Annotated in this window: 53 protein-coding genes and 1 pseudogene (1 of these 54 cut by a window edge); 28 read left to right on the forward strand and 26 right to left on the reverse strand. The window is 69.2% G+C overall.

The genetic code is table 11. The features are described from left to right. Together HW466_RS09825 and HW466_RS09830 are read left to right on the forward strand one after the other, a co-directional pair. The coding region (locus HW466_RS09825) for an efflux transporter outer membrane subunit (protein ID WP_151006586.1) at positions 1–915 on the forward strand (915 nt) is incomplete at its 5' end. A gap of 86 nt (positions 916–1001) precedes the next feature. Then, positions 1002–1184, forward strand: a complete 183-nt coding sequence (locus HW466_RS09830) for a hypothetical protein (protein WP_151006587.1) — start codon at positions 1002–1004, stop codon at positions 1182–1184. Here the strand turns inward: HW466_RS09830 and HW466_RS09835 are convergent. Beyond that, entirely contained in the window at positions 1178–2554 is a 1377-nt protein-coding gene (locus HW466_RS09835; RefSeq protein ID WP_170296747.1) for a nucleobase:cation symporter-2 family protein, read from the reverse strand. The genes HW466_RS09830 and HW466_RS09835 overlap by 7 nt on opposite strands. Before the next feature lie 447 nt (positions 2555–3001). Between HW466_RS09835 and HW466_RS09840 the strand changes: the two genes are divergently transcribed. Then, entirely contained in the window at positions 3002–4438 is a 1437-nt protein-coding gene (locus tag HW466_RS09840) for a xylulokinase (RefSeq protein ID WP_174905686.1), read from the forward strand. Between the two features lie 245 nt (positions 4439–4683). Then, positions 4684–5532: an S-formylglutathione hydrolase gene (gene fghA, locus HW466_RS09845; RefSeq protein ID WP_059506424.1), complete on the forward strand. Its 849-nt coding sequence runs from the start codon at positions 4684–4686 to the stop codon at positions 5530–5532. A 28-nt stretch (positions 5533–5560) separates the two neighbouring features. Here fghA and HW466_RS09850 read toward each other — a convergent pair whose 3' ends face one another. The 5 genes from HW466_RS09850 to HW466_RS09870 all read right to left on the reverse strand — a co-directional run bounded on the left by HW466_RS09850 (position 5561) and on the right by HW466_RS09870 (position 9038). Then, complete coding sequence (locus tag HW466_RS09850; protein WP_151006029.1) at positions 5561–5839, reverse strand: hypothetical protein; 279 nt, start codon at positions 5837–5839, stop codon at positions 5561–5563. 91 nt (positions 5840–5930) lie between these two features. After that, on the reverse strand, positions 5931–6716 hold the full coding sequence (locus HW466_RS09855) for a metal ABC transporter permease (RefSeq protein ID WP_151006030.1): 786 nt from the start codon (positions 6714–6716) through the stop codon (positions 5931–5933). Further along, complete coding sequence (locus HW466_RS09860) at positions 6709–7599, reverse strand: ABC transporter ATP-binding protein (protein ID WP_059506429.1); 891 nt, start codon at positions 7597–7599, stop codon at positions 6709–6711. The genes HW466_RS09855 and HW466_RS09860 overlap by 8 nt, the downstream gene beginning before the upstream one ends. A 13-nt stretch (positions 7600–7612) precedes the next feature. Then, positions 7613–8527, reverse strand: coding sequence for a metal ABC transporter solute-binding protein (locus tag HW466_RS09865; protein ID WP_151006031.1), 915 nt, complete (start codon positions 8525–8527; stop codon positions 7613–7615). Between the two features lie 49 nt (positions 8528–8576). Next, positions 8577–9038 (reverse strand): Fur family transcriptional regulator, encoded by a 462-nt coding sequence (locus HW466_RS09870; RefSeq protein WP_151006032.1) that lies wholly within the window; start codon positions 9036–9038, stop codon positions 8577–8579. A 328-nt stretch (positions 9039–9366) separates the two neighbouring features. Between HW466_RS09870 and HW466_RS09875 the strand changes: the two genes are divergently transcribed. The 8 genes from HW466_RS09875 to HW466_RS09910 all read left to right on the forward strand — a co-directional run bounded on the left by HW466_RS09875 (position 9367) and on the right by HW466_RS09910 (position 17766). Continuing rightward, complete coding sequence (locus tag HW466_RS09875) at positions 9367–10143, forward strand: L-iditol 2-dehydrogenase (protein ID WP_151006033.1); 777 nt, start codon at positions 9367–9369, stop codon at positions 10141–10143. 69 nt (positions 10144–10212) lie between these two features. Further along, positions 10213–11169 carry a sugar kinase gene (locus HW466_RS09880; RefSeq protein ID WP_059792207.1) on the forward strand — a complete coding sequence of 319 codons (957 nt, stop codon included), beginning with the start codon at positions 10213–10215 and terminating at the stop codon, positions 11167–11169. Continuing rightward, positions 11157–12521, forward strand: a complete 1365-nt coding sequence (locus HW466_RS09885; RefSeq protein ID WP_174905685.1) for a D-tagatose-bisphosphate aldolase, class II, non-catalytic subunit — start codon at positions 11157–11159, stop codon at positions 12519–12521. Before HW466_RS09880 ends, HW466_RS09885 begins: the two co-directional genes overlap by 13 nt. Before the next feature lie 103 nt (positions 12522–12624). Further along, the gene (locus HW466_RS09890; protein WP_151006845.1) at positions 12625–13950 is read left to right on the forward strand and encodes an ABC transporter substrate-binding protein; all 1326 of its coding nucleotides are present in this window, start codon (positions 12625–12627) and stop codon (positions 13948–13950) included. 110 nt (positions 13951–14060) lie between these two features. Continuing rightward, the gene (locus HW466_RS09895; RefSeq protein ID WP_059450082.1) at positions 14061–15008 is read left to right on the forward strand and encodes a carbohydrate ABC transporter permease; all 948 of its coding nucleotides are present in this window, start codon (positions 14061–14063) and stop codon (positions 15006–15008) included. Beyond that, complete coding sequence (locus HW466_RS09900; RefSeq protein ID WP_059450081.1) at positions 15005–15856, forward strand: carbohydrate ABC transporter permease; 852 nt, start codon at positions 15005–15007, stop codon at positions 15854–15856. The genes HW466_RS09895 and HW466_RS09900 overlap by 4 nt, the downstream gene beginning before the upstream one ends. Continuing rightward, entirely contained in the window at positions 15853–16596 is a 744-nt protein-coding gene (locus HW466_RS09905; RefSeq protein ID WP_174905684.1) for an HAD family hydrolase, read from the forward strand. Before HW466_RS09900 ends, HW466_RS09905 begins: the two co-directional genes overlap by 4 nt. Positions 16597–16656: 60 nt before the next feature. Continuing rightward, complete coding sequence (locus HW466_RS09910) at positions 16657–17766, forward strand: ABC transporter ATP-binding protein (protein WP_059506437.1); 1110 nt, start codon at positions 16657–16659, stop codon at positions 17764–17766. A 121-nt stretch (positions 17767–17887) separates the two neighbouring features. Here the strand turns inward: HW466_RS09910 and HW466_RS09915 are convergent, their stop codons facing one another. The 4 genes from HW466_RS09915 to HW466_RS09930 form a co-directional block, all read right to left on the reverse strand. Next, positions 17888–18895, reverse strand: a complete 1008-nt coding sequence (locus HW466_RS09915; RefSeq protein ID WP_174905683.1) for a sugar-binding transcriptional regulator — start codon at positions 18893–18895, stop codon at positions 17888–17890. A gap of 39 nt (positions 18896–18934) precedes the next feature. Further along, positions 18935–20416, reverse strand: a complete 1482-nt coding sequence (xylB, locus tag HW466_RS09920) for a xylulokinase (protein WP_174905682.1) — start codon at positions 20414–20416, stop codon at positions 18935–18937. A 127-nt stretch (positions 20417–20543) separates the two neighbouring features. Continuing rightward, entirely contained in the window at positions 20544–21938 is a 1395-nt protein-coding gene (dalD, locus tag HW466_RS09925) for a D-arabinitol 4-dehydrogenase (RefSeq protein WP_174905681.1), read from the reverse strand. A gap of 179 nt (positions 21939–22117) precedes the next feature. Continuing rightward, positions 22118–23029, reverse strand: coding sequence for a LysR family transcriptional regulator (locus HW466_RS09930; protein ID WP_170296746.1), 912 nt, complete (start codon positions 23027–23029; stop codon positions 22118–22120). Positions 23030–23128: 99 nt separating this feature from the next. Here HW466_RS09930 and mdlC point away from each other — a divergent pair, with 99 nt between their 5' ends. The 5 genes from mdlC to HW466_RS09950 all read left to right on the forward strand — a co-directional run bounded on the left by mdlC (position 23129) and on the right by HW466_RS09950 (position 28890). Beyond that, complete coding sequence (mdlC, locus tag HW466_RS09935) at positions 23129–24745, forward strand: benzoylformate decarboxylase (protein ID WP_059951823.1); 1617 nt, start codon at positions 23129–23131, stop codon at positions 24743–24745. 30 nt (positions 24746–24775) lie between these two features. Continuing rightward, positions 24776–26227 (forward strand): aldehyde dehydrogenase family protein, encoded by a 1452-nt coding sequence (locus HW466_RS09940; RefSeq protein ID WP_174905680.1) that lies wholly within the window; start codon positions 24776–24778, stop codon positions 26225–26227. A gap of 13 nt (positions 26228–26240) precedes the next feature. After that, a complete protein-coding gene (locus HW466_RS09945) occupies positions 26241–27185 on the forward strand; it encodes a ketopantoate reductase family protein (protein ID WP_174905679.1) in 945 nt (314 codons plus the stop codon). A gap of 182 nt (positions 27186–27367) precedes the next feature. Then, entirely contained in the window at positions 27368–27496 is a 129-nt protein-coding gene (locus tag HW466_RS32100; protein ID WP_275405508.1) for a hypothetical protein, read from the forward strand. Beyond that, the gene (locus HW466_RS09950) at positions 27493–28890 is read left to right on the forward strand and encodes an MFS transporter (RefSeq protein ID WP_174905678.1); all 1398 of its coding nucleotides are present in this window, start codon (positions 27493–27495) and stop codon (positions 28888–28890) included. Before HW466_RS32100 ends, HW466_RS09950 begins: the two co-directional genes overlap by 4 nt. Positions 28891–28918: 28 nt before the next feature. Here HW466_RS09950 and kynA read toward each other — a convergent pair whose 3' ends face one another. From kynA to kynB, 3 genes are all read right to left on the reverse strand, one after another. Then, positions 28919–29845 carry a tryptophan 2,3-dioxygenase gene (kynA, locus tag HW466_RS09955; RefSeq protein WP_060127324.1) on the reverse strand — a complete coding sequence of 309 codons (927 nt, stop codon included), beginning with the start codon at positions 29843–29845 and terminating at the stop codon, positions 28919–28921. Positions 29846–29936: 91 nt separating this feature from the next. Beyond that, entirely contained in the window at positions 29937–31190 is a 1254-nt protein-coding gene (kynU, locus tag HW466_RS09960; RefSeq protein WP_239005963.1) for a kynureninase, read from the reverse strand. Between the two features lie 40 nt (positions 31191–31230). Beyond that, positions 31231–31872, reverse strand: a complete 642-nt coding sequence (gene kynB / locus HW466_RS09965) for an arylformamidase (RefSeq protein WP_059450066.1) — start codon at positions 31870–31872, stop codon at positions 31231–31233. A gap of 130 nt (positions 31873–32002) precedes the next feature. Between kynB and HW466_RS09970 the strand changes: the two genes are divergently transcribed. Then, positions 32003–32503 carry an Lrp/AsnC family transcriptional regulator gene (locus tag HW466_RS09970; RefSeq protein ID WP_044844460.1) on the forward strand — a complete coding sequence of 167 codons (501 nt, stop codon included), beginning with the start codon at positions 32003–32005 and terminating at the stop codon, positions 32501–32503. On the opposite strand, the gene HW466_RS09975 is transcribed toward HW466_RS09970, so the two are convergent. From HW466_RS09975 to HW466_RS09985, 3 genes are all read right to left on the reverse strand, one after another. Then, positions 32490–32999 (reverse strand): flavin reductase family protein, encoded by a 510-nt coding sequence (locus tag HW466_RS09975; protein WP_059450139.1) that lies wholly within the window; start codon positions 32997–32999, stop codon positions 32490–32492. The genes HW466_RS09970 and HW466_RS09975 overlap by 14 nt on opposite strands. A gap of 280 nt (positions 33000–33279) precedes the next feature. Further along, positions 33280–33945: a hypothetical protein gene (locus tag HW466_RS09980; protein ID WP_151006067.1), complete on the reverse strand. Its 666-nt coding sequence runs from the start codon at positions 33943–33945 to the stop codon at positions 33280–33282. Beyond that, complete coding sequence (locus HW466_RS09985; protein WP_151006066.1) at positions 33942–35348, reverse strand: selenium-binding protein SBP56-related protein; 1407 nt, start codon at positions 35346–35348, stop codon at positions 33942–33944. Before HW466_RS09985 ends, HW466_RS09980 begins: the two co-directional genes overlap by 4 nt. A 537-nt stretch (positions 35349–35885) precedes the next feature. On the opposite strand from HW466_RS09985, the gene msrA reads away from it, so the two are divergent. Next, positions 35886–36446: a peptide-methionine (S)-S-oxide reductase MsrA gene (msrA, locus tag HW466_RS09990; RefSeq protein ID WP_059769592.1), complete on the forward strand. Its 561-nt coding sequence runs from the start codon at positions 35886–35888 to the stop codon at positions 36444–36446. 40 nt (positions 36447–36486) lie between these two features. Here the strand turns inward: msrA and HW466_RS09995 are convergent. From HW466_RS09995 to pdxH, 3 genes and pseudogenes are all read right to left on the reverse strand, one after another. Beyond that, positions 36487–37774 (reverse strand): annotated as a pseudogene (locus HW466_RS09995) (DUF72 domain-containing protein). A gap of 23 nt (positions 37775–37797) precedes the next feature. Then, positions 37798–39018 (reverse strand): SAM-dependent methyltransferase, encoded by a 1221-nt coding sequence (locus HW466_RS10000; protein ID WP_059506465.1) that lies wholly within the window; start codon positions 39016–39018, stop codon positions 37798–37800. A gap of 130 nt (positions 39019–39148) precedes the next feature. Next, positions 39149–39793, reverse strand: a complete 645-nt coding sequence (pdxH, locus tag HW466_RS10005; protein WP_059450060.1) for a pyridoxamine 5'-phosphate oxidase — start codon at positions 39791–39793, stop codon at positions 39149–39151. 129 nt (positions 39794–39922) lie between these two features. Here pdxH and tcdA point away from each other — a divergent pair, with 129 nt between their 5' ends. Continuing rightward, complete coding sequence (tcdA, locus tag HW466_RS10010; RefSeq protein WP_059450059.1) at positions 39923–40780, forward strand: tRNA cyclic N6-threonylcarbamoyladenosine(37) synthase TcdA; 858 nt, start codon at positions 39923–39925, stop codon at positions 40778–40780. Between the two features lie 101 nt (positions 40781–40881). Here the strand turns inward: tcdA and trxA are convergent, their stop codons facing one another. After that, the gene (trxA, locus tag HW466_RS10015) at positions 40882–41730 is read right to left on the reverse strand and encodes a thioredoxin (protein WP_151006387.1); all 849 of its coding nucleotides are present in this window, start codon (positions 41728–41730) and stop codon (positions 40882–40884) included. A gap of 52 nt (positions 41731–41782) precedes the next feature. After that, on the reverse strand, positions 41783–42664 hold the full coding sequence (locus HW466_RS10020) for a pirin family protein (RefSeq protein WP_059769600.1): 882 nt from the start codon (positions 42662–42664) through the stop codon (positions 41783–41785). Positions 42665–42917: 253 nt separating this feature from the next. Here HW466_RS10020 and HW466_RS10025 point away from each other — a divergent pair, with 253 nt between their 5' ends. Next, positions 42918–43796 (forward strand): EamA family transporter, encoded by an 879-nt coding sequence (locus HW466_RS10025; protein WP_174905692.1) that lies wholly within the window; start codon positions 42918–42920, stop codon positions 43794–43796. Positions 43797–43838: 42 nt separating this feature from the next. On the opposite strand, the gene HW466_RS10030 is transcribed toward HW466_RS10025, so the two are convergent. Together HW466_RS10030 and tsaE are read right to left on the reverse strand one after the other, a co-directional pair. Continuing rightward, positions 43839–45365, reverse strand: coding sequence for an N-acetylmuramoyl-L-alanine amidase (locus HW466_RS10030; RefSeq protein ID WP_174905677.1), 1527 nt, complete (start codon positions 45363–45365; stop codon positions 43839–43841). Further along, entirely contained in the window at positions 45347–45898 is a 552-nt protein-coding gene (gene tsaE / locus HW466_RS10035) for a tRNA (adenosine(37)-N6)-threonylcarbamoyltransferase complex ATPase subunit type 1 TsaE (protein WP_059450054.1), read from the reverse strand. Before tsaE ends, HW466_RS10030 begins: the two co-directional genes overlap by 19 nt. Positions 45899–45915: 17 nt before the next feature. Between tsaE and queG the strand changes: the two genes are divergently transcribed. The 3 genes from queG to xerD all read left to right on the forward strand — a co-directional run bounded on the left by queG (position 45916) and on the right by xerD (position 48644). Next, positions 45916–47151: a tRNA epoxyqueuosine(34) reductase QueG gene (gene queG / locus HW466_RS10040; RefSeq protein ID WP_059450053.1), complete on the forward strand. Its 1236-nt coding sequence runs from the start codon at positions 45916–45918 to the stop codon at positions 47149–47151. A 63-nt stretch (positions 47152–47214) separates the two neighbouring features. Beyond that, positions 47215–47682, forward strand: a complete 468-nt coding sequence (locus HW466_RS10045; RefSeq protein ID WP_060346672.1) for a methylated-DNA--[protein]-cysteine S-methyltransferase — start codon at positions 47215–47217, stop codon at positions 47680–47682. Then, entirely contained in the window at positions 47682–48644 is a 963-nt protein-coding gene (gene xerD / locus HW466_RS10050) for a site-specific tyrosine recombinase XerD (protein ID WP_059506473.1), read from the forward strand. The genes HW466_RS10045 and xerD overlap by 1 nt, the downstream gene beginning before the upstream one ends. Before the next feature lie 25 nt (positions 48645–48669). Here xerD and HW466_RS10055 read toward each other — a convergent pair whose 3' ends face one another. Further along, complete coding sequence (locus HW466_RS10055; protein WP_174905676.1) at positions 48670–50232, reverse strand: class I adenylate-forming enzyme family protein; 1563 nt, start codon at positions 50230–50232, stop codon at positions 48670–48672. A gap of 292 nt (positions 50233–50524) precedes the next feature. On the opposite strand from HW466_RS10055, the gene ybaK reads away from it, so the two are divergent. Both ybaK and plsY read left to right on the forward strand, forming a co-directional pair. Continuing rightward, a complete protein-coding gene (gene ybaK / locus HW466_RS10060; RefSeq protein ID WP_044848566.1) occupies positions 50525–51016 on the forward strand; it encodes a Cys-tRNA(Pro) deacylase in 492 nt (163 codons plus the stop codon). Positions 51017–51181: 165 nt separating this feature from the next. Beyond that, positions 51182–51820 (forward strand): glycerol-3-phosphate 1-O-acyltransferase PlsY, encoded by a 639-nt coding sequence (plsY, locus tag HW466_RS10065; RefSeq protein ID WP_060346641.1) that lies wholly within the window; start codon positions 51182–51184, stop codon positions 51818–51820. A 93-nt stretch (positions 51821–51913) separates the two neighbouring features. Here plsY and HW466_RS10070 read toward each other — a convergent pair whose 3' ends face one another. Beyond that, entirely contained in the window at positions 51914–52399 is a 486-nt protein-coding gene (locus HW466_RS10070) for a YajQ family cyclic di-GMP-binding protein (protein WP_040141621.1), read from the reverse strand. 136 nt (positions 52400–52535) lie between these two features. On the opposite strand from HW466_RS10070, the gene murB reads away from it, so the two are divergent. Beyond that, positions 52536–53585: a UDP-N-acetylmuramate dehydrogenase gene (gene murB / locus HW466_RS10075; protein WP_151005760.1), complete on the forward strand. Its 1050-nt coding sequence runs from the start codon at positions 52536–52538 to the stop codon at positions 53583–53585. Between the two features lie 118 nt (positions 53586–53703). Here murB and argF read toward each other — a convergent pair whose 3' ends face one another. Beyond that, positions 53704–54633 carry an ornithine carbamoyltransferase gene (gene argF, locus HW466_RS10080; RefSeq protein WP_014896237.1) on the reverse strand — a complete coding sequence of 310 codons (930 nt, stop codon included), beginning with the start codon at positions 54631–54633 and terminating at the stop codon, positions 53704–53706. Positions 54634–55047: 414 nt separating this feature from the next. Between argF and HW466_RS10085 the strand changes: the two genes are divergently transcribed. After that, positions 55048–55315, forward strand: partial view of a DUF3579 domain-containing protein gene (locus HW466_RS10085; RefSeq protein ID WP_006762342.1) — the 5' portion only. Its footprint extends 53 nt past the window's final position; only the first 268 of its 321 coding nucleotides appear in the window; its start codon is at positions 55048–55050; its stop codon lies off the right edge, out of view.

Consider the following 55315-nt stretch of genomic DNA (forward strand, 5'->3'; position numbering starts at 1 on the left):
ACGCTGAAGACGGCACAGGCGTCGTACGACCTGACGAAGCTGCAGTTCGACAACGGCACGGGCTCCGAGCTCGAGCTGCGTCAGGCGCAGACGGTCGTCGAGACGGCGCTCGCGAACCAGCAGGCGCAGGCGCGTGCGCGTGCGCAGGCACTGAACGCGCTGGTGCTGCTGATCGGCGAGCCGCTGCCGGACGACCTGCCGCCCGGCATGCCGCTCGATGCGCAGAACCTGTTGACGGACGTGCCGGCCGGTCTGCCGTCGGACCTGCTGACGCGTCGTCCGGACGTGATGCAGGCCGAGCAGACGCTGCTGGCCGCGAACGCGAACATCGGCGCGGCACGCGCGGCGTTCTTCCCGCGTATCTCGCTGACGGGCGCATTCGGCACCGGCAGCCCGACGCTCGGCGGCCTGTTCAAGGCCGGCACGGCGGCATGGTCGTTCGCGCCGCAGATCACGATGCCGATCTTCGAAGGCGGGCAGAACATCGCGAACCTGAATCTCGCGAACGTGCAGAAGCGCATCGAGATCGCCAACTACGAGAAGGCGATCCAGACGGCGTTCCGCGAAGTGTCGGACGGGCTGGCTGCACGCGGCACGTACGACCAGCAGATCGCGGCGCTCGAGCGCAACGAGCACGCGCAGCAGCGTCGCTTCGACCTGTCGGACCTGCGTTACAAGAACGGCGTCGACAGCTACCTGTCGGTGCTGACCGCGCAAACCGATCTGTACTCGGCGCAGCAGTCGCTGATCAGCGCACGCCTGGCGCGCTGGACGAACCTGGTCACGCTGTACCGCGCACTCGGCGGCGGCTGGATCCAGCGTGCCGGCGAGACGCCGCGCGCGCCGGACGAAACGGCCGACTACGACAAGGCGGCCGCGCCGGCACCGGCGTCGGCAGCAGCGACGAACGGGTAAGCACGAAGATGGGCAGGCGCGGGCGACCGCGCCGGTCCGTCGAGGTCGCGGTACCCGCGATACGACAACGCCACGGACGAAAGTCCGTGGCGTTTTTTTGCGCCGGTTCGATTGGCAGCGCCCCGCGGATCGTCATCACCGGCGTCGGCGCGATCGTCGCCCGATCGCTTGCCACGAAGCAAAACGCCACGGCAAGCCGTGGCGTCTTTCCTTTACCTGCGACCTTGTTGCGCCGCACGCCGGCGCATCCGGCGCGGATCGGTCAATGATGCACGTCGGCCGGGCGTCCGTCGAAGTCGTGCCCCGCGCGGCGGATTTCGCAACGCGCGTCCTTCTCGCCCTTCACGCCGTTGAACACGATGTTCAGGATCACCGCGGTGGCCGACGCGAGCAGGATGCCGCTGTGCAGGATCGGGGCGAGCGCGGGCGGCAGCTTCGAGAAGAAGTGCGGCGACACGACCGGCACGAGGCCCATCCCGACGCTGACGGCGACGATGAACAGGTTGTGCGAGTTGTTCACGAAGTCGACCTTCGACAGCACCTTGATGCCGTTTGCGGCCACCATCCCGAACATCACGATGCCCGCGCCGCCGAGCACGAACGGCGGCACCGATGCGACGACTTGCGCCATCTTCGGGAACAGGCCGAGCAGCACGAGGATCACGCCGCCCGTCGCGCAGACGAACCGGCTCTTCACGCCCGTCACGCCGATCAGGCCGACGTTCTGCGAGAACGACGTATGCGGGAACGAGTTGAAGATGCCGCCGATCAGCGTGCCGAGGCCGTCGACGCGCAGGCCGCGCACGAGGCGCTCCTGGTTGACGGGGCGATCGACCATGTCGCCGACCGCGAGGAACATGCCGGTCGATTCGATGAACGTGACGAACATCACGGTGACCATCGTCGCGATCGACAGCGGGTCGAAGTGCGGCAGGCCGAAGTGGAACGGCATCACGAAGCCGACCCACGGTGCGTGCGCGACGCCGTCGGTATTGACGCGGCCGATCGCGAACGCGATCACGAAGCCGGCGACGATGCCGAGCAGCACCGAGATGTTCGCGATGAAGCCGCGCCCGTACTTGTTGATCAGCAGGATCAGCGTGAGCACGAGCAGCGACAGGCCGAGATAGACGGGGCTGCCGTATTCCGGATTGCCGACGCCGCCCGCTGCCCAGTTGATCCCGACTTCCATCAGCGACAGCCCGATCACCGCGATCACGGTGCCGACGACGACCGGCGGGAAGAACCGCAACAGCTTGCCGATCATCGGCGCGAGCACGATGCCGATGATGCCGGCCGCGATGGTCGAGCCGAAGATGTCGAGAATGCCGAGGCCGGGGTTGGTGCCGATCGCGATCATCGGGCCGACGGCCGCGAACGTGCAGCCCATGATCACGGGCAGGCGGATGCCGAAGATCCACAGGCCGAGCGTCTGGATCAGCGTGGCGATGCCGCACGAAAACAGATCGGCGCTGATCAGGAACGCGATCTGGTCTTTCGGCAGCTTCAGCGCGCCGCCGACGATAAGCGGCACGGCGACGGCGCCGGCGTACATGACGAGGACGTGCTGCAGACCAAGCGTTACAAGCTTGCCGGTCGGCAGCACCTCATCGCACGGATGGACCGTGTTCGATTGCATCTGTCTCACTCCATGATCTTGTTTTCGAGGTGATACGAAGTTATGCGGAATGCAAACTCGCAACAAGAGCGCTGGGTTCTATTCCGTTCTTTGCTGGTTCGATATGCCATTTCGGCATGAAGCAGGGTGTCGGTCATCGGGAAACGCCGCTGGAGTGAGGTTTCCCGGTTTTATAGCCCTTCAAAATAGTGCGGGCCCCCATGTCAAATATCGGCGGCTTTATGGTGTGTATCGCGCACTCGGCATAGTGGCAAAAACGACCGAAGGAAAATCGCGCCGGGTTAACCCGCTGGCGGCCGTTTTGGCGCGCAGCGTGCGGCCAGGGGGCACCGGTTGCGCGCTGCCGTGTTTTCGTGCCGCCGCGGCGTGAAAGCGCCGCGCAAATCGGGCCGCATCTCGCGATCCCGCTATCATCGATATCCGTTCACTCGAATACGCCAAACCGTCATGCGCCTGCTCGGAATCGACCTCGGTACCGGCTCCGTCAAACTCGTCACGCTCGATGCCGATGGCGTCGAACGCTCGGTTGCGAGCGAACCTTATGCATTGTCGTCGCCGCAGCCCGGCTGGGCGGAAATCGCCCCCGACGTGTGGTGGCAGGCGCTCGTGCGTGCCGCGGCGCGGCTGCCGGCCGGCGAGCGCGCGCAGGTCGCGGCGATCGGCTTCTCCGGCCAGATGCATGGCGTCGTGCTGATCGACGCGGCCGGGCAGCCGGTGCGGCCCGCGCTGTTGTGGCCCGACACGCGCGCGGTGCGTGAAGCGGACGCGGCCGACTGGCCGATGGCGCCGAATCCGGTCGCGCCCGGCATGGCGGGCCCGCTGTTGCGCTGGCTGGCCGCACACGAGCCGCAGGCGTTGGCGGATGCACGCTGGGCCGTGCAGCCGAAGGACTGGCTGCGCGTCGCGCTGGGCGGCGAGGTCGCGGCCGATCCGAGCGACGCCTGCGCGACGGCGCTCGCGACGCCGGACGGTGCGTGGGATACGGCGCTGATCGCTGCGCTGGGCTTGCCCGTCGATCGGTTCGCTCCGGTGCGGGCGTCGGGCGCGCGCTGCGGCGTGCTCGATGCGAAGGCGGCGGCGGCACTCGGGTTGCCGGCCGGCGTGCCGCTCGCGACGGGGGCGGCCGATACCGCGTGCGCGGCGCTCGGCAGCGGGCTCGTCGCGGCCGGCGATGCGCTGTTGACCACCGGCAGCGGCGGCCAGATCGTCGTTCTCGCGGACGTATTGCCGCCCGCACGGCACGGGCTGCATCGTTACCGCACGGCGGCGGGCGGCGGCTATTACACGATGGCCGCGATGCAGAACGTCGGCCTCGCACTCGAAGCCGTGCGCGGCTGGCTCGGCTATCCGGGGTGGCCGGATGCGTACGACGATGCGTTCGCGCGGCCGGCGTCGGAGCGGCTCTGCTTCCTGCCGTACCTGACGGGCGAGCGTTCGCCGTGGATGAATCCGGACGCACGCGGAGGGTGGCTCGGTCTCGGGCTCGGCGACACGCGCGGCGCGATGATGCGCGCCGCGTTCGAGGGCGTCGCATTCGCGTTGCGCGCGGGGCTCGACGCGATCCGCGATGCGAACCGGGCCGATCCGGTGACGACGCTGCGCCTCGCCGGTGGCGGCTCGGTGGATCCGCGCTGGCGCCAGTTGCTCGCGGATGCGCTCGGCGCGTCGCTCGACGCGGTCGATTGCCCGAACGCCGCGACGCGCGGCGCCGCGTTGCTCGCGGGCGTCGCGATCGGACACTGGCGCGAAGATGCGCTGCGCACGCTGGCGCCAGCCGCGTCGCCGGTGGCCGCGCCGCACGACGACGGCGCGTTGGACGCACGCCATGCGCGTTTCGTCGATCTGTATGCGCGAACGGATGCGTGGTTCACGGCCGGCGTTTAAACTCGGGCACTTGTCCGGTCGCGACAGCGGTGACGCATCGCGGCAAGCCGGCGGCTGTTTCCCGCACGCGACGGGCGGCGGGATGGTGAATCATGACGGGCACGCTTCGGTATCGCCGTGCCGTATCGCGCGGGGTCGGCCCGACCCGCACGCGCGGCTGCTTGCGACGCTCCACGGTGACGCCGACCGATGAACACGGGCGAATCGATTCGCCCGATCGTGCTGTATCGAACGGAAGGGAACCCATGCTCGAACTCGTTTCTTCGCATGCTTGCCACGGTGGCGAGCAACGCTTCTATCGCCACGATTCGAAGGCGATCGGCCTGTCGATGAAGTTCTCGGTGTACCTGCCGCCGCAGGCCGCGCATGGCCGCGTGCCGGCGCTGTTCTATCTCGCGGGGCTCACGTGCACCGAGGAGACGTTCGCGATCAAGGGCGGCGCGCAGCAATACGCGGCGCAGCACGGCCTCGCGCTCGTGATGCCCGATACGAGCCCGCGCGGCGCGGGCGTGCCGGGTGAGACCGATGCGTGGGATTTCGGCGTCGGCGCGGGTTTCTACGTCGACGCGACGCAAGCGCCGTGGTCCGCGCATTACCGGATGGAGTCGTACGTGACGGGCGAGCTGCGCGAGCTCGTCGCGGCCGAACTGCCGATCGACGGTGCGCGGCTCGGGATCTTCGGCCACTCGATGGGCGGGCACGGCGCGCTGACGCTCGCGCTGCGCCACGCCGACCTGTACCGGTCAGTGTCGGCGTTCGCGCCGATTGCCGCGCCGACGCGTTGCCCGTGGGGCGAGAAGGCGTTCTCGGGCTACCTCGGCGACGATCGCGAAGCGTGGAAGCAGCATGACGCGAGCGAACTCGTCGCGCGCGCGGGTGCGCCGAAGTTCGCGGACGGCATCCTCGTCGACCAGGGCCTCGCCGACCAGTTTCTTGCGAACCAGCTGAACCCGGACGTGTTCGAAGCCGCGTGCGCGAAGGCCGGTCAGCCGCTGACGCTGCGCCGCCATGCGGGTTACGACCACGGGTACTACTTTATCTCGACGTTCATCGCCGATCACATCGCGCATCATGCGCGTGTGTTGTCGCGTTAGTGCGGCAAACCGGCCGCGCCATCCTGCGTCAGCGGGTGGCGTAGCGCTTCAGGTTTCGCAGCATGCGCAACGCGAGCGATGTCGCCGGCATCACGATTGCAAGCGCCATCAGCCAGTGCACGACGATGACGAGATCATCGCCGGCCTCGCCGTCCCAGAAGCCGGGAACGTGCGTGAAGAGCCAAGCCCACGCGCGCTCGGGAATCGGGAGTGCGAATGATTCGTGAGTAAGGCACCGCCTCGCGAGCGACACGGATGCCACGAGTACCCATGCGATCACTGCGGCTCGGTACGCGACTCGCTTCATTTGACTGCAATCGTGCCGTATGCGTGCATGGAGGGGCCGGGGATCGGAACCGGCTTCTGCGCGATCAGCAAGTCGCTCGACCGACCGACGATCACGTGCGTCGCCGCAACAGGCTCATGCCATACACGAACGCCGACAGCGCGGTAATCCAGAAGCTCGTCGGCCAGTCGGTGTGATACGCGAGCGCGATGCCGGCCCACGCTTCGAACAGCGCGAACAGCGCGGCGAGCAGCACGCCGGTCGACAGCCGCGTCGACACGTTCTGCGCGGCCGCGGCCGGCCCGACCAGCAGCGTGAACACGAGCAGCACGCCGACGATCTGCGTCGCCGCGGCCACCGCCAGCGCGCACACCGCGAGGAACAGCGTCGACACGGTGCGCAGCGACACGCCCTTGGCTTCGGCCAGTTCGGGCTGCAGCGACGCGAACAGCAGCGGACGCGCGATCAGCGCGAGCGCGACGAGGCTCACCGCGCCGATGCCGGCCAGCACCGCGAGCGTGTCGTGGCTGACCGCGAGTACGTTGCCGAACAGCAGTGCGGTGACCTGCGTCGCGAACGACGTGAAGAAGTGCAGGAACAGCAGGCCGAACCCGAGCGCGCCCGACAGGATCACGCCGATCGCGACGTCACGGCCCGCGAGCCGCTCGCCGAGCGCGCCCATGCCGATGCCTGCCGCCAGCGTGAAACCGACCATCCCCCAGATCGGCGACATGCCGAGCAGCACCGCGCCCGTCGCGCCGGTGAAGCCGACGTGCGACAGCGCGTGGCCGGCGAAGGTTTGTCCGCGCAGCACCAGGAAGTAGCCGACGATGCCCGCGAGCACCGCGACGATCCCTGACGCGGCGAACGCGTTGATCATGAAGTCGTATTCAAACATCGTGCGAATGCCCGGAATGAGCGTGTCCGTGGTGGTGATGGCCGTGGCCGCCGCCACCGCCGTGCGCGTGGCCGTCGTCGTCCTCGTGTTCGTGATCGTGCTTTTCGATTTCGACGTCGCCCGACATCACGAAGATCTTGCCGTTCACGCGCATCACGTCGATCGGCGAGCCGTAGAGCCGCGACAGCACGGGCTTGGTGATCACCTCGTCGACGGTGCCGAGCGCCGCGACGCCGTTGCCGAGATACAGCACGCGATCGAGCGCGTTCAGCAGCGGATTCAGTTCGTGCGCGGAAAACAGCACGGTGATGCCGAGCTCGCGCTGCACGTTGCGCACGAGTTCGACGACGCCGCGCTGGTGGTTCGGGTCGAGGCTGATCAGCGGCTCGTCGAGCAGCAGCAGCTTCGGGCTGCCGAGCAGGCACTGCGCGAGCAGCAGTCGCTGCCGCTCGCCGCCCGACAGCTCCGACAACGGCCGGCGCGCGAGCGTCGCGCCGCCGACGAGATCGAGCACGCGATCGACGTCGCGCCGCGTCGCGGCGTTCGTGTGCGGCAGCCCCCAGCGATGGCCGTCGGCGGCCATCGCGACGAAGTCGTAACCGCGCATCCGGCGATTCGCGAGCCCGCTCCTGATTTGCGGCATGTAGCCGATCGACGCGTTGCCGCGCACGACCGGCATGCCGCCGACCGACAGCGTGCCGCCCGTGACGGGCACGAGGCCGAGCACCGCGCGCATCAGCGTCGTCTTGCCGGCGCCGTTCGGCCCGAGCACGCCGACGAATTCGCCCGGTTCGATCGAGAAACTCACGTCGCGCAGGATCGTGCGTCCGCCCAGTTCGAGCGTGACGCCATCGAGTGCGAGTGCGTGGGGAGTGGCGGTCATGTCGTTGCGCGGGTCATTTCTTGCTGGCGGAAAGCGCGGTCGCGAGCGCGTCGAGCTGGCCGGCCATCCATTGCTGGAAGGTCTTGCCGGCCGGCTGCGTCTCGGTGACGCTCACGCTCGGCACGCCGCCTTCACGCGCGATCTTCAGCAGGCGCTTGGTCATCGGCGCTTCGGCCTGGCTGTTGTAGATCAGCACGCGCACCTGCTTCTTGCGCAGGTCGTTCTCGAACGCGGCGACGTCCTGCGCGCTGGCTTCGGTGTCGTTCATCGTCGCGAGCTGGAAGCGCTGATTGCGCATGTCGAGGCCGATCGCGTCGGACATGTAGCCGAACACCGGCTCGGTGGCCGTCACCGGCACGCCCTTGTATTGCGCGCGCAACGCGGCGACCTTGTCGTCGATGGGCTTCAGCGACGCGACGAACTTCTGCAGATTCGCATCGTAGTCGGCCTTGTTCGCCGGGTCGGCGCGGCCGAGCTCGGCCGCGATCGCGCGCGCGGCGGCCGGCATGGTGGCCGGGTCGTACCACAGGTGCGGGTTGTCGCCGGCCTTCTTGCCGACGAGATCCGCGACGACGATCGTCGCGCGCTTCGCCTGCTTCGATGCGCCGAGCAGCTTGACCATCCACGGATCGTAGTCCGCGCCGTTGTAGATCACGACCTGCGCGTGCTGCAGCGCGCGCGCCGTCTTCGGGCTCGCCTCGAACAGGTGCGGATCCTGGTCGGGATTGCTGAGGATGCTGGTCACCGCGACATGGCGGCCGCCGATCTGCGACACGACGTCGCCATAGAAATTCTCCGCGGCGACGACGTTGACGGTCGCCGCCTGTGCGAACGCAGGGGCGGCGATCGACAGCGCGGCGAGCGCGGTGGTGAACAGACGGGCAAGCGGCAGGGCGCGCCGCGGCGCGCGCTTCAGGAACATGGACATGAAACTCCTCATTGGAAGGGGCGGCGCCATGCGCCGCGCGGGTGCGGTATCAGCGTAGCGCGGGCTTGCCCTTGCAGTGCCCGCACAGGCCGTTCAGCTCGACGACCTGGTGATGGACTTCGAACCCGTGCGCGGGCGCGCTCGCGGACAGCTGTTTCGCGAGGTCGCTGCCGGGAATCTCGACGGTCTCGCCGCACGCGTCGCAGATCAGGAACTGGCCTTCGTGCGGCACGCCGATCTCGCAGCACGCGAAGAACGCGTTCTTCGATTCGATCCGGTGGATGAAGCCGTGCTCGACGAGAAAATCCAGCGCGCGATAGACGGTCGTCGGCGGCACGCGGCCGCGCTGCGGTTCCAGCTCGGCGAGCAGGTCGTACGCGCCGATCGGGCGCTGCGCGGCCAGCACGCGTTCGTAGACCTGGCGGCGCAGCGGCGTCCACGCGAGCCCGTGCTCGGCGGCGAATGCGTCGGCCCGGGACAGCCGGGCATCGATGGGCGATGAAGTGGCCATGGCGTGAAGCAGGCGATGTAACGAAGTATCGCGATGATATAACGTATCTTTCCGGCGTGCAGCGCGAATTCGTCCCGCGCACCGGCTCCGTCCCCTTCATCGCCGTTTTCAGCCGCGCCGCACCCGGCGCGCCGCCCTTTGCCGGGCGTGGTTCTCCGCCCGATGCCGGGCGTCGCCGTTGCGCAGTGCATCATCGAAAGCCGCCGTGCCGCCTTGACACCGTGAATCGCGTATCCGATCATTCGACCAACAACAGAGCAATTGATCGGTCAGCGAGCGTTCGCTCACCTCGCGACCTTCGTACAGCAGAACGAACCGGAGACAACCAGTGAGACTGGAAGACAAGGTCGCGATCCTGACGGGCGCGGCAAGCGGCATCGGCGAAGCGGTCGCGCAGCGCTATCTGGACGAAGGCGCGCGCTGCGTGCTGGTCGACGTGAAGCCCGCGGGCGGGTCGCTCGCCCGGCTGATCGAGGCGAACCCGGGCCGCGCCGTGGCCGTCACCGCCGACGTCACGCGCGGCGACGACATCGAGCGCATCGTCGCGACCGCCGTCGAGCGCTTCGGCGGCGTCGACATCCTGTTCAACAACGCGGCGCTGTTCGACATGCGCCCGCTCCTCGACGAATCCTGGGACGTGTTCGACCGGCTGTTCGCGGTCAACGTGAAAGGCTTGTTCTTCCTGATGCAGGCCGTCGCGCAGCGGATGGTCGAGCAGGGACGCGGCGGCAAGATCGTCAACATGTCGTCGCAGGCCGGGCGGCGCGGCGAGGCGCTCGTTTCGCACTACTGCGCGACCAAGGCCGCGGTGATCAGCTACACGCAATCGGCCGCGCTCGCACTCGCGCCGCACCGGATCAACGTGAACGGCATCGCGCCGGGCGTGGTCGACACGCCGATGTGGGAGCAGGTCGATGCGCTGTTCGCGCGCTACGAGAACCGGCCGCTCGGCGAGAAGAAGCGGCTCGTGGGCGAAGCCGTGCCGCTCGGCCGGATGGGCGTGCCGGGCGACCTGACGGGCGCCGCGCTGTTTCTCGCGTCGGCCGATGCCGATTACATCACCGCCCAGACGCTGAACGTCGACGGCGGCAACTGGATGAGCTGACATGGCGCCGCTCGCACCCGCAACCCGGGCGCGCGCGCCGCGCGCGGCCGCCGCACGAGGGCACGCATGATGGCCGAGATCGTCGTCGCCGGCGAACTGCTGGCGGAATTCGTCGCCGCCGAGCGCGGGCAGGGCTTCGATGCGCCGGGGCTGTTCGCGGGTCCGTTTCCGAGCGGTGCGCCGGCGATCTTCGCCGACCAGGCCGCGCGGCTCGGCGCGCGCGTCGCGTATGCGGGGTGCGTGGGCCGCGATGCGTTCGGCGACGCGATCGTCGCGCGGCTCGAGCGCGACGGCGTCGACGTCACGCGCATTCGCCGCGTCGCGCGTCCGACCGGCACCGCGTTCGTCGCCTATCGCGACGACGGCTCGCGCAGCTTCGTGTTCAGCCTGTCGACCAGCGCGGCCGCGTGCGTCGACGCATCCGACGTCGACACCGCGATGTTCGACGGCTGCCGCTACTTCCACGTGATGGGCTCGTCGCTGACGAGCGAATCGGCGATCGCGGCGGTCCAGCGCGGCGTGATCGAGGCGGCGCGCGTCGGCGCGAAGGTGTCGTTCGACCCGAACGTGCGGCCCGAGATGCTGAGCTTCCGGCCGATGCGCGCGGCGCTCGACACGATGCTCGCCGCTTGCCACCTGTTTCTGCCGAGCGAGGCCGACCTGCCGTTCTTCTGCGGGCCGCAGCCGGCCGAGCGCGCGATCGCGGGGTTGCTCGCCACGCATCCGCTGCTCGAGCGCGTCGTGCTCAAGCGCGGCGCGGCCGGCAGCGCCGCGTTCGATCGTGCGAGCCGGGTGGACGCACCGGCCTGGCCGGTCGACGAACTCGATCCGACCGGCGCCGGCGACTGCTTCGGCGGCACGCTGGTCGCGGGCCTCGTCGCCGGCCTGCCGATCGATGTCGCGCTGCGCCGCGCGAACGCGGCCGGTGCGATCGCGGTCACGCGGCGCGGCCCGATGGAGGGCAACAGCAGCGCGGCCGAAATCGACCGCTTCCTGACCGAACGAGGTATCGCATGTCCGGCCTGACGCCCGTCGCCGAGCGCCCGCGCAACGCGCACGCCGGCACCGTGCTGCGAATGATCTTCGACGCGAACCGCGCGGACGCGCAGCGCGGCATCTATTCGATCTGCAGCGCGCACCGGCTCGTGCTGGAGGCCGCGTGCGAGGCCGCGCGTGCGGACGGCTCGCCGCTCCTGATCGAGGCGACCTGCAACCAGGTGAATCACCTCGGCGGCTACACGGGCATGACGCCCGCCGATTTCCGGCGCGACGTCGATGCGATCGCGCAGCGCTGCGGTCTCGCGCCGTCGGCGCTCGTGCTCGGCGGCGACCATCTGGGCCCGAACCCGTGGCGGCACCGTCGCGCGGCCGATGCGATGCGCGAAGCGGTCGCAATGGTCGCCGCGTACGTCGAAGCCGGGTTCGAAAAGATCCACCTCGACGCCAGCATGGCATGCGCGGACGATCCGGAGCGGCTCGACGACCCGACGATCGCCGCGCGCGCGGCCGAGCTGTGCCGCGCGGCCGAGGACGCGGCGGCGCGCGCAGGCGTTGCCCCCGTCTACGTGATCGGCACCGAGGTGCCCACGCCGGGCGGCGAAGTGGCCGGTGACACGGGCGGCGACACGGGTAGCGACGCGATCGCGCGGATCGCGGTCACGCGCAGCGACAGCATCGCCGCGACGCTGGACGCGCATCGCAGCGCCTTCACGGCGGCCGGGCTCGACGACGCATGGACACGCGTGGTCGCGATCGTCGCGCAGCCGGGCGTCGATTTCGACGATCGCCACGTGCTCGACTACGACAGCGCGAAGGCCGCGTCGCTCGGTGCGAGCATCCTGCGCACGCCGGGCCTCGTGTTCGAAGCGCATTCGACCGACTACCAGACCGAAGGCGCGCTCGCCGCGCTCGTGCGCGATCATTTCGCGGTGCTGAAGGTCGGGCCCGCGCTGACCTTCGCGCTGCGCGAGGCGCTGTTCGCGCTCACTTTCATCGAGGACGCGCTGATCGACGACGCCGCGCAGCGCTCGCGGTTGCGCGACGTCGTCGACGCCGCGATGCGCGCGCAACCCGAGCACTGGGCGCCGTATTACCGCGGCGACGAGGCCGCGCAGCGGCTCGCGCGCCAGTTCAGCTACAGCGACCGGATCCGCTACTACTGGCTGCAGCCGGCCGTCGCGGCGGCGGTCGAGCAGCTGTTCGACAACCTCGCGCGGCAGCCGGTGCCCGAGACGCTCGTCGCGCAGTGGCTGCCGGACGTGTACGCGGCGTGCCGCGCGGGCGGCCTCGCGAGAGAGCCGCGCGCATGGGTGCGCCACCGGATACGCGACGTGATCGCGCACTACGCGCGCGCGTGCGGGATGCAGCGGCCGGCGTGACGGGCCGCGAACGAAGCGAGGCAACACGAAACACGCAATTCGCAATACCCAATACGCAGTACGCAACATCGCCGACAGTTCGAACAATCACAGGAGACATGCCATGCAACGAAAGATGCTCGATGCCGCCGTACGCTGCTTCGCCACGGCCGCGCTCGCGACGGCCGCGTGCGCGGCGTCCGCCGGCACGCTGACGATCGCGACGCTGAACAACCCGGACATGATCGAGTTGAAGAAGCTGTCGCCGGCGTTCGAGAAGGCGAACCCGGACATCAAGCTGAACTGGGTGATCCTCGAGGAAAACGTGCTGCGCCAGCGCGCGACGACCGACATCACGACCGGCAGCGGCCAGTTCGACGTGATGGCGATCGGCACGTACGAGACGCCGCAGTGGGGCAAGCGCGGCTGGCTCGCGCCGATGACGGGCCTGCCCGCCGACTACGACCTGAACGACATCGTGAAGACCGCGCGCGACAGCCTGTCGTACAACGGCCAGCTGTACGCGCTGCCGTTCTACGTCGAAAGCTCGATGACGTTCTACCGCAAGGACCTGTTCGCGGCGAAAGGGCTGAAGATGCCCGACCAGCCGACCTACGACCAGATCGCCGAATTCGCGGACAAGCTCACCGACAAGGCGAAGGGCACCTATGGCATCTGCCTGCGCGGCAAGGCGGGGTGGGGCGAGAACATGGCGTACGTGTCGACGGTCGTGAACACGTTCGGCGGGCGCTGGTTCGACGAGAACTGGAACGCGCAGCTGACGTCGCCGGAATGGAAGAAGGCGATCGGCTTCTACGTGAACCTGCTGAAGAAGGACGGCCCGCCCGGAGCGAGCTCGAACGGCTTCAACGAGAACCTGACGCTGACCGCGTCGGGCAAGTGCGCGATGTGGATCGATGCGACCGTCGCGGCCGGGATGCTCTACAACAAGCAGCAGTCGCAGGTCGCCGACAAGATCGGCTTCGCGGCCGCGCCGGTCGCCGTCACGCCGAAGGGTTCGCACTGGCTGTGGGCGTGGGCGCTGGCCGTGCCGAAGACGTCGAAGCAGCAGGACGCCGCGCGCAAGTTCATCGCGTGGGCGACGTCGAAGCAGTACATCGAGATGGTCGGCAAGGACGAGGGCTGGGCGTCGGTGCCGCCGGGCACGCGCGCATCGACTTACCAGCGCCCCGAGTACAAGGCCGCCGCGCCGTTCTCCGACTTCGTGCTGAAGGCGATCGAGACGGCCGACCCGAACGACCCGTCGCTGAAGAAGGTGCCGTACACGGGCGTGCAGTACGTCGGGATTCCTGAATTCCAGTCGTTCGGCACGGTGGTCGGGCAGGCGATCGCGGGCGCGGTGGCCGGCCAGATGACGGTCGACCAGGCGCTCGCCGCCGGGCAGGCCGCCGCCGACCGCGCGGTGCGTCAGGCCGGCTACAGGAAGTAACGCGGGGAGTCACGCGGCCCGCGTCGTGCCGTCGCGCGCGGCACGGGCCGAAGAAGCAGCAAGGCGGGCCGGCCGTTTTCGCCCGCGCGTCAACCGGAGGAACTCCGATCATGCGTCATTTACGTCTTCCCCTGAGCCACGCGCCGTCCGTCGGCGACGCGTCGTCGCCGCCGGGCGCGCCGCGCCGCGCGCGCGGCGGCGCGAGCTGGCTCGTGTCGCCGTCCGTCGCGGTGCTGCTGCTGTGGATGTCGATTCCGCTCGCGATGACGATCTGGTATTCGTTCTCGCGCTACAACCTGCTGAATCCGGACGTGAAGGGCTTTGCCGGGTTCGACAACTACCGCTTCCTCGCGACCGATCCGTCGTTCCTGCCCGCGATCGGGCACACGCTCGTGCTGATCGGCGCGGTGCTCGCGATCACCGTGGTCGGCGGCGTGCTGATGGCCGTGCTGTTCGACCGCAAGTTCTACGGGCAGGGCGTGGCGCGCCTGCTCGTGATCGCGCCGTTCTTCGTGATGCCGACGGTCGCCGCGCTGATCTGGAAGAACATGATCCTGCATCCGGTGTACGGGCTCGTCGCGAACGCGATGCGCGCGCTCGGGATGACGCCGATCGACTGGTTCGCCGACTACCCGCTGACCGCCGTGATCATCATCGTCGCGTGGCAGTGGCTGCCGTTCGCATTCCTGATCCTGTTTACCGCGATCCAGTCGCTCGACCAGGAGCAGAAGGAAGCCGCGCGCATCGACGGTGCGGGCCCGATCGCGATGTTCTTCTACATCACGCTGCCGCACCTGAAGCGCGCGATCGCCGTGGTCGTGATGATGGAGACGATCTTCCTGCTGTCGATCTTCGCGGAGATCTACACGACGACGGGCGGCGGCCCCGGCAACGCGACGACCAACCTGTCGTACCTGATCTACGCGCTCGGTCTGCAGCAGTTCGACGTCGGCCTCGCATCCGCGGGCGGGATCATCGCCGTCGTGGTCGCGAACGTCGTGTCGTTCTTCCTGGTGCGGATGCTCGCGCGCAACCTGAAGGGGGAGTACGAGAAATGAGCGACCTGACTTTCGAAGGGCGGCGCGCCTCGGCTCCGCTCGACCTCGTGCGGCGTGCGCTGCCGGGCGCGCTCGCGTGGCTTCTCGCGCTGCTGCTGTTCTTCCCGATCTTCTGGATGGCGATCACCGCGTTCAAGACCGAGCAGCAGGCGTACGCGTCGACGCTGTTCTTCATGCCGACGCTCGACAGCTTCCGCGAGGTGTTCGCGCGCAGCAACTACTTCGCGTTCGCGTGGAACTCGGTGCTGATCTCGGCCGGCGTCACGGTGATCTCGCTGTTGCTCGCGGTGCCGGCGGCCTATGCGATGGCGTTTTTCCCGAACCACCGCACGCAGAAAGTGCTGCTGTGGATGCTGTCGACGAAGATGATGCCGTCGGTCGGCGTGCTCGTGCCGATCTACCTGTTGTGGAAGAACGCGGGGCTGCTCGACACCGTGTCGGGCCTCGTGATCGTGTACACGCTGATCAACCTGCCGATCGCGGTGTGGATGACCTTCACCTACTTCAACGAAATCCCGAAGGACATCCTCGAGGCCGGGCGCATCGACGGCGCGTCGACGTGGCAGGAGATCGTCTACCTGCTGATGCCGATGGCGCTGCCGGGGCTCGCGTCCACCGCGCTGCTGCTCGTGATCCTGTCGTGGAACGAGGCGTTCTGGAGCATCAATCTGTCGAGCTCGAACGCCGCGCCGCTGACCGTGTTCATCGCGTCGTACTCGAGCCCTGAGGGCCTGTTCTGGGCGAAGCTGTCCGCCGCTTCGCTGCTCGCGGTCGCGCCGATCCTGATCGTCGGCTGGCTGTCGCAGAAGCAGCTGGTGCGCGGGCTCACGTTCGGGGCGGTTAAATGAGCGCGGCCAGCAAAGGCGCGGCCGGCAAAGGCGCGGCCGGCAATGGCCCGTTCGGTCACGGGACGAACGTGCTGATCTGCGATTGCGACGGCGTGCTGATCGACAGCGAGGCCGTTGCCGCCGACGTGATCGTGCGCGAGCTGGACGCGCGCTGGCCGGGCGTCGACGCGCGCCCGGCGGTGATGCCGCTGCTCGGGCTGCGCATCGAGCGCGTGCTGGCCGGCGCGAGCGAGGCGGTCGGCCGCACGCTGAGCGCCGACGACGTCAACGCGATCCGCCGCGCGGTCGAGGCGGCGGCCGTGAACGCGCCGATGGTCGACGGCATCGACACGGCACTCGCCGCGATCGGCATGACGACCGCATGCGCGAGCAACAGCTACCGCGCATACGTCGAGGCGGCGCTCGCGCGCACCGGTCTCGCGCGCTTCTTCGGCGACCGGCTGTTCTGCGCGGACGCCGTCGCGAGGCCGAAGCCGGCACCCGACGTGTATCTCGCGGCCGCCCGCGCGCTCGGCGCGGTGCCCGCGCAATGCCTCGTCGTCGAGGACAGCGTGACCGGCATCACCGCGGCTGCCGCGGCCGGCATGACCGTGCTCGGCTTCGTCGGCGGCGGGCATGCGTCGGCCGCGCAGATCGACGCGCTGCGCGGGATCGGCGCGCGTCACGTATTCGACGACATGCACGAGCTGCCCGGCTACGTCGCGCGCTGGCAGGCGACCGGCGCCGTGCTGCCGAACTAGCAACCACGAACGATCGCGCCGCGTCGCACGCGGCGCATCACGAACGAACGGAGACAGATCATGGCAAGCGTGCTCCTGCGCAACATCGCGAAGCGCTACGACGACACCGAAGTGCTGCGCAACGTGAACCTCGACATCGCCGACGGCGAATTCGTCGTGTTCGTCGGGCCGAGCGGCTGCGGCAAATCCACGCTGATGCGGATGATCGCCGGGCTCGAGGACATCTCGAGCGGCGACCTGCTGATCGACGGCGCGAAGGTCAACGACGTGCCGAGCGCGAAGCGCGGCATCGCGATGGTGTTCCAGTCGTATGCGCTGTACCCGCACATGACGCTGTACGACAACATGGCGTTCGGCCTGAAGCTCGCCGGAGCGAAGAAGCCCGAGATCGACCAGGCGGTGAAGCAGGCCGCGAAGATCCTGCACATCGATCACCTGCTCGACCGCAAGCCGAAGCAGTTGTCGGGCGGCCAGCGCCAGCGCGTCGCGATCGGCCGCGCGATCACGCGCAAGCCGAAGGTGTTCCTGTTCGACGAGCCGTTGTCGAACCTCGACGCGGCGCTGCGCGTGAAGATGCGGCTGGAATTCGCGCGGCTGCACGACGAGCTGAAGACGACGATGATCTACGTGACCCACGACCAGGTCGAGGCGATGACGCTCGCCGACAAGATCGTCGTGCTGTCGGGCGGCGAGGTGCAGCAGGTCGGCACGCCGAACGCGCTGTACCACGCGCCGGCCAACCAGTTCGTTGCGGGCTTCATCGGCTCGCCGAAGATGAACTTCCTGACGGGCACGGTGGAGTCGGCCGATGCGACGGGCGTGCTGGTGCGTTTCGGCAGCGGCGAGACGCAGCACGTCGCCGTCGATGCGGCGGGCCTGCAGCGCGGCGCGGCCGTGACCGTCGGCGTGCGGCCCGAACATCTGCTGGTGGGACAGGCGGCGGACGGTGTCGCCGCACGGACGATGGCTGTCGAATCGCTCGGCGATGCCGCGTATCTGTACGCGGAGTCGGCCGTCGCACCGGACGGGCTGATCGCGCGGATTCCGCCGCTCGACACGTACCGCACCGGCGAGACGCTGCACGTGCATGCGCAGCCCGAGCACTGCCACCTGTTCGACGAACGCGGGCAGGCGCTGCGTCGGCTGAGCCCGCACGCGAAGGCGGCGTGACGGGCGCGGGAACGATGCCGGCGGCGCTCGTCGCGCTGCTGGCGGCGGCCTGGATCGGCGCGTGGCGCGCGCCGGCACGCGTTTGCCGCGCGTCGCGCGGCCGCGTGAGCGTTCGGCGGCGTCAGCCCGCCTTCGCGTCGAGTGCGGCGCGCGCGCAGGTTTCGTCGGTGACGAGCCCCGACAGCCAGCCGCCGCGCAGCGCCGCGATCACGGCGTCGCGCTTCTTCGGGCCGCCGGCGAACGCGATCGTCGGGCGTTTCGGCGGCGTGTCGAGCGACACGCTCGTCACGCGCGCGCTGGTCGACACGTCGACCAGCTTGCCCTGCGCATCGATCGGCACGCCGAGCAGTTCGGCGACCGCACCGAGCGCGGTCATCTCGTCGCGTTCCTGTTCGGTAATGAAGCCGTCCTCGTAGAGCGGGCAGTGCGGGCCGATGTTGCCGATCCCGACGAATGCGACGTCGGCCTGCGCCGACAACGCGTCGACGATCCGGTACAGCCGGTGATTGCACCATTGCGCGCGCTCGGCATCGCTGTCGGCGAACAGCGGCGCGGGCAGCAGGAAGTGCTTGCCGCCGGTTTTCTCGGAGATGTACTGCGCGACGTCGTAGCGGTTCGACGAGCCGTCGGCCGCGATCGCGCCGACCATCGACACGAGCCGGTGCTGCGGCCGCTCGATCTGCGCGATCTGCGCGACCGCGGCCTTCAGCGTCCGGCCGCTGCTCACGGCAATCACCATCGGCCGCGTTTCGTTCAGGTAGCGCTCCATCACCTGCGCGCCGGCGACCGCGAGCTTGCGGTCGATCGCTTCGGGCGCGTCCGCATCGACGGGCACGACCTCGCACATCGCGAGCCCGTAGCGCTTCGACAGCTGCGCGCCGAGCTCGAGACAGTCGGCGAGCCGATGATCGACGCGCACGCGGATCAGGTTCTTCTCGACGGCGAACGCGACGAGGCGTTGCGCGACCGGGCGCGACACCTGCAGCTTCTCGGCGATTTCGTTCTGCGTGTCGCCCGCGACGTAGTAGAGCCACGCGGCACGCGTGGCGAGATCGAGTTTTTCTGAGGACTTGGACACGATAGCGGTTCGGTTCGGATCGGGGTCGGCCGTCGGGCGGCGCAACGGCATCCACTGTAACGCATGCCGGACGTGCGGCCGCGGCGGTGCTTACACGAGTCGCGCGCGCGACGGTTCGTAAAGCGGGCGCACGTGGCGGTACAGCGCGCGGAACGCGTCGAGGCGCTCGCGCAGCCGCGCATGACGGCCGGCGTCGGGCGCGTATTCGGCGCGCACCGGCGGCTTGGTCAGCACCGCATGCGGATCGCCGCCGACGGCGAGCCAGCCCAGGCGTGCGGCGCCGAGCGCCGCGCCGGTTTCGCCGCCGCCGTGCTGGCAGGTGCGCACGTTCAGCGCGTCGGCGATCAGCTGCGCCCAGAACGCGCTGCGCGCGCCGCCGCCGATCAGCGACAGACGGTCGGTTTCGACGCCGGCCGCGTGCAGCGCGTCGAGGCCGTCCGCGAGGCCGAGCGTTACGCCTTCGAGCACCGCGTAGCCGAGGTGCGCGCGTTCGGTCGCATGCGTCATCCCGAAGAACACGCCCTGCGCATACGGATCGTTGTGCGGCGTGCGCTCGCCGGACAGGTAGGGGAGGAACAGCGGCGCCGTCGCGAGCGCGTCCGCATCGAGCGCCTCGATTTCGGCGAGCAGCGCCGGCTCGTCGGTGCCCGTCAGCTTGCAGACCCAGCGCAGGCAGCTCGCCGCCGACAGCACGACGCTCATCAGTTGCCAGCGATCGGGAATCGCGTGGCAGAACGCATGCACGGCCGATGCGGAGTTCGGCATGAAGCGGTCGCCGACCACGCTGAGCACGCCCGACGTGCCGAGCGACACGAAGCCGTCGCCCGCGTGGATCGCGCCGATGCCCAGCGCGCTCGTCGCGTTGTCGCCGCCGCCGCCGGCCGCCACGACGGCCTCCGACAGCCCGAGCTCGCGCGCGAGATCCGCGCGCAGCGTGCCGGACGGCGCGTTGCCTTCGACGATGCGCGGCATCTGCGCGCGCGTCATGTCGCACGCGGCGAGCAGCGCGTCGGACCAGTCGCGGCGCGCGACGTCGAGCCACAGCGTGCCGGCCGCGTCGGACGGGTCCGACACCTTCGCGCCGGTCAGACGGAAGCGCAGGTAGTCCTTCGGCATCAGCACGCACGCGGTCGCCGCGAACACGTCCGGCTCGTGCTTCGCGACCCACAGCAGTTTCGGCGCGGTGAAGCCGGGCATCGCCAGGTTGCCGGCCAGCGCGTGCAGATCGGGCGCGCGTTCGGTGAGCAGCGCGCATTCGTCGGCGCTGCGCATGTCGTTCCACAGAATCGCGGGGCGCAGCACGCGGTCGTCGCGACCGAGCAGCACCGCGCCGTGCATCTGGCCCGACAGGCCGATCCCGCGCACCTGCGCGAATGCCTGCGGATGCCGCTCGCGCAGCGCCGCGAGCGCGGCGAGCGTGCCTCGCCACCAATCGTCCGGATGCTGCTCCGCCCAGCGCGGGTGCGGCCGCGACACGCTGAACGGCGTGCCCGCGGTGCCGATCACCGTGCCGTCCGGGGCAAGCAGCAGCACCTTCACTTCCGAGGTGCCGAGGTCGATGCCGAGATACATGAGCGATCCGTTGCGTCAGTGAGGAGCCGCTACTTTAGCCGCACGTGCGCGGCCATGCCAACGCAGGTTCGCCCGGATGCGCGACCGCCCGCGGGCGGCCGGCTGGCAGGCCGCGGCGCGCCGCGCGTCAGCGCTGCGCGAGCCATGCGTCCACGCGTGCGAGCCCCGCACGCAGCGCTTCGAACAGCGCCGCGTTGCCGGCGAGCGAGCCCCAGAGCGCGCGGCTCGCGCACAGCGCGACGACCGGGTCGTCGGCTTCGACGATCGCGCGCGCGACGCCGTCGTCCATTACGCCGTCCTGGTATGCATACGGCAATAAGCCGCGCGCCCAGCGTTCGAGAAAGCGCAGGAACAGCGCCGGCAGCACGGCGGTGGCGACCGGCGCGGCGCCGCGCGTGAGCGATTCGGCGAGCGTCGGCGCGATGAAGCCGGGAAGCTTCGAGAAGCCGTCGGCCGCGACGCGCTGGTTCGTGTCGAGCACGTACGGGTTGCCGAAGCGTTCGAGCACGACGTCGCGGTAGCGTTCGAGATCGAGCGGGCTCGGGCTCAGGCACGGGATCACGTCCTGCGTCACGTAGTCGTGCGCGAACCGGCGGATCGCCACGTCGTGCGTGCCCTCGTGGATGTACGTGTAGCCCGCGAGCGTGCCGGCCCACGCGATGCAGCTGTGCGTGGCGTTGAGGATGCGGATCTTCGCTTCCTCGTACGGGTGCACGTCGTCGACCAGCTCCGCGCCGGCCAGCTCCCAGCGCGGCCGGCCGGCCGCGAAGCGATCCTCGATTACCCACTGGATGAACGATTCGCCCATCACCGGGCAGGCATCGTCGACGCCGGTGGCCGCGCGCACGCGTTCGCGCACGTCGGCGGTCGGGCGCGGCGTGATGCGGTCGACCATCGCGCTCGGCGTCGCGACGTTCGCATCGAACCATGCAAGCAGTCCGTCTTCGCCGCGCCGTTCGAGGAATTCACGCATGCCCGCGCGAAAGCGCGCGCCGTTGTTGCGCAGGTTGTCGCAGCTCTGCAGCGTGAGCGGGCCCGCGCCGCGCTTCACGCGTTCGGCGAGCAGCGCCGCGAGCGCGCCGTACAGCGTCGTGCGCGCGCCCTGCAGATCGGCCGCGAGATCGGCGTTCGCGAGGTCGAGCCGGTTGTGTTCGTCGAGGTAGTAGCCGCCTTCGGTCACGGTAAACGACACGATCCGGCAGGCCGGGTCGGCGCCCGCGTCGATCAGCGCGGCGAGGTCGATCGACCACGGCAGCACGCGCGAGATCGCGCGGATCGTCTCGTACGCGCGCTCGCCCTGCGGCGTGACGGTCTCGAGCGTGTACGCGCCGTGCTGCGCGGCGAGCGCGTCCATCGTCGCGCGCATGTCGTCGCGGATGTTGCCGACGGTCAGCGACCAGCGCTCGTCGGCCGGCACGGCCGCGTTCACGCGATGCAGATACCACGCCTGGTGCGCGCGGTGGAACGAGCCCGCGCCGATGTGCAGCAGCACGGGCGCGCGGGCGGGGGACGATTCGCTCATCCGGTGTCTCCTGTTCGTGCCAGTCTTTCCTGTCGAATATGAATGCGATCATTTGCTCTTTGTGTGAGCGAATGATCGTATTCGGGCGAGCGAAAGTCAAGGCGGGGACACGGCATTTCGATGGTGCGTTGCGGCGTTGCGGGGGCAGCGGGCAAGCCGCGCCCGGCCGAGGAAAGGCGTCAGCGCTGCTCGCGCGTGAGCGCGACGAGTTCGTCGAGCAGCTTGCCTGCCGGCCCCGGCAGGATGCCGTGTCGGCGCCGGAATGCCGTGAGCGTGCGCACCGCGACGACCTCGCGCACCGGCAGCGTGTCGATCGTGCCGGCGCACTGTTCGGCGCCGTACATCGGCTCGGCCATCCAGCTGAGGAAGCCGGCATGCGCGACGAGGCTCTTCAGCGTCGTGACCGAGCGCGTTTCGACCGCGATGTCGGGAAGGGCAAGCCCGTGTGCGTCGAAGGTCGCGCGCATGTGGTCGAACGGCGCGGTGCCGCGCGGCGGAATCGCCCAGCGCGCGTGCAGCGTGTCGGCGAGCGTCGGTGCGCGGCCGAGCATGCGCAGCGGATGGTGCGGCGCCGCAACGATATGGCTGCGATCTTCCCAGCGGCACTCCGGAATCGCGACGATCTCGTCGGTGTCGGGCCCGTGCGCGGACAGCGCGAGATCGATCTCGTGCTTGTTCAGCCCTTGCGCGAGCCGGTCCCACACGCCTTCGAGAATCTCGACGCGCAGGTTCGGCCAGCGGTCGAGCACGCGGCCGACGGCGACCGGCAGCACGAGGCTCGCGATGCTGCCCACCGTGCCGACCTTGATCGTGCCTTTCGCGAAGCCGCGCATCGCGTCGAGCTCCTCGCGTGCGTGCTCGGCCTCGTGCTGCAGCAGCGTCGCGTGCGGCAGCAGCGCCTCGCCGAACGCCGTCAGCTGCACGCCTTTCGAATGCCGCTCGAACAGTGGCGCGCCGACCTGGTCCTCGAGCCGCTTCAGGATCCGGCTCAGCGCCGGCTGGGTCACGTGCAGCGCGTCGGCCGCGCGGCCGAGGCTGCCGCACGCGACGATGGTCGTGAAGGCGCGCAATTGTCGGAGATCGAAAGTCATGCCGATCCGTAATGGCTTTTCGCAAAAAATACAGTATCGGTGAATGACTCGCGCTTCGATACTGTGGAAACCGCCAAGCCACCGAGGAGACGCCCGAGCATGACCGGCAACCCGTCCCATTCCGCCGCACCGGCCGCCCAGATCACCGTCCGCGATGCCGTCATCGACCTGTTTCGCCAGTTCGGCATCGATCGCGTGTTCGGCAATCCCGGCTCCACCGAGCTCCCGATGTTCCGCGATTTCCCCGCCGATTTCCGCTACGTGCTCGGCCTGCAGGAGGCCGTCGTGGTCGGGATGGCGGACGGTCATGCGCAAGCCACGGGCAACGCGGCGGTCGTCAACCTGCATTCGGCGGCCGGCGTCGGCAACGCGATGGGCAACCTGTTCACCGCGTTCAGGAACCGCACGCCGCTGATCGTCACCGCGGGCCAGCAGGCGCGCGCGATTTTGCCGTTCGATCCGTTCCTCGGCGCGACGCAGGCCGCCGAGCTGCCGAAGCCGTACGTGAAATGGAGCATCGAGCCCGCGCGCGCGCAGGACGTGCCGGCCGCGATCGCGCGCGCGTACCGGATCGCGATGCAGGAGCCGCGCGGGCCGGTGTTCGTGTCGATTCCGGTCGACGACTGGGATCAGCCGGCCGAGTTGCTGCCGCGACGCGCGGTCAGCAGCGTCGTGCGGCCCGATCCCGATGCGCTCGCGCGGCTCGGCGACGCGCTCGATGCGGCACGGCGCCCCGCGCTGGTGGTCGGTGCGGCCGTCGATCGGGCCGGCGCGTGGGACGACGTCGTGCGGCTTGCCGAGCGGCATCGCGCCAGCGTGTACGTCGCGCCGATGTCGGGACGCTGCAGCTTTCCGGAGGATCACCCGCTGTTCGCCGGCTTCCTGCCCGCGATCCGCGAGAAGATCGTCGCGCGGCTCGACGGGCACGACCTCGTGTTCGCGTTCGGCGCGCCCGCATTCACCTATCACATCGAGGGCAGCGGCCCGCACGTGCCGCCGGGCGCGATGCTCGTGCAGCTCGTCGACGATCCCGGCGTCGCCGCATGGACACCGTCGGGCGACGCGGTCGTCGGCAACCTGCGGCTCGCGGCACGCGACCTGCTCGCGAGGCCGGCGCCGCCCGAGCGGCCGATGCCCGCGCCGCGGCCGCCGCGCCCTCGCGCCGAAGCACCGGCCGCCGGCGAGCGGATGTCGGTGGCCTTCGCGCTGCAGACGCTCGCGGACGTGCGCGACGCGCACGACATCGTCGTCGAGGAAGCGCCGAGCGCGCGGCCGGTGATGCAGGCGCACCTGCCGTTCACGCGCAGCGGCACGTTCTACACGATGGACAGCGGCGGGCTCGGCTACGGGATGCCGGCCGCGGTCGGCGTCGCGCTCGCGCGGCCGGGGCGGCGCGTGATCGGCCTGATCGGCGACGGATCGAGCCTCTATTCGATCCAGGCATTGTGGAGTGCCGCGCAGCTGAAGCTGCCGATCACGTTCGTGATCCTGAACAATCGGCGCTACGCGGCGCTGCAGGATTTCGCGCCCGTGTTCGGCTTCGGCCCCGACGATCCGGTGCAGGGCACCGATCTGCCGGACCTGGATTTCGTCGCGCTCGCGCAAGGGATGGGATGCCGCGGCATCCGTGTCGCCGATGCCGCGCGCCTGCATGACACGCTGACGGATGCGCTGCGGGCCGGTACGCCCGTCGTCGTCGACGTCGAGGTTGCCTGACGCGCGTGCGCGCGTCGTTTCGGAGAATCCATGCAAACCGTATCGATGCTGATCGGCGGCGAACGCCGCCACTCGTCCAGCGGCGCGACCTTCGTGCGCCGCAACCCGCTCGACGGCGAAGTCGCGTCGAGCGCGCCTGCCTGCACGCTCGACGATGCGCGCGCGGCGGCCGACGCGGCCGCCCGCGCGTTTCCCGAATGGGCCGCGCTCGGCCCGGGCGCGCGCCGCGCGCTGCTGCTGAAGGCTGCCGCCGCGCTCGAAGCGAAGCACGACCAGTTCGTCGCCGCGATGGCCGCCGAGACCGGCGCGTCGGCGCTGTGGGCGGGCTTCAACGTGCACCTGGCCGCGAGCGGGCTCGTCGAGGCCGCGTCGCTGACCACGCAGGTCGGCGGCGAACTGATCCCGTCGGATGTGCCCGGTTCGCTCGCGATGGGCGTGCGGCAGCCGGCCGGCGTGGTGCTCGGCATCGCGCCGTGGAACGCGCCGGTGATCCTCGCGACGCGCGCGCTCGCGCTGCCGCTCGCATGCGGCAACACGGTCGTGCTCAAGGGCTCCGAGCTGTGCCCCGTCACGCACGGGCTGATCGTCGAGGCGCTGCAGGAGGCCGGCTTGCCGGCGGGCGTCGTCAACTTCGTGACGAACGCGCCCGAGGACGCGGGGCCCGTCGTCGACGCACTGATCGCGCATCCGGCCGTGCGTCGCGTGAATTTCACCGGCTCGACGCGCGTCGGGCGGATCGTCGCCGAAGCATGCGCGCGTCACCTGAAGCCGTCGGTGCTCGAACTCGGCGGCAAGGCGCCGTTCGTCGTGCTCGACGATGCGGATCTCGACGCGGCGGTCGCGGCGGCCGCATTCGGCGCGTTCGCGAATTCCGGGCAGATCTGCATGTCGACCGAGCGGATCGTCGTCGATGCATCGATCGCCGACGCGTTCGTCGCGAAGCTCGCGGCCAAGGCCGCGTCGCTGCCGCTCGGCGATCCGCGCCAAGGGCCGGTCGTGCTCGGTTCGCTGATCGACATGAAGGCCGTCGAGCGCTGCAACGCGCTGATCGACGATGCGCTCGCAAACGGGGCGACGCTGCTGTGCGGCGGCAAGTCGGACGGCACGCTGTTTCCCGCGACGCTGCTCGATCACGTGACGCCCGCGATGCGGATCTACGCGGAGGAATCGTTCGGGCCGGTGAAGGGCATCGTGCGGGTCGACGGCGAGGCCGCGGCGATCCGCTGCGCGAACGACAACGCGTTCGGGCTGGCATCGGCCGTGTTCAGCCGCGACGTCGCGCGCGCGATGCGGGTCGCGGCGCGCATCGAATCGGGCATCTGCCACGTGAACGGTCCGACCGTGCACGACGAGGCGCAAATGCCGTTCGGCGGCGTGAAGGACAGCGGCTTCGGCCACTTCGGCGGAAAGGCCGGCATCGCCGCGTTCACGGATCTGCGCTGGATCACCGTGCAGACCGCGCCGCGCCACTATCCGTTCTGAGAGGCCGCCGACGATGAAGATCGCGATTCTCGGCGCCGGCGCCATGGGCTCGCTGTTCGGCGCGCGACTGGCCGAGCACGGCGAGGCCGTCACGCTGATCGACGTGAACGATGCGCATCTCGATGCGATCCGGCGCGACGGACTGCGCGTCGACGACGATCGCGGCGAACGCCGCGTCCATGCGTTGCAGGCAGTGCGGCCGGAAACGGCGAATGCGCAGGCGAGCGCATCGCCCGACATGCCGTTCGATCTGCTGATCGTCTTCACGAAATCGCTGCACACGCGTGCGGCGCTCGAAGGCGTGCGCGCATTGCTGACGTCGCGTACTTGCGTGCTGACGCTGCAGAACGGCCTCGGCAACGTCGAGACGCTGAACGCGTTCGTGCCGCTCGAACGGATTCTGGTCGGCGTCACGACCTGGCCGGCCGACTTCGCCGGCACAGGGCACGTGCGCTCGCACGGTGCCGGCACGATTCGCATGATGACGGCAGACGGCGCGGCGCGCCCGTTTGCGGCTGCCGTGGCCGATACGTTCTCGCGTGCCGGCCTCGCGTGTTCGCTCGATGCCGACGTGTGGGCCGCGATCTGGGAAAAGGTCGCGTTCAATGCGGCGCTCAACACGCTGTGCGCGGCGACGGGTTGCACGGTCGACCAGCTCGGCCGCGTGCCCGACGGCCCGCGGCTCGCACTCGCGATCGCGGCGGAGACGGCCGCCGTCGCGCACGCGAAAGGCATCGCGGTGGACGGCGAGCGCATCGCGCGCAACGTCGAGCATGCGATCCACGCGCATCGCGGCCATCGGCCGTCGATGCTGCAGGACGTGCTCGCGGGCCGCCGCACCGAGATCGACGCGATCAGCGGCAGCGTCGTCGCGGCCGCGCGCGAGACGGGTATCGCGGTTCCGCATACCGAGACGCTGCTCGCGCTCGTCAGGCTGATCGACGCGCGCGGCGGCTAAGCGTCGCGCCGGCGGCGGGCTTGCGCCGCACGACGATCCGCGCGCGCCGCGTGCGCGCGATGTTGCCGGATCGGGAAGGATGGGACAAGACGCGGGGCAGGCGCCGATGCACGGGCGTCGACCGACCGTGCAGCACGAGATCCGGGCACGCGCAAGCGCCAGTCCGGGCAATTGGAGACGCCATGAATCTCATCGAATGCCGTAGTCTTGCCGCGCGCCGTTCGGGCGCGATGTCGCCGATACTGCCGATACCGCTGATGTCGTTGATGTCGCCAATGTCGCCGACGCATCGCACACGGGAGGCCGCATGAGCACGCGCGACGAATTGCAGCCGCCACCGGTCGACATCGGCACGACGCTCGACGACGGACCGTTCACGACGATGCAGCGTTGCGTGGTGCTGCTCGCCGCGCTCGCGATCGTGCTCGACGGCTTCGACGGCCAGTTGATCGGGTTCGCGATTCCGGTGCTGATCCGCGAATGGGGAATCACGCGCGGCGCGTTCGCGCCGGCGGTGGCCGCCGGGCTGATCGGGATGGGCATCGGCAGCGCGTGCGCGGGTATCGTCGCGGACCGTTTCGGGCGCCGCCAGGCCGTGATCGGCAGCGTGTTCCTGTTCGGCATTGCCACCTGCGCGATCGGCTTCGCGCCGGATGTCGCGACGATCGCGATGCTGCGCTTCTGCGCGGGGCTCGGGATCGGCGGCGCGCTGCCCACGGCCACGACGATGACGGCCGAATACACGCCCGCGCGGCGCCGCACGATGATGGTTACGGCGACGATCGTCTGCGTGCCGCTCGGCGGGATGCTGGCCGGGTTGTTCGCGCACGAGGTGCTGCCGCGCTACGGCTGGCGCGGGCTGTTCTTCGCGGGCGGCGCGCTGCCGCTCGTGCTCGGCTTCGTGCTCGTGCGCGCGCTGCCCGAATCGCCGCGCTTTCTGGCGCGGCGCCCCGCACGCTGGCCGGAACTCGGCGCATTGCTCGCGCGCATGCAGCGGCCGGTCGCGCCCGGCACCGTGTTCACCGATCTTCGCGACGCACGCGCGCCCGGCGCGCGCGGCGGCTTCGGCGCGTTGTTCGCCGGCGGCCAGGCACGCGACACGATCGCGCTGTGGTGCGCGTTCTTCATGTGCCTGCTCGCGGTGTATGCGGCGTTCAGCTGGCTGCCGACGATGCTGGCCGCGAGCGGGCTGAGCGTGTCGGTCGCGGGCTCGGGGCTCACCGCGTACAACCTCGGCGGCGTGATCGGTGCGCTGCTGTGCGCGTGGGCGATCGCGCATGCGGGTTCGCGCTGGCCGCTCGCGCTGTGCAGCATCGGCGGCGCGGCGAGCGCGGTGTGGCTGCTGGGTGTCGATGCGGGGCGCCACACGGGCTGGCTGATCGTCGGGCTCGGCGTGCACGGCCTGTTCGTCAACGCGGTGCAGTCGACGATGTATGCGCTGTGCGCGTACATCTACCCGACGGCGGTGCGCGCGACCGGCACCGCGAGCGCGCTCGCGTTCGGCCGGCTCGGCGCGATCCTCAGCGCGTTCGCGGGCGCGCTCGTCATCACGGCGGGCGGCGCGACGGCGTACCTGACGATGCTGGCCGTCGCGATGAGCGTGGTATGCGTCGCGCTGCTCGCGATGCGGCGGCACATTCCGCGGCTCACGCGCGAACGCGCGTTGCCGGGCGAAGGGGAGGAACTGGCCCGCACGTCGTCGTGACGCGCGGGTCGCATGACATGCGCGCCCGTTACAGCGTGGTGCGCACGTGCCAGAGCTCGGGGAACAGCACGACGTCGAGCATCTTGCGCAGATACGGCGCGCCGCTCGTGCCGCCCGTGCCCTGCTTGAAGCCGATGATGCGCTCGACCGTCGTCACGTGACGGAACCGCCACTGGCGGAATGCGTCCTCGAGATCGACGAGTTCCTCGGCCATCTCGTAGAGCTCCCAGTGCTGCTGCGGGTGACGGTAGACCTCGAGCCACGCGGCCTCGACGGTTTCGTCGTGCCGCATCGGCTGCGTCCAGTCGCGCTCGAGCCGCTCGGGCGCGATCGGGAAGCCGCGCCGCGCGAGCAGGCGCACGACTTCGTCATAGAACGACGGCGCCTCGAGCGTCGCGCGCACCTGTTCGAGGATGTCCGGCCGGTGCGCGTGCGGCTGCAGCATCTGGACGTTCTTGTTGCCGAGCAGGAACTCGAGCTGCCGATACTGATACGACTGGAAGCCCGACGACTGGCCGAGATACGGCCGCATCGCCGAATACTCGGACGGCGTCATCGTCGACAGCACGTTCCACGCCTGCACCAGCTGCTCGAGGATGCGCGACACGCGCGCGAGCATCTTGAACGCGGGCGGCAGCGCGTCGCCGCGCACCGCATCGAGTGCGCCGCGCAATTCGAACAGCGCGAGCTTCATCCACAGCTCGCTCGTCTGATGCTGGATGATGAACAGCATCTCGTTGTGATCGGGCGACAGCGGATGCTGCGCGTCGAGGATCGAATTCAGCGACAGGTAGTCGCCGTAGCTCATCGACTTCGAGAAATCGAGCTGCGCGTTGTGCCAGCCGGCTTCGCCCGACGTATCGCCGGGCACGTGCGGGGCTTCGTGCGCCGGGTGGGCCGCGCGTGCGCCCGAGAACGGGCAGCCCGCCGGCGCATCGTCGCCGGGTGGCTGCATATGACCAGAATTCACGACTTTCTCCAGAATTGAATGACGGGGGCGCGGCGCGCCATGCGCATGTCGGCGCGGCACGCCGGGCAAGAACCGGTCAGGTCACCGCGCCGCGCTCGGCGAACTCGGGTGCCTTCCACGCATCGGTGGCCAGGATGTCGCGCAGCGTCTCGACGGCATCCCACACGTCGACGAAGCGCGTGTAGAGCGGCGTGAAGCCGAAGCGCAGCACGTAAGGCTCGCGGTAGTCGCCGATCACGCCGCGCGCGATCAGCGCCTGCATCACCTCGTAGCCGTGCGGATGCTCGAAGCTCGCCTGCGAGCCGCGCTGGTGATGCGCGCGCGGCGTGACGAGCTTCAGCGACAGGCCCGCGCAGCGCGCCTCGACGAGCGCGATGAACGCGTCCGTCAGCGCGAGCGACTTGCGGCGGATCGCGTGCATGTCGGTCTGCAGGAACACGTCGAGCCCGCATTCGACCATCGACATCGACACGATCGGCTGCGTGCCGCAGAGGAAGCGCGCGATGCCCGGATCGGGCGCGAAGCCCGGCTGCATCGCGAACGGCGCACGGTGGCCCCACCAGCCCGACAGCGGCTGCGAGAAGTGCGCGTGATGGCGGTGCGGCACCCACACGAATGCGGGCGAGCCGGGGCCGCCGTTCAGGTACTTGTACGTGCAGCCGACCGCGCCGTCCGCGTGCGCGCCGTTCAGGTTGACCGGCACCGCGCCTGCCGAATGCGCGAGATCCCACAGCATCAGCGCGCCCGCGTCGTGCACGAGCTGCGTGACGGCCGGCATGTCGTGCATGTAGCCGGTGCGGTAGTTCACGTGCGTGATCATCGCGACGGCCGTGTCGGCGCCGAGCGCGCCGGGCAGGTCCGCCGGATCGTCGATCAGGCGCAGCTCGTAGCCGCCGCCGAGCTGTTCGATCAGGCCTTGCGCGATGTACAGGTCGGTCGGGAAGTTCGAGCGCTCGGACACGATCACGCGGCGCTCCGGCGCGCGCTCGGCCTGGTGGCGCACCATCGCCGACAGCAGCTTGAACAGGTTGATCGAGATCGTGTCGGTCACGACGGTCTCGCCGGGCGCGCCGCCGATCAGCGTCGCGAGCTTGTCGCCGAGGCGGCGCGGCAGCGCGAACCAGCCGGCGGTGTTCCAGCTGCGGATCAGGCCTTCGCCCCATTCGGCGCCGATCACCTGTTGCGCGCGGGCGGCGGACGCGCGCGGCTGCGCGCCGAGCGAGTTGCCGTCGAGATAGATCACGCCGTCGGGCAGCGCGAACTGGTCGCGCAGCGGGGCGAGCGGGTCGTCGCGGTCGAGGGCGAGCGCGTCTTCACGGGTCTTGATCATGATGTCGGGTCAGTGGTTCTCGGTTCAGTGGTTCGGTGAATCAGGCGGACCGGCCGGGCAGCGCGCGCAGCACCGCGCGCACGGGGCTCGCGTCGAGCGTCGCGAGCTTCAGCGGCAGCGCGATGAGTTCGTAGTCGCCGGGCGGCACGTCGTCGAGCACGATTCCCTCGAGGATCGCCATCCGGTGCGCGCGCACGCGGTGATGCGCATCCATCGTCTTCGATTCCTGCGGGTCGAGCGACGGCGTGTCGATGCCGATCAGCTTCACGCCGCGCGCGGCGAGCAGGTCGACGGTCTCGGGCGCGACCGCGCAGAAGCCGCTGTCCCATTGCTCGACGCTGGCGCGCGCATAGGTGCGCAGCAGCACGCGCGCCGGCACGGCGTCGAGCGCGGCCTCGATGTCGGCCGGGCGCACGACCGGCGACGCGCCGATGCAGTGAATCACGCGGCACGGGCCGAGATACGTATCGAGCGGCACCGCGCCGATCGGCGCGCCGTCGGCGTCGTAGTGGAGCGGCGCGTCGCAGTGCGCGCCCGTGTGCGGCGACAGCGTCAGGCGCGCGACGTTGACCGGCGAGCCGGCCTCCATCCGCCAGACGCGTTCGACGGAAACCGGCGTGTCGCCCGGCCACACGGGGGTGGCGGGGCTGACGGGCGGCGAGATGTCCCAGAGTGTGTCCATGGCATGACGAATCGGTGAATCGATCCTTCGAATGATAGGTGGACGCTCGCAGAAAGTGCTTGCGAAATAAACATGGACAATCCGCCCGATTGGCAGATAATTCGAATCAGAGGGAAAACGGGGACCAAAAATGCACGCGATCACGCTCGATGCCACCGACTGCCGGATTCTGGCGGTACTGCAGGAGGAGGGCAGAATCAGCAATCTCGACCTGGCGGAGCGAATCTCGCTGTCGCCGTCCGCCTGCCTGCGCCGCATGCGCCTGCTCGAGGAGCAGGGCGTGATCGAGCACTATCGCGCGTGCCTGAGCCGCGAGAAGCTCGGCTTCGAGCTCGAGGCGTTCGTGCAGGTGTCGATGCGCAACGAAGAAAATCAATGGCACGAGCGCTTCGCGGAAGCGCTGCGCGAATGGCCGGAGGTGGTCGGCGCGTTCGTCGTGACGGGCGAGAGCCACTATCTGCTGCGGGTGCTCGCGCACAACCTCAAGCACTACTCGGATTTCGTGCTGAACCGGCTCTACAAGGCGCCGGGCGTGATGGACATCCGTTCGAACATCGTGTTGCAGACGCTGAAGGACGAAGCGGGCGCGCCGGTCGGGCTGGCCCGCATGGGGGCGATCAAAGCGGTGTGAGGCCGTGGAAGCCGCCGCCGTGGAACACGAGCGGCGCTGCGGCATCCGATGCGGTCCGCACGCCGCAGCGTTCCACTTCGCCGACGAAGATCACATGGTCGCCTTCGTCGTAGCGGCTGCGGTTGTGGCACTCGAACCACGCGAGCGCGCCGTCGAGCACCGGCATGCCCGAGTTGCCGGCCGCGTGCGCGATCCCTTCGAAGCGGTCGCCCTTGTAGGTCGAGAAGCGCTTGCACAGGTCGAGCTGCGACGCCGCGAGCACGTTCACCACGTAATGGCTGTTGTTGCGGAACACCGGGGTCGATGCCGATTTGTGCGCGAGGCTCCACAGCACGAGCGGCGGGTCGAGCGACACCGAGTTGAACGAGCTCGCGGTGATGCCGATCAGTTGCCCGGACGGCGCACGCGTCGTGATGACCGTGACGCCGGTCGCGAACTGGCCGAGCGCCTGGCGAAAGGCGGCCGAATCGAAATCCGGCGGGGTGGCGTGGTTCATCGGGCGGCCATCCGGAACGAAACGGACGGGCGCGGCGCGCGGCGAATGCGGGGGGCGCGGCGGACGAATGGCGGCAAGGCCGGGGCGGTCGGTCGGGAAGTGGTGCGCATGGCGCGATTTTAGCGGAATCGCGACCGCCGGGCCCGTGCGGACGGCACATCGCGGGGCGAGCGTGAGGTAGCGAACACTGTCGCGCGGCGCCGGCGTCGTGCTGGGGCGAGGGTTCCGCGCCTTTCGTCGGGGCGCCATCGGCGGGCGCGCTTCGCGAGCGAGCCGGGCGCTATCGCGCCGCCGCCAGCCCGAACGACACCGCACCCGTCAGGATCAGGCTGGACGCCCACACCGCATCGAGATTGAACCAGCTCCGCGCGACGAACTTCAGCCCGAGATAGCGGTACACGAGCCAAGCGAGCACGCCGCCTGCGCCGATCATCGCGGCTGCGTGCACGGCCGCGACGACGAGCGCCATCCCGAGATGCGCATCGACCAGCGCGGCCGCCGCGCGGTGGCCGGCGTCGCGGTCGAGTCCGCAGAGCCCCAGATAGATCGGCACCAGCATCAGTCCCGCGCCGTGTGCGAGCGCCACCGCGAACGACCACAGTCCGAGCCGCGCGGGCGGGATCCGCGCGAGCGCACGCGGGTGTCGCCGCCGGATCAGCAGCACCGCGCCGAAGCCGATCACGAGCGCGCTCGCGCCGATCCGGATCGCCGGCTGCCACGCCAGCAGCACGGCAAGCAGACCGAACGGCAGCATCACCATGAACACCGCCAGCGCATGGCCGAGCGCGAGATAGCCGAGCGCCGCGACGAGTGCGCCGCCGCGGCGCGTCATCAGTGCGTTCGACACCGCGAGCGGCCAGCCCATCGCCGGATTGAGCCCGTGATAGACGCCGCTCGCGAGTACGGCTGCCCACAGCGCGAGCGGCGCGGAGAAGGCGGTGTTCAACGCCTGACCGACGGATAGCAGAACGAGTCGGTCGAGCAGTCGCCGCCTTCGAGCCGAATCTGATGGGCGCGATAGCCGTCGGGGAAGTCGACCCAGTAATCGTCGGCGAGCGTCAGCCGGCCATCCGGCCCCGCGTGCGCGAGCACCTGCGCGGCCGGCACGCCGTCCGGATAGAACTGGTCGTCCCACGTCGAGTAGAGCGAGTTGGTCCAGTACACGCGGCGCCCGTCGCGGCTGATCTCGACCATCTGCGGGCCGCCGGCGAACGCGCGGCCGTTCGTGTGCGGCGCGCGGCGCACGATTCCGCCGATGCGCACCGATCCCGCGAGCACCGGATGATGCGGATCCGACACGTCGTACTGGCGCATCTCGCCGGTGCCCCAGCACGACACATACAGAAAACGGTCGTCGAGCGACAGGTCGATGTCGGTCACGAGCGGCGGCACCGCGCCGAAAGCCTTGAGCAGCGGCGGCAGCTCGTCGGCCGCGGCCGGCTCCGGCGGAATCGTCGCCGTCTTCTTCGCATGAAACCGGCCATCCTCGCGCCACCAGGTCCAGATCGATCCTTCGAGCGTGGTCGTATCGACGACGACGCCGACGAACCCGTATTCGCGTACCGGATCGTGTGCGGGCCGCACCTCGAGCGCCATCTGGTGCTGCGCGCCGAGATCGATCGTCTGCACGTTGCGTCGCGCGTGCAGGTCCCAGAAATGCAGCCGGTGGCCGTAGCGGTTCGCGAGCAGGTCTTCCGGCACGATGCCGTTCTCGAATTGCGGCGGCAGCGCCCATTCGCTCGACACCATGTAATCGCGCGGCAGGTTCCACCAGAAGTCGTAATGCTTGTCCTGCGGGCCGCGATCGATCTCCCAGCGGCCGAGGACGTCGAACGTCTCGCAGTCCATGATGAAGATGCCGGGCGAACCGTCGGTGCCGTCCTTGCCCGCGCCGCCGAGCGTGCTCACATAGATGCCTTCGGGGCCGCAGTGGACCGTATGCGGCCGCGAATAGCCAGTCTTCGCGAATACTTCGTCGGGCTCGATGATCTTGTGGATGCGCGCCTGCGTCGGGTGCGGCTTCGTGTCGATCACGTAGATCCGCGACGAACGCAGGCCAGGGATGATCAGGAAGCGGCGCTCGAGAAACGCGTGGCCGGTCAGCGGCGACAGCGAAGACGAACACGCATTCCAGCCGAAGTGGTGAAATTCGTCGCCGGTGTTCGGCATCGTCACCGTGTGCACGATCTTGCCGTAGGTCGGCGAGCCCGGCTTCACGTCGATCACGGCGAGTGCGTCGGGTCTGGAAAAATCGGGGCTCAGCAACAACGTATAGGCGAATTCCTCCGCCGGCGCCTGCATCGCAAGTTCCGGCGAAGCGTGAAATGTCGGGTCAGGCCGCATGCTCATCGTGGTGCCTCTCTCGGTCGTATCGGATCACGGGCGCACGGCCGTTCGCTGCGAACGTGCGGCTCCGAATGCCCTGGCCGCCGCGCGCGATGGGAGAGCGCGCAGCGCGATGCATCAGGTCGGGAAAACGGGGAAGCGCGGTGCGCCGGGTCGCCGCGCATTGCATGCACGGCGGTGCGAGGGCGTGAAAGCGGCGGCGCGCGGTGCACCGGCGGTCGGGCCCGCAATGCGGGCGGTTTCTGTCAAGGCGTGCATATCGATGTTCCGGCAGATGATGTGGGCATCAGGGCGGGCAGGCATCGGACGCTGCGTGCAGCCGGACGGTGTGACGTCGCGGCGAAGCGTGCCTAAGTGTAGTCGAGAAACGCGCGGCGGGTCGTGCGCGGCGCGCATGCCGTTCTGCCGGATTCGCGCGCGAGTGAGATACTTGAACGCTGCCGCTGCGCACCGGGCGACCGGGGCCGCGGCCATATGGATCGGCGGCACCGGGCGCCCGTTGCGCGTGCCGGCCGTTGTCATCAACGAGGTAATGATTTCATGGTGAACGAGATGCTTGAAACCGCGACTGTGGGCGGCGGGTGCTTCTGGTGCACGGAGGCCGTGTTTCTCGACGTCGACGGCGTGACGGCCGTCCAGTCGGGCTATGCGGGCGGCCATACGCGCAATCCCGGCTATCGCGACGTCTGCGAAGGCGACACCGGTCACGCGGAGGTCGTGCAGGTAACGTTCGATCCGGCGCGCATCGGTTATCGCGAGATCCTCGAGATCTTCTTCGCGACGCACGATCCGACCCAGTTGAACCGGCAGGGCAACGACGTCGGCACGCAATACCGTTCGGTCGTGTTCACGCATTCGGATGCGCAGCGCGACATCGCGCTCGACGTGATCCGCGAGCTGGAGCGCGAGCAGGTGTTCGGGCAGCCGATCGTCACGCAGGTCGTGCCGCTCGACGACAACTACTGGCCGGCCGAGGACTATCACCAGAACTATTACGCGCGCAATCCGGGGCAGGGCTACTGCTCGGTCGTGATCGGGCCGAAGCTCGCGAAATTCCGCCAGAAGTTCTCGCACCGGCTGAAGTCGCTGCGCGGCGCGTAACCGTTTCGCCGGCGCGCGAGCGGCGTGCGCGCCGCGATTCTCAGGCCGCCTCGCTGCGCCAGTGCGCGCACGCGGCGGCGATCTCGCGCGCGAGCGCGAGACACGACAGCGGCGCGGAGCCTTCCGCCTTGTTGTTGATCGTGATGATCACGGGCTGCCCGGCCAGCGCGTAGCGCGCGGCCAGTTCCGCGAGTGCCGAGCGCGTGGCCGGATCCTCGTCGACGAGCTTGTCGAACGGCTCGTATTTCGCCTTTGCCTGCTCGTACTTGAAACCGCCATGCAGGCTCCAGCGCACGATCAGCGGACCCGGCGCATCGCCGTCGAGCAGCGCGAGCGCGGCCGCCTGGCGCAGCGGGTCGGGCATCCGCGCATGCAGGCCGACGCAGTACCGCACGCCCAGCGCCGCGAGCGCGCGGATGAAGCGCGGCGTGAGCAGGCTTGCGTCGCGGATCTCGATTGCGTAGCGCGTGCCGTCGGCGTCCGGCGGCAGCGCCGGCAGCGCCGCGAAGAATGCCGACAATCGATCGATCAGCGCGGCCGGTTCGGCGAGCAGTTGATCGGGCATCGGGGAAAACTGGAACACCAGCACGCCGGCCTTTCTGCCGAGCCCTTCGAGGCACGGCTGCACGAATTCGCGCGTGGCGAGCTGCGCATCGAGAAAGGTCGGGTTCGGGCCCGACGGCTCGCCGCGCCGGCCGCGCACGACCGCGTCGGTGACGGACGCCGGCGCCTTCACGACGAAGCGGAAGTCGTCCGGCACCTGCTGCGCATAGCGCAGGTAGTCGGCCACCGACAGCGGCCCGTAGAACGATCGGTCGAGGCTCACGCTCCTCAGCAGCGGATGTGCGCCATATGCCTCGAGTCCTTCGCGCGACAGCTTGGCCCGCGCGAAATCGCCGTCGTACACGATGCCGTCCCAGCCGGGGAAATACCACGACGACGTGCCGAGCCGCACGTTCGGCGGCAGCGCGGCCGCCGCGTCGGCGACTTCCGCGGAAACCGGTGCGGGCGGCACGCCGGGCCGGCTTCGCCGATGCGGCCGGTGGCGACGGTTCGTCCCACAGCAGGCCGGAGGCGGGGGCCGCTTCCGGCTCGGCGCGAGGGCGCGGCGATGCACGGCCGGCTCGGGCACGCGCCTTTGCCGATCGGGCAGCGTCGGGTTCGTCGGGCGTCGCGGGTTCGCTCGCGCGTGCGGACGCGTCGTCAGCGCGCGCGCCGTCGGGCGACGCGCCGAACAAGTCGAATTGCTCGTCGGCGTGCGACCCGTCCGGTACGTCGCGCTGCTGTCGTTGCGGCGCCGTGTTGCGCCGCGTCCTGCCGTCACCCATGCATGCCCAGCGTGAAGTGCCGCCTAGCGCGGCAGCGTGTGTTCGTACATGTATCGCCGCGACCACGGCAGCGTTTTCGCGCTGCGTCCGGCCTTGCGGCACACGATCTGGAAGATCGACACGTCGTCGTGCTCGAACGCGTACGCGCAACCGGCGAGATACACGCGCCAGATGCGGAATTTTTCGTCGTCGACCAGCGCGCGAGCCTGTTCCGCCTTCGCTTCGAAGTTCTCGGTCCAGATCTCGAGCGTGCGCGCATAGTGCCGCCGCAGGCTTTCGACGTCAATCGCCTCGAGGCCGCCGCGCTGCGCCGCTTCCAGCGCAAGGCTGATGTGCGGCAGCTCGCCGTCCGGGAACACGTAGCGGTCGATGAATTCGCCGCCGCCGAGCGCCGTTTCGCCGCTTTCGGCGTCGGTCGACGTGATCCCGTGGTTCATCGCGATGCCGTCGTCGGTCAGCAGGTCGTGCACGCGGGAGAAATAGAGCGGCAGGTTCTTGCGGCCGACGTGCTCGAACATCCCGACGCTGGTGATGCGGTCGAACTGCCCGTCGATCTCGCGGTAGTCCTGCAGCCGGATCTCGATCTTGTCCTCGAGCCCGGCGGCTTTCACGCGCGCGGTCGCGAGATCGAACTGGTTCTGCGACAGCGTCACGCCGAGGCACGTCGCGCCGAACTTCTGTGCGGCGCGCAGCACGAGCGCGCCCCAGCCGCAGCCGATGTCGAGCAGCCGCTGGCCGGGCTCGAGCCGGATCTTGGTCAGGATATGGTCGATCTTCTTGATCTGGGCGGTCGCGAGATCCTCGTCGCCGTTCTCGAAGTACGCGCACGAGTACACCATGTTCTCGTCGAGCCAGAGCTGGTAGAACTCGTTGGAGACGTCGTAGTGATACTGGATCGCCTTCTTGTCGGTGCTTTTCGTGTGATTGAAGTAGCGCTTCACGCGCGCGAGCTTGCTTGCGCTGGTGACCGTGCTGCGCGCGAGCGCGTAGCTGATGTTGATGATGTCCGACAGCCGGCCCTCGATGTCGATCTTGCCCTTCACGTACGCCTCGCCGAGATTGTCGAGGCTCGGTTCGAGCAGCAGCGGCAATGCCGACGCGCTGTTGACCTTCAGCGTGACCTGCGGTGCGCTGAAGGTGCCGAAATCGAGTTGATCGCCGTTCCACAGCACGAGTCGCGCCGGTATGTTCGCTTTCGCCCGTACTTCGTCCGCCCACTGTGCCAGCTTCTTTTCCCAGAACATTTGGATTCTCCGTTTGTTCGTTGAATCGAATACAGCCAGGTATCCTGACCGGCGCCCGCCTCTCGCGAGGCGGGCGCCCGGATGCAACACGAGACACGGCCGGCGCGCGCCGGCACCGCGGCAGCCGCGCTTACGGCGACAGGCGCGAAATCGTCCAGCCCGACTCCGCCGCGGCATCGCGCGTATAGAGCAGGCGGTCGTGCAGCCGCGACGGGCGGCCTTGCCAGAACTCGATCGCGTCGGGCACGACGCGATAACCGCCCCAGTGCGGCGGGCGCGGCGGGTTCTCGCCGTAGCGTTCGGCCACGGCCTTTTCGCGCGCTTCGAGCGTCGCGCGGCTGTCGATCACGGCGCTCTGGTCGGATGCCCACGCACCGATGCGCGAGCCGAGCGGGCGCGACGCGAAATAGCGATCGCTTTCGTCGGCGCTGGTTTTCTCGATCCGGCCTTCGATGCGCACCTGGCGCTCGAGCTCGATCCAGTAGAACAGCAGCGCCGCGTGCGGATTGGCGGCGAGATCGCGGCCCTTGCGGCTTTCGTAGTTTGTAAAGAAGACGAACCCGCGTTCGTCGACGCCCTTGATGAGCACGATTCGGGCCGACGGCCGGCCGTCGTCGCCGACGGTGGCGAGCGTCATCGTGTTGGGCTCGGGCAGTTTGGCGGCGAGCGCCTCCTTGAACCAGCGGTCGAACTGGACGAAGGGGTCGGGGGCGGCATCGGCTTCGTCGAGCGAAGCACGCGAATAATTGATGCGGAGATCGGCGAGAGTCGTCATGTTATGCAAACGCTTCAATCTGGGGGGCAGTATAGCGAACGCGCGAGAATCGTGCGTGCACAGGAGCGCGTGCCGGCGGGGAGTTCAGGCAAAATAGAGGGCTGCACGACTTACGTTTTCCTTGCTGCCATGCCCGCTGCCGACGCTGCCCCGCACAGTTCCTCTGATCTTACCCCGAGCCCGACAATCCAGCTTGACGTGGATCGCGAGCGCCGCTTCGGCGGCATCGCGCGGTTGTACGGCGCGCCCGCGCTCGCGGCGTTCGAGCGCGCGCACGTCGCCGTGATCGGCATCGGCGGCGTCGGGTCATGGACGGCCGAGGCGCTCGCGCGCAGCGCGATCGGCACGCTGACGCTGATCGATCTGGACAACGTCGCGGAAAGCAATACGAACCGGCAGATCCACGCGCTCGACGGCAATTACGGCAAGCCGAAGGTCGACGCGATGGCCGAGCGGATCGCGCTGATCGATCCCGCTTGCCGTGTGAACCGGATCGAGGATTTCGCGGAACCGGACAACTTCGACGCGCTGCTCGGCGGTGGTTTCGACTACGTGGTCGATGCGATCGACAGCGTGCGCACGAAGGTCGCGCTGATTGCGTGGTGCGTCGCGAAAGGGCAGCCGCTCGTCACGGTCGGCGGCGCGGGCGGGCAGCTCGACCCGACGCGCATCCGCATCGACGATCTCGCGCTGACGATCCAGGATCCGCTGCTGTCGAAGGTGCGCGCGCAGCTGCGCAAGCAGCACGGCTTTCCGCGCGGGCCGAAGGCGCGCTTCAAGGTCAGCGCGGTGTATTCGGACGAGCCGCTGATTTATCCGGAAGCCGCCGCGTGCGACATCGAGGACGGCGCGGAGCCGTCCGCCGCCGCGCATGTCGCGGGGCTCAACTGCGCGGGGTTCGGTTCGAGCGTATGCGTGACCGCGAGCTTCGGCTTCGCGGCCGCCGCGCATGCGCTGCGGGCAATCGCGGCGCGCGCCGCGGGCTGAGCGGCAAACCGGCCGCCGCGCAACGCAATGTCGCGGCGCGGTGGGGCCGCCGCGCGCGGCACGCGATTCGGCCAGGCCATTGCGGCCCGGCCGGTCGTTTCTCAGTTGAGCGCCATGCTCAGCTTGCGCCGCCATGCGGCGACGAGTTCGGGGCGATCGCCCGCCAGCTCGAACACCGAGATCATCGTGCGGCGGCCGAGGTCGTCGCCATACGCGCGGTCGCGCAACACGATTTCCAGCAACTGCTCGAGCGCGCCTTCGTATGCGCGTCGCGCGATCAGGCTCTGCGCGAGGTCGAAGCGCGCGTCGAGATCGGCCGGGTTGGCCGCGATGCGCGCTTCGAGCGCGTCGGTCGGCGGCAGGTCGGCCGTCGCGTCGAGCGCATCGAAACGGGTCTTGATCGCCTGATAGCGCGGATCGGCACCCTGCACCGTCTGCGGCGACAGGCGCTCGGCCTCCGCGCGGGCGGCATCCACGTCGTTGTTCGCGAGCAGCAGTTCGATCAGGTCGAGCCGCGCATCGTCGAAACCCGGGTTCAGCGCAAGCGCCGCCTCGAGGTGAGCGATCGCGTCGTCGTGGCGCGACTCGGCGATCGCGTCTTGCGCCGCGCGGCGCTCGGCTTCGTCGGGCGCCGGCAACAGCCGGTCGAGGAACGCGCGCAACTGGCCTTCCGGCAGCACGCCGATGAACTGGTCGACGGGGCGTCCGTCGGCGAACGCGATCACGTGCGGAATACTGCGCGTCTGGAAGTGCGCGGCGAGTTCCTGGTTCTCGTCGACGTTCACCTTCACGAGCTTCCAGCGGCCTTCGTAGTCGGATTCGAGCTTTTCGAGCAACGGGCCGAGCGTCTTGCAGGGGCCGCACCACGGCGCCCAGAAGTCGACCAGCACGGGCGTGTCCAGCGACGCCTCGATGACGTCTTTCTCGAAAGTGGCAAGCGTGGTGTCCATGTCGTTCTCTTCCGTTCGAATGTCGTCAGGATGGGGGCGGCGTGCCCCTTTTTCAACGCGGCTTCGATGCGGGCAGCGGAATCCACTCGGTTTCGCCGGGCACCTTGCCCATTTCCTGGTTCGTCCACGCCTGTTTCGCGCGCTCGATCGCATCGCGGCTGCTGGCGACGAAGTTCCATTCGATGAAGCGCTCGCCGTCGATCTTCGCGCCGCCGAGCAGCATCGCGCGCGCGCCGTTGCCGCTCGCGAGCGTGACGGTGGCGCCGGGCGCGAGCACGGCCATCTGCTCGGCGGGCACCGGCGTGCCGTCGATCGAGAGGTCGCCGTCGACCACGTAGACCGCGCGCTCCTCGTGCGACGCGTCGAGTTCGACGCGGCCGCCGGCTGCGAATTCGGCGGCGACGTAAAGCGTGCGCGAAAACGTCTTGACGGGCGAGCGCAGGCCGAACGCGTCGCCGGCGATCACCGTCAGCGACACGCCGTTCTCGTCGCGCTTGGGCAGCGTGTCGGCCGCATGATGCTCGAACGACGGCTCGGTCGTTTCGTGGGCGACGGGCAGCGCGACCCAGGTCTGGATCCCGTGCACCGTGTGGCCGCTCGCGCGCTGCGCGTCGGGCGTGCGCTCCGAATGGACGATGCCGCGGCCGGCCGTCATCCAGTTCACGTCGCCCGGCACGATTTCCTGCAGCGAGCCGAGGCTGTCGCGGTGCAGGATCGCGCCGTCGAACAGGTAAGTGACGGTGGCGAGCCCGATGTGCGGGTGCGGGCGCACGTCGAGGCCGGTGCCGGCCGGCAGCGTCGCGGGGCCCATGTGATCGAAGAAGATGAACGGGCCGACGAGGCGCGCGGCGAGCGCGGGCAGCGTGCGGCGCACCTGCAGGTTGCCGATGTCGCGGATGTGCGGCTTGAGCAGGGCTTTGATCGAATCGGTCATGGCGAGCCTCGTGGGCAACGGCTGGAATGCCGGTCATTGTACTGGCGGCGCGGTGCAGGCGCGCGCGTGCGGCGCGCGCAGAGGCCCGGGTGCCGCCGGCCACGCGCACGTGCGGGCACGCGTCGTGCGACCGTCATGTGGTCGGATCCGTCGCCGATTCCATGCGTGCCGTGCGGGTATCGGGCCGTGCGGCGAAATTCGGTAGACTGGTCCGCTTTCCGAAAACCATCCGATAACCGAGGAGACGCCGATGATGGCCCCGAAGGACTTGCTGCTCGCGCTGGTCGTGATCCTGGCGTGGGGCGTGAACTTCGTCGTGATCAAGGTCGGGCTGCACGGCATGCCGCCGATGCTGCTCGGTGCGCTGCGCTTCACGCTCGCGGCGGTGCCCGCGGTGTTCTTCGTGCGCCGGCCGCGGATTCCGTGGCGGATGCTGATCCTGTACGGCGCGACGATCCAGCTCGGCCAGTTCGTGTTCCTGTTTACCGGCATGTACGTCGGCATGCCGGCCGGCCTCGCGTCGCTCGTGCTGCAGTCGCAGGCGTTCTTCACGCTCGTGTTCGCGATGCTGTTCCTCGGCGAGCGGCTGCGCGTGCAGAACCTGATCGGGCTCGCGATCGCGGCGGGCGGGCTCGTCGTGATCGCGGCGCAGGGCGGCCGCGCGATGACGCTCGCGGGCTTCCTGCTGACCCTCTGCTCGGCCGCGATGTGGGCGTTCGGCAATATCGTCACGAAGAAGGTCAGCCGTGCGAACCTGGTGTCGCTCGTCGTGTGGGCGAGCCTCGTGCCGCCCGTGCCGTTCTTCCTGCTGTCGCTGTGGTTCGAGGGGCCGCGGCGGATCGAGGCCGCGCTCGCCGGGCTCGACGGCACGTCGATTTTCGCGGTCGTCTATCTCGCGTTCGTCGCGACGCTCGTCGGCTACGGCTTGTGGAGCCGCCTGATGTCGCGCTATCCGGCCGCACAGGTCGCGCAGTTCTCACTGCTGGTGCCGATCGTCGGGCTGGCCTCGTCGGCGCTGCTGCTCGACGAGCATCTGACGGACGCGCAACTGATCGGCGCCGCGCTCGTGATGGGCGGGCTCGCGGTGAACGTGTTCGGCGGGAAGCTGGTGCGCCGCTTCGCGGCGTCGTGACGCGCCGGCACGCAGCGCGTGCCGGCGGGGAAGGGCAGACGGTCAGGCCATCCGGCTCTTCGCGAGCGGCGGATTCGCGGCGAAGTAACGCTTGATGCCGCGGAAGATCGCGTCGGCCATCTCGTCGCGATAGCTGTCGTCGTTGAGCTTGCGTTCCTCGTCAGGGTTGCTGATGAACGCGGTCTCGACGAGGATCGACGGAATGTCGGGCGCCTTCAGCACCGCGAACCCGGCCTGCTCGACCGAGCCCTTGTGCAGCTTGTTGATGCCGCCGACTTCCTTCAGCACGTAGTTGCCGTAGCGCAGCGAATCGCGGATCTGCGCGGTCGTCGACATGTCGAACAGCGCGCGGCTGACTGCCGCGTCCTGGGTCTTGATGTTGATGCCGCCGATCAGGTCGGACGAGTTCTCCTTGTTCGCGAGCCAGCGTGCCGCGGCGCTCGACGCGCCATGGTCGGACAGCGCGAACACCGACGAGCCGCGCGCGGACGGCGTCGTGAAGGCATCCGCGTGGATCGATACGAACAGGTCGGCGCCGACGCGGCGCGCCTTCTGCACGCGCACGTTCAGCGGCACGAAGAAGTCCGCGTCGCGCGTCATCATCGCGCGCATGTTCGGCGCGCCATCGATCTTCGCGCGCAGCTTCTTCGCGATATCGAGCGCGATGTGTTTCTCGTACGTGCCGCCGCCGCCGATCGCGCCCGGATCCTCGCCGCCGTGGCCCGGATCGATCGCGACCGTCAGCAGGCGCACGGTGCCGCCCTTGCCCGATTTCGGTGCGGTGAACTTGTAGGTGTCGCCGTCGTCTTCGCTGTCGTCGCGGCGGGCGATGACGGGCGGCGGCTTGACGGCCGGCTTCGCGGGTGTCGAAGGCGTCGCGGCGGCCGGCGGCGTGCGCGGGGTGGCCGGCGTGTTCTGCGCGAAGCGCTGGAAGAATGCGTCGCTGTTGTCGCCCGCGGCGGGCGGCGGCGCGGCCGGGCCGGCGAGCGTGGTCGGCGGCTGCACCTGCTGCGCGCGCGTGCTGTCGTTGAGCGCCTGTTCCTTGCGCTCCGTCTGCGCGATCAGGTCGGTCAGCGGATCGGGCGCGACGGCCGGATACAGGTCGAACACGAGCCGGTACTTGTAGGTGCCGACCGGCGGCAGCGTGAACACCTGCGGCTTCACCGAGCCTTTCAGGTCGAACACCATCCGCACGACGTGCGGTTGATACTGGCCGACGCGCACCGACTGGATCTGCGGATCGTTCGGCGCAATCTTCGACACGAGGTCGCGCAGCGCCTGGTCGAGCTCGAGCCCGTTCAGGTCGACGACGAGCCGGTCGGGACCCTGCAGCAGCTGTTGGCTATTCTGCAGCGGCTGGTCGGATTCGATCGTGACGCGCGTGTAATCGCGCGCGGGCCACACGCGCACGCCGAGCACCGACGATGCGTGCGCGAGCCGCGGCGCGACCAGGCCGAGCACCAGCGTCGACGCGCCCGCGCACAGGATCTGACGGCGCCGCCAGTTGTGCGTCGCGGTGGCCGCCGATTCGATCGAGCGGAACGGTTTGATCAACATCTTTCGAGACATGCCTTTCCTGAAGCGCTGAACGCCCGGACGGTGAGGGCGCGGCCGTCGCCATCCACGTCGAGCGAAAAAACCAGATCGGGCACGCCGAGCAGGGTGCCCGCCTGTTGCGGCCATTCGACGAGGCAGATCGCGCTGGAATTGAAATATTCGCGAAAGCCCGCGTCGGACCATTCGGCCGGATCGTTGAATCGATACAGATCGAAGTGATAGACCTCTAGTTCCCCATCGTCGCGCGCGAATGCGTATGGCTCGACGAGCGTGTAGGTCGGGCTGCGCACGCGCCCGGCGTAGCCCAGGCCGCGCAGGATCGCGCGCACGAGGGTCGTCTTGCCGGCGCCGAGGTCGCCGATCAGCTGGATCTGCAGCCCGTCGAACGCGTGTGCATGGGCGAGTTCGCTGCGTGCCGCGTCGAGCGCGTGCGCGAAGCGGGTGCCGAAGGCCTCGGTCGCCGCTTCGTCGGCGAGTGCGATCACGCGCTCCGCGAGCGGGACGGGCAGCGTGTCGGCATGAGGCGTATGGGACGTGGCTGGCATTCTCGTAAAATAGTGCGATGAACCGATTACCGGAACTCGCCGCATCCGACAGACCTTCGACGCGTGTCGAAGGCGCGACGCCGTGCGCGCTCGATGATGCGACGTTGACAGCGCTCGCCGCTCGCATCAGGGCGTGGGGGCGCGAATTGGGTTTCGGGGCGATCGGCATCAGCGATACCGATCTCTCGGATGCCGAAGCAGGCCTTGCCGCCTGGCTGGAAGCCGGTTACCACGGCGAAATGGATTATATGGCGAAACACGGGATGAAACGCGCGCGGCCGGCCGAACTTGTGGCCGGTACGCGACGCGTGATTTCCGCACGGCTCGCGTATCTGCCGGCCGAAACGCTCGCCGCCGACACCCGCGATGCGCCGTCCGGCGCACGCGCGCCGCACGACTGGCGTGCACGCGAGCGCGCGCGCCTGGACGATCCGCAGGCGGCCGTCGTGTCGATCTACGCACGCGGGCGCGACTATCACAAGGTGCTGCGCAACCGGCTGCAGACCCTCGCGGAGCGCATCGAGCGCGAGATCGGCGCATTCGGCTACCGCGTGTTCACCGACTCGGCGCCGGTGCTCGAGGTCGAGCTCGCGCAGAAGGCCGGCGTCGGCTGGCGCGGCAAGCACACGTTGTTGCTGCAGCGCGACGCGGGTTCGCTGTTCTTCCTCGGCGAGATCTACGTCGACGTGCCGCTGCCGACCGATGCGCAAACCGCACCCGACGTCGCGCCCGAGACACCCGGCGCGCACTGCGGCAGTTGCACGCGCTGCATCGATGCATGCCCGACGGGCGCGATCGTCGAACCGTATCGCGTCGACGCGCGCCGTTGCATCTCCTACCTGACGATCGAGCTGAAAGGCAGCATTCCGGAGCCGCTGCGGCCGATGATCGGCAATCGCGTCTACGGCTGCGACGACTGCCAGCTCGTCTGCCCGTGGAACAAGTTCGCGCAGGCCGCGCCCGTCGCCGATTTCGACGTGCGGCACGGGCTCGACCGCGCGACGCTGGTCGAGCTGTTCGGCTGGGATGCCGACGCGTTCGACACGCGGATGCAAGGCAGCGCGATCCGGCGCATCGGTTACGAAAGCTGGCTGCGCAATCTCGCGGTCGGGCTCGGCAACGCATTGCGCGCGCCGGCCGATCGGCTTGCGCCCGATGCACGCGCCGCGATCGTCGCCGCATTGCGCGCGCGCGCCGACGATCCGTCGCCGGTCGTGCGCGAGCATGTCGAATGGGCGCTGCGGGCTGCATGAAGGCGGCGTACAGTGTCGTCGTCGCGCAGCGACGCGGCGCGTCTCACCGGTGAGGAGAAGCACATGTTCAACGCAGTCATCGACGCACCGTTCGGCAAGGTCGGCATCCGCACGGATGCCGCGGTGGTGCGCGAGATCGTCTATCTGCCCGAGTCGGTGAAGTCGGTCGAGCCGGATTCGCCGCTCGCCACGCGCGTGGTCGAGCAGATCGAACGTTATTTCGAGCGCGCGTCGGCGCGCTTCGACCTGCCGCTGGCCGACGTCGGCAGCGCATTCCAGCATCGCGTGTGGAGTGTGATCAGCGACATTCCGCCGGGCACGGTGCTCACCTACGGGCAGGTTGCGAAGCGGATCGGCAGCGCGCCGCGCGCGGTCGGCCAGGCGTGCGGCGCGAACTATTTCCCGCTCGTGATTCCGTGTCATCGCGTCGTGGCGGCAGGCGGTCTCGGCGGTTTCGCGAACCACGACGACAATGGCTATTACCAGAAAGTGAAGCGCTGGCTGCTGGCGCACGAAGGCGTGCCGTACTGATGAGTGAACCCTTGCTTTCCCCCGACCCCGCGTCCGGCGCCGACGGCGACGAAGCCGCGGCATCGCCCGCGCTGCTCGCGAGCCGCGCGTCGATCGACGTGTTCTGCGACGCGCTGTGGCTCGAGCACGGGCTCGCGCGCAACACGCTCGACGCGTACCGGCGCGACCTGATGCTGTTCTCGCAATGGCTGGCCGCGACGCACGGCGCGCCGCTCGACTCGGCCGACGAAGCGATGGTGACCGGTTACATCGCCGCGCGCAGCGACGGCAAGGCGACATCGTCGAACCGGCGGCTGTCGGTATTCCGCCGCTATTACGGCTGGGCCGTGCGCGAGCATCGCGCGAGCGCCGACCCGACGCTGCGGATCACGTCGGCGAAGCAGGCCGCGCGGTTTCCGTCGACGCTGTCCGAGGCGCAGGTCGAAGCGTTGCTCGGCGCACCCGACATCGGCACGCCGCTCGGCCTGCGCGACCGTACGATGCTGGAGCTGATGTACGCGAGCGGGTTGCGCGTGAGCGAACTCGTCACGCTGAAGACCGTCGAGGTCGGGCTCAACGAGGGCGTGGTGCGCGTGATGGGCAAGGGTTCGAAGGAACGGCTCGTGCCGTTCGGCGAAGTCGCGCACGGCTGGATCGAGCGCTATCTGCGCGACGCGCGGCCGGCGCTGCTCGGCGCGCGCGCGGCCGACGCACTGTTCGTCACCGGCCGCGGCGACGGCATGACGCGCCAGCAGTTCTGGAACATCATCAAGCGCCACGCGCAGCAGGCCGACGTGCGCGCGCACCTGTCGCCGCATACGCTGCGGCACGCGTTCGCGACACATCTGCTGAACCACGGTGCCGATCTGCGCGTCGTGCAGCTGCTGCTCGGCCACAGCGACATCTCCACCACGCAGATCTACACGCACGTCGCGCGAGAGCGGCTCAGGACACTGCACGCGCAACATCACCCGCGCGGCTAGCGCGGCCCGGGCCTGCGCCCGCGCATCACGCGAGTTCGCGCAGCTTGTGCTTGAGCACCTTGCCGGTCGATGCGGCCGGCAGCGCATCGAGCACGCGGATGCGCGCGGGCCGCTTGTAAGGCGCGAGCCGTTGCGCGCACCACGCCTGCAGCGCGGCCTCGGTCGCGCTCGCACCGGGTACCAGCTCGACGAACGCGAGCACTTCCTCGTTGCCCTCGACCGCGCGGCCGACGACCGCCGCCTGCACGACATCCGGATGCGCGTTCAGCACCTGTTCGACTTCGACCGGATACACGTTGAACCCCGAGCGGATGATCAGCTCCTTGCTGCGGCCCGCGATCGTCACCGAGCCGTCCGCTTCCTGGCGCGCGAGATCGCCGGTGCTGAGCCAGCCGTCCGGCGATACGGCGGCGCGCGTGGCTTCCGCGTTGCGGTAGTAGCCAAGCATCACGTTCGGCCCGCGCACGCGGATTTCGCCCACTTCACCTCGCGGCACGTCGGCACCGTCCGGCGCGACGATGCGCATCTCGACGCCCGGGATCGGCACGCCGACCGAGCAGTCCGCACGCGGTGCGTCGAGCGGTGTCTGCGTGATCGTCGGGCTGCTCTCGGTCATTCCATAGCCGTTGTGCAGCGGCACGCCGTATACGCGCTCGACGCGCGTCTTCAGGTCGGCGTCGAGCGGCGAGCCGCCCGAATATGCGAAGCGCAGCCGCGGCGCGCGCCACGCGTGCGCATGCGTGTGCAGATGCTCGAGCAGCTTCGCGTGCATCGCGGGCACGCCCTGGAAGATCGTCACGCCTTCGTCGGCGAGCGCCACGCGCACGGCCTCCGGCGAGAAGCGCGGCGCAAGCCGCAGCGTCGCGCCGGCGTACAGGCTGCCGAGGCAGACCGATGCGAGCCCGTACACGTGCGACACGGGCAGCACCGTGTAGACGACGTCGTCCGGCGCCACGCGGCGCAGCATGCTCGACGTCGCCGCGATGAACAGCAGGTTGCGGTGCGACAGCATCACGCCTTTCGGCGTGCCCGTCGTGCCGGTCGTGTAGATGAGCGCCGCGCACTGCGCGGCGCCATCGGCCGCCACCGGTTCGCCGGGCGCGCTCGCGTCGACGCGGTACGACCACGCGCCGATGTCGACCGGTAGTGTCTCGGCCGGCGTCGCGTCGTGGCGTGCCGCGTGTGCGCGCGCATCGGGCGACGCCTCCGTCGCGAATGCGATCAGCTTCGGCCGCGCGTGCGCGGCGATCGCATCGAGTTCGCCGGCCGACAGCCGCGCGTTCGACACGAGCGCCCATGCGTCGATGCGCGCGGCCGCGAACAGCAGCACGATCTGCGCGACGCTGTTTTCCGCGACGATCATCACGCGATCGCCGCCTTGCACGCCGAGGCCCGCGAGCCGTTCGGCCGCCGCATCGACGGCCCGCGCCAGCTCCCCGTACGACAGGCGGCGCGCATCCTCGATCAGCGCCGGATGCGCGGGGGCTTGCGCGGCCCAGCGGGCCGGCACGTCGGCGATGCGGCCGGGCAACGCGGCGAGCAGTGCCGCGACGTCGAGCGGCGCGGATGAGCGGACAGGCGAGGACATGGCGTCTCCAGAAGAAGGGCCGGGCGGCGGCGCGGCGAGTTTTGCGAACGATCGTGCCACGATGGCGGGCGCGCCACAATCGGCCAATCGGGCAATAGCGCTTCGCGATGTCCGCAATGATGGCGGACGGACGCCGACGCAGATGCGCCCGCGCGAGGCGCGCTCGCCCGTGACACCGGTGCAAAAGGGCCGCGAGTATACCGCCGGCGCGCGGCACGCCGCCGAGAACCCCGGCCGTTGCGATCGTGCATTGACGCGCCGTGCGCCGGTCGTTCGCCATTAAAATGCCGCCATGAGCAAATCCAGACACGTGTCCGAGACACCCGCGACCCAGTTGCTGCGCCGCCACGGCGTCGCCTTCGGCGAGCATCCGTACGATTACGTCGAGCACGGCGGCACCGGCGAGTCGGCGCGCCAGCTCGGCGTCGACGAACACAGCGTCGTGAAGACGCTCGTGATGGAGGACGAGCACGCGAAGCCGCTGATCGTGCTGATGCACGGCGACCGCACGGTGTCGACCAAGAACCTCGCGCGGCAGATCGGCGCGAAGCGCGTCGAGCCGTGCAAGCCCGACGTCGCGAACCGCCATTCCGGCTATCTGGTCGGCGGCACGTCGCCGTTCGGCACGCGCAAGACGATGCCCGTGTACGTCGAATCGACCATCCTCGAATTGCCGACGATCTACCTGAACGGCGGCCGCCGCGGCTATCTCGTCAGCCTCGCGCCGGCGGTGCTCACGACGCTGCTCGGTGCGACGCCCGTGCAGTGCGCGAGCGTCGACTGAGGGTTTCACCTTCGTGGCAGCCCGCGCCCGTTCGGTAGAATGGGCGCCGTTTCGGCCGGCCGCCACGCCCCGCCGGCGGTTCGCCGCGACGGCGCCCGCCGCAACCGGCCGGCATGCCGTGCCCGGCCGCCCCTTCACCGATACGTTGAAAGAAGAGTTCTCCGCATGCAGATCCTGCTCGCCGCACTTGTTGCCTACCTGATCGGTTCGGTGTCGTTCGCCGTCGTCGTCAGCGCCGCGATGGGCCTGGCCGATCCCCGTTCGTACGGGTCGAAGAATCCCGGCGCGACCAATGTGCTGCGCAGCGGCAACAAGAAGGCCGCGATCCTGACGCTCGTCGGCGACGCGTTCAAGGGCTGGCTCGCCGTCTGGCTCGCGCGGCACTTCGGGCTGCCCGACGTCGCCGTGGCGTGGGTCGCGATCGCCGTGTTCCTCGGCCACCTGTATCCGGTGTTCTTCCGCTTCCAGGGCGGCAAGGGCGTCGCCACCGCGGCCGGCGTGCTGCTCGCCGTGCATCCGGTGCTCGGCCTCGCGACCGCGCTGACCTGGCTGATCGTCGCGTTCTTCTTCCGCTATTCGTCGCTCGCGGCGCTGGTGGCGGCCGTGTTCGCTCCGGTGTTCGACGTGTTCCTGTTCGGCACCGGCCACAACCCGGTCGCGTGGGCCGTGCTCGCGATGAGCGTGCTGCTCGTGTGGCGCCACCGCAGCAACATCTCGAAGCTGCTGGCGGGGCAGGAAAGCCGGATCGGCGACAAGAAGAAGGCGGCGGCCGACGGCGGCGCGCAGGACGGCGGGAAAGCCTGAGGAGGGAAGTGACCGCTGCCGGCCGCCCGGGCGCCCCGCGTGCGGGGCCCGGCGGCGCGGCGTGACCGGCGGACTGCCGGTCGAGAGCGTCGATCAGTCGCGGAAGTTGTTGAAGTCGAGCGGGGTGTCGGTCACGTCCTTGCGCAGCATCGCGATCACGCTCTGCAGGTCGTCGCGCTTCGTGCCGGCCACGCGCACCGCGTCGCCCTGGATGCTCGCCTGCACCTTGATCTTGCTGTCTTTCACGAGCCTGACGATCTTCTTCGCGAGGTCGCCCGTCACGCCCTTCTTCACGGTGACGACCTGCTTGACCTTGTCGCCGCCGATCTTCTCGACCTTGCCGTAGTCGAGGAAGCGCACATCGACGTTGCGCTTCGCGAGCTTGCTGATCAGCACGTCCTTGACCTGGCCGAGCTTGAAATCGTCGTCGGCGAACAGCGTGAGCTCGCGCTCCTTCTGCTCGACGCGTGCGTCGGAGCCCTTGAAGTCGAAGCGCGTCGAAATTTCCTTGTTCGACTGCTCGATGGCGTTCTTCACTTCGATCATGTTCGCTTCGGAAACGACGTCGAACGATGGCATGGCATTCTCCCTTGAGATGCGGGCGCCCGGCTCGCGCGCGGGCACTCGCTATAATTGCGGACTGTTTGCCATTTTACCGATGCCCCTCCGTTTGCCCAAGGCCGGCCGTGAGCCCGCCCGGCGGACGTGACCGCGAATGCCGATGCCTCCTGACGATTCCGCCCTGTCGCTGCTCCCCGACCATCCGCTCGCCGCGCACAACACGTTCGGCATCGCCGCGAAGGCGCGCTTCGCCGCGCGCATCACGCAGACGGCGCAGTTCGAGGCGCTGCACCGCGACCCGCGCGTCGCATCGCTGCCGCAGCTCGTGCTCGGCGGCGGCAGCAACGTCGTGTTCACGCGCGATTTCGACGGCATCGTGCTGCTCGACGAGATCGCCGGCCGCCGCGTCGTGCGCGAGGACGACGACGCGTGGTACGTCGAGGCGGGCGGCGGCGAGACCTGGCACGCATTCGTTGCATGGACGCTCGAGCACGGGATGCCGGGCCTCGAGAATCTCGCGCTGATTCCGGGCACCGTCGGCGCCGCGCCGATCCAGAACATCGGCGCATACGGCCTCGAGATGAAGACGTATTTCGATTCGCTGGTCGCCGTCGAGCTCGCGACGGGGCGTAGCGAGCGCTTCGATGCCGCGCGCTGCGCGTTCGGCTATCGCGACAGTTTCTTCAAGCGGGAAGGGCGCGGGCGCTTCGCCATCGTCGCGGTGACGTTCCGGCTGCCCAAGCGCTGGACGCCGCGGCTCGGATACGCGGACGTCACGCGCGAGCTCGACGCACGCGGCATTTCGCCCGACGCGGCAACGCCGCGCGACGTGTTCGACGCGGTCGTCGCGATCCGCCGCGCGAAGCTGCCCGATCCGCTCGTGCTCGGCAACGCGGGCAGTTTCTTCAAGAATCCGGTGATCGACGCCGCGCAGTTCGACGCGCTGCGCGCGCGCGCGCCGGACGTCGTGTCGTATCCGCAGCCCGACGGGCAGGTGAAGCTCGCGGCCGGCTGGCTGATCGACCGTTGCGGCTGGAAGGGGCGCGCGCTCGGCGAGGCGGCCGTGCACGACCGGCAGGCGCTCGTGCTGGTGAATCGCGGCGGCGCGACGGGTGCCGAGGTCCTCGCGCTGGCACGCGCGATCCAGGACGACGTGCGCGAGCGGTTCGGCGTCGAGCTCGAACCCGAGCCGGTGTGCCTGTAACGCGGCCTGGCGGGCCGCGCATTGCATTCGCTTTTGCCCCGTACGAACAAAAAGCGCCGATCGTCGATCGGCGCTTTTTTTGCATGCGGCCGGATGCGGCGGCGCGCGGGTGCTGCGATCAGTGCTTGAGGCGGCCGAGCAGCAGGAATTCCATCAGCGCCTTCTGCACGTGCAGGCGGTTTTCCGCCTCGTCCCACACGACGCTCTGCGGGCCGTCGATCACGCCGGCCGTCACTTCCTCGCCACGGTGCGCGGGCAGGCAGTGCATGAAGAGCGCGTCCGGGTTTGCGTGGCCCATCATTTCCTCGTCGACGCACCAGTCGGCAAATGCCTGCTTGCGCGCTTCGTTCTCGGCTTCGAAGCCCATGCTCGTCCACACGTCGGTCGTCACGAGATCGGCGCCCTTGCATGCTTCGTTCGGGTCGTCGAACACTTCGTAGAACGGCGCGCTGTCCGGCGACACGAGTTTCATGTCGAGCGCGTAGCCCGGCGGCGTCGACAGGCGCAGCTTGAAGCCGAGGATCTGCGCGGCTTCGATCCACGTGTACAGCATGTTGTTCGCATCGCCGACCCACGCGACCGTCTTGCCGGCGATCGGGCCGCGGTGCTCGTAATACGTGAAGATGTCCGCGAGCACCTGGCACGGGTGATATTCGTTGGTCAGGCCGTTGATCACGGGCACGCGGGAGTTTTCCGCGAAGCGCGTGATCACGTCCTGCTCGAACGTGCGGATCATGATGATGTCGACCATCCGCGAAATGACCTGCGCGGAATCCTCGACCGGCTCGCCGCGGCCGAGCTGCGTGTCGCGCGTGCTCATGAACACCGCGTGACCGCCGAGCTGGAAGATGCCGGCTTCGAACGACAGGCGCGTGCGCGTCGAGCTCTTCTCGAAAATCATCGCGAGCGTGCGGTCGTGCAGCGGGTGATAGGTCTCGTAGTTCTTGAACTTGCGCTTCAGGATACCCGTGCGTTCGAGCACGTACTCGTAGTCTTCCAGCGAGAAATCCTTGAACTGCAGGTAGTGACGAATGGTTTTGGCGGTCATGAAACGAAATACGGCGGGTCGAAACCGGCAGCAGGGCCGGACGGCGCCGCCGTCGTGTGTGGATAACTCAAAGCAGCATAAAGGATTTTCCGTGCTTTGACGAGCCGCGCCGAAAACCGGGGGAGGATCGCGGCGTGCGCTCGAGCATGCCGGAAGAGGGCCCGCGAGACGACGCGCGATGTCGCGCTGCGGTATAATTCGAAAGTTTTCTCCAGCCCGGCAGGCAAGCGTTTTCACGCTCTGCCGGACACAAGCGATGCGCTGCACAAATCCGGTGCGGCGCGTCGGCGGCACGCGTCGACTGCCTGTTTTTCGGGATATCGGAGCGCATGTGTCGCCGTCCACTCCAGCTTTGTGTTCGCGTATCCAGGCGCCGTCGCCTGGGCATCGCCGGGCCGTCACTTGGGTAACCACATGGCTGAAACCCCTCCGACCGAATTCTTCATCCAGGGCATCACGAAAGACGGGAAAAAGTTTCGCCCGAGCGACTGGTCGGAGCGTCTGGCCGGCGTGATGGCCTGTTTCGGGCCGGGTGCGAGCGGGCCGAATGCGCGCCTGAAATATTCGCTGTACGTGCGTCCGACGATGCTCGGCGATCTGAAATGCGTGATCCTCGATTCCCGGCTGCGCGACATCGAGCCGATGGCGTTCGATTTCGTGCTGAATTTCGCGAAGGACAACA

It is taken from the genome of Burkholderia territorii, from assembly GCF_902833055.1.
Lineage (GTDB): Bacteria > Pseudomonadota > Gammaproteobacteria > Burkholderiales > Burkholderiaceae > Burkholderia > Burkholderia territorii.

What these genes read in the sequence shown, in the direction of transcription:
- HW466_RS09835 (WP_170296747.1), bottom strand. Translation starts at nt 2,554, where the DNA reads ATGCAATCGAACACGGTCCATCCGTGCGATGAGGTGCTGCCGACCGGC.
- HW466_RS09840 (WP_174905686.1), top strand. Translation starts at nt 3,002, where the DNA reads ATGCGCCTGCTCGGAATCGACCTCGGTACCGGCTCCGTCAAACTCGTC.
- fghA (WP_059506424.1), top strand. Translation starts at nt 4,684, where the DNA reads ATGCTCGAACTCGTTTCTTCGCATGCTTGCCACGGTGGCGAGCAACGC.
- HW466_RS09850 (WP_151006029.1), bottom strand. Translation starts at nt 5,839, where the DNA reads ATGAAGCGAGTCGCGTACCGAGCCGCAGTGATCGCATGGGTACTCGTG.
- HW466_RS09855 (WP_151006030.1), bottom strand. Translation starts at nt 6,716, where the DNA reads ATGTTTGAATACGACTTCATGATCAACGCGTTCGCCGCGTCAGGGATC.
- HW466_RS09860 (WP_059506429.1), bottom strand. Translation starts at nt 7,599, where the DNA reads ATGACCGCCACTCCCCACGCACTCGCACTCGATGGCGTCACGCTCGAA.
- HW466_RS09865 (WP_151006031.1), bottom strand. Translation starts at nt 8,527, where the DNA reads ATGTCCATGTTCCTGAAGCGCGCGCCGCGGCGCGCCCTGCCGCTTGCC.
- HW466_RS09870 (WP_151006032.1), bottom strand. Translation starts at nt 9,038, where the DNA reads ATGGCCACTTCATCGCCCATCGATGCCCGGCTGTCCCGGGCCGACGCA.
- HW466_RS09880 (WP_059792207.1), top strand. Translation starts at nt 10,213, where the DNA reads ATGGCCGAGATCGTCGTCGCCGGCGAACTGCTGGCGGAATTCGTCGCC.
- HW466_RS09885 (WP_174905685.1), top strand. Translation starts at nt 11,157, where the DNA reads ATGTCCGGCCTGACGCCCGTCGCCGAGCGCCCGCGCAACGCGCACGCC.
- HW466_RS09890 (WP_151006845.1), top strand. Translation starts at nt 12,625, where the DNA reads ATGCAACGAAAGATGCTCGATGCCGCCGTACGCTGCTTCGCCACGGCC.
- HW466_RS09895 (WP_059450082.1), top strand. Translation starts at nt 14,061, where the DNA reads ATGCGTCATTTACGTCTTCCCCTGAGCCACGCGCCGTCCGTCGGCGAC.
- HW466_RS09900 (WP_059450081.1), top strand. Translation starts at nt 15,005, where the DNA reads ATGAGCGACCTGACTTTCGAAGGGCGGCGCGCCTCGGCTCCGCTCGAC.
- HW466_RS09905 (WP_174905684.1), top strand. Translation starts at nt 15,853, where the DNA reads ATGAGCGCGGCCAGCAAAGGCGCGGCCGGCAAAGGCGCGGCCGGCAAT.
- HW466_RS09910 (WP_059506437.1), top strand. Translation starts at nt 16,657, where the DNA reads ATGGCAAGCGTGCTCCTGCGCAACATCGCGAAGCGCTACGACGACACC.
- HW466_RS09915 (WP_174905683.1), bottom strand. Translation starts at nt 18,895, where the DNA reads ATGCCGTTGCGCCGCCCGACGGCCGACCCCGATCCGAACCGAACCGCT.
- xylB (WP_174905682.1), bottom strand. Translation starts at nt 20,416, where the DNA reads ATGTATCTCGGCATCGACCTCGGCACCTCGGAAGTGAAGGTGCTGCTG.
- dalD (WP_174905681.1), bottom strand. Translation starts at nt 21,938, where the DNA reads ATGAGCGAATCGTCCCCCGCCCGCGCGCCCGTGCTGCTGCACATCGGC.
- HW466_RS09930 (WP_170296746.1), bottom strand. Translation starts at nt 23,029, where the DNA reads ATGACTTTCGATCTCCGACAATTGCGCGCCTTCACGACCATCGTCGCG.
- mdlC (WP_059951823.1), top strand. Translation starts at nt 23,129, where the DNA reads ATGACCGGCAACCCGTCCCATTCCGCCGCACCGGCCGCCCAGATCACC.
- HW466_RS09940 (WP_174905680.1), top strand. Translation starts at nt 24,776, where the DNA reads ATGCAAACCGTATCGATGCTGATCGGCGGCGAACGCCGCCACTCGTCC.
- HW466_RS09945 (WP_174905679.1), top strand. Translation starts at nt 26,241, where the DNA reads ATGAAGATCGCGATTCTCGGCGCCGGCGCCATGGGCTCGCTGTTCGGC.
- HW466_RS32100 (WP_275405508.1), top strand. Translation starts at nt 27,368, where the DNA reads ATGAATCTCATCGAATGCCGTAGTCTTGCCGCGCGCCGTTCGGGCGCG.
- HW466_RS09950 (WP_174905678.1), top strand. Translation starts at nt 27,493, where the DNA reads ATGAGCACGCGCGACGAATTGCAGCCGCCACCGGTCGACATCGGCACG.
- kynA (WP_060127324.1), bottom strand. Translation starts at nt 29,845, where the DNA reads ATGCAGCCACCCGGCGACGATGCGCCGGCGGGCTGCCCGTTCTCGGGC.
- kynU (WP_239005963.1), bottom strand. Translation starts at nt 31,190, where the DNA reads ATGATCAAGACCCGTGAAGACGCGCTCGCCCTCGACCGCGACGACCCG.
- kynB (WP_059450066.1), bottom strand. Translation starts at nt 31,872, where the DNA reads ATGGACACACTCTGGGACATCTCGCCGCCCGTCAGCCCCGCCACCCCC.
- HW466_RS09970 (WP_044844460.1), top strand. Translation starts at nt 32,003, where the DNA reads ATGCACGCGATCACGCTCGATGCCACCGACTGCCGGATTCTGGCGGTA.
- HW466_RS09975 (WP_059450139.1), bottom strand. Translation starts at nt 32,999, where the DNA reads ATGAACCACGCCACCCCGCCGGATTTCGATTCGGCCGCCTTTCGCCAG.
- HW466_RS09985 (WP_151006066.1), bottom strand. Translation starts at nt 35,348, where the DNA reads ATGAGCATGCGGCCTGACCCGACATTTCACGCTTCGCCGGAACTTGCG.
- msrA (WP_059769592.1), top strand. Translation starts at nt 35,886, where the DNA reads ATGGTGAACGAGATGCTTGAAACCGCGACTGTGGGCGGCGGGTGCTTC.
- HW466_RS10000 (WP_059506465.1), bottom strand. Translation starts at nt 39,018, where the DNA reads ATGTTCTGGGAAAAGAAGCTGGCACAGTGGGCGGACGAAGTACGGGCG.
- pdxH (WP_059450060.1), bottom strand. Translation starts at nt 39,793, where the DNA reads ATGACGACTCTCGCCGATCTCCGCATCAATTATTCGCGTGCTTCGCTC.
- tcdA (WP_059450059.1), top strand. Translation starts at nt 39,923, where the DNA reads ATGCCCGCTGCCGACGCTGCCCCGCACAGTTCCTCTGATCTTACCCCG.
- trxA (WP_151006387.1), bottom strand. Translation starts at nt 41,730, where the DNA reads ATGGACACCACGCTTGCCACTTTCGAGAAAGACGTCATCGAGGCGTCG.
- HW466_RS10020 (WP_059769600.1), bottom strand. Translation starts at nt 42,664, where the DNA reads ATGACCGATTCGATCAAAGCCCTGCTCAAGCCGCACATCCGCGACATC.
- HW466_RS10025 (WP_174905692.1), top strand. Translation starts at nt 42,918, where the DNA reads ATGGCCCCGAAGGACTTGCTGCTCGCGCTGGTCGTGATCCTGGCGTGG.
- HW466_RS10030 (WP_174905677.1), bottom strand. Translation starts at nt 45,365, where the DNA reads ATGTCTCGAAAGATGTTGATCAAACCGTTCCGCTCGATCGAATCGGCG.
- tsaE (WP_059450054.1), bottom strand. Translation starts at nt 45,898, where the DNA reads ATGCCAGCCACGTCCCATACGCCTCATGCCGACACGCTGCCCGTCCCG.
- queG (WP_059450053.1), top strand. Translation starts at nt 45,916, where the DNA reads ATGAACCGATTACCGGAACTCGCCGCATCCGACAGACCTTCGACGCGT.
- HW466_RS10045 (WP_060346672.1), top strand. Translation starts at nt 47,215, where the DNA reads ATGTTCAACGCAGTCATCGACGCACCGTTCGGCAAGGTCGGCATCCGC.
- xerD (WP_059506473.1), top strand. Translation starts at nt 47,682, where the DNA reads ATGAGTGAACCCTTGCTTTCCCCCGACCCCGCGTCCGGCGCCGACGGC.
- HW466_RS10055 (WP_174905676.1), bottom strand. Translation starts at nt 50,232, where the DNA reads ATGTCCTCGCCTGTCCGCTCATCCGCGCCGCTCGACGTCGCGGCACTG.
- ybaK (WP_044848566.1), top strand. Translation starts at nt 50,525, where the DNA reads ATGAGCAAATCCAGACACGTGTCCGAGACACCCGCGACCCAGTTGCTG.
- plsY (WP_060346641.1), top strand. Translation starts at nt 51,182, where the DNA reads ATGCAGATCCTGCTCGCCGCACTTGTTGCCTACCTGATCGGTTCGGTG.
- HW466_RS10070 (WP_040141621.1), bottom strand. Translation starts at nt 52,399, where the DNA reads ATGCCATCGTTCGACGTCGTTTCCGAAGCGAACATGATCGAAGTGAAG.
- murB (WP_151005760.1), top strand. Translation starts at nt 52,536, where the DNA reads ATGCCGATGCCTCCTGACGATTCCGCCCTGTCGCTGCTCCCCGACCAT.
- argF (WP_014896237.1), bottom strand. Translation starts at nt 54,633, where the DNA reads ATGACCGCCAAAACCATTCGTCACTACCTGCAGTTCAAGGATTTCTCG.